52 protein-coding genes and 7 tRNA genes (1 of these 59 cut by a window edge) are annotated in these 56,581 nt (G+C 61.5%); 33 read left to right on the forward strand and 26 right to left on the reverse strand.

Annotation, left to right across the window (positions count from 1 at the left end; all coding sequences use genetic code 11):
* Positions 1-120: 120 nt before the first annotated feature.
* A complete protein-coding gene (locus ACODR6_RS16870; protein ID WP_489023153.1) occupies positions 121-840 on the reverse strand; it encodes a hypothetical protein in 720 nt (239 codons plus the stop codon).
* 312 nt (positions 841-1,152) lie between these two features.
* Here ACODR6_RS16870 and ACODR6_RS16875 point away from each other — a divergent pair, with 312 nt between their 5' ends.
* The 4 genes from ACODR6_RS16875 to ACODR6_RS16890 all read left to right on the forward strand — a co-directional run bounded on the left by ACODR6_RS16875 (position 1,153) and on the right by ACODR6_RS16890 (position 2,653).
* A complete protein-coding gene (locus ACODR6_RS16875) occupies positions 1,153-1,440 on the forward strand; it encodes a hypothetical protein (RefSeq protein WP_112711683.1) in 288 nt (95 codons plus the stop codon).
* A 9-nt stretch (positions 1,441-1,449) separates the two neighbouring features.
* Positions 1,450-2,049, forward strand: a complete 600-nt coding sequence (locus ACODR6_RS16880) for a Pr6Pr family membrane protein (RefSeq protein WP_203428947.1) — start codon at positions 1,450-1,452, stop codon at positions 2,047-2,049.
* A gap of 65 nt (positions 2,050-2,114) precedes the next feature.
* Positions 2,115-2,444, forward strand: a complete 330-nt coding sequence (locus ACODR6_RS16885) for a hypothetical protein (RefSeq protein WP_112711679.1) — start codon at positions 2,115-2,117, stop codon at positions 2,442-2,444.
* A 132-nt stretch (positions 2,445-2,576) separates the two neighbouring features.
* A tRNA-Thr gene (locus ACODR6_RS16890) sits at positions 2,577-2,653 on the forward strand.
* A 147-nt stretch (positions 2,654-2,800) separates the two neighbouring features.
* Here ACODR6_RS16890 and ACODR6_RS16895 read toward each other — a convergent pair.
* From ACODR6_RS16895 to ACODR6_RS16905, 3 genes are all read right to left on the reverse strand, one after another.
* Positions 2,801-2,877 (reverse strand) — tRNA-Arg (locus ACODR6_RS16895).
* A gap of 44 nt (positions 2,878-2,921) precedes the next feature.
* Positions 2,922-3,227, reverse strand: coding sequence for an ETC complex I subunit (locus ACODR6_RS16900; RefSeq protein WP_112711677.1), 306 nt, complete (start codon positions 3,225-3,227; stop codon positions 2,922-2,924).
* Positions 3,228-3,396: 169 nt separating this feature from the next.
* Entirely contained in the window at positions 3,397-5,046 is a 1,650-nt protein-coding gene (locus tag ACODR6_RS16905) for a phosphoethanolamine transferase (protein WP_489023155.1), read from the reverse strand.
* Between the two features lie 185 nt (positions 5,047-5,231).
* Between ACODR6_RS16905 and ACODR6_RS16910 the strand changes: the two genes are divergently transcribed.
* Both ACODR6_RS16910 and ACODR6_RS16915 read left to right on the forward strand, forming a co-directional pair.
* Positions 5,232-5,308 (forward strand) — tRNA-Pro (locus ACODR6_RS16910).
* A gap of 56 nt (positions 5,309-5,364) precedes the next feature.
* A complete protein-coding gene (locus ACODR6_RS16915) occupies positions 5,365-5,574 on the forward strand; it encodes a hypothetical protein (protein ID WP_130278408.1) in 210 nt (69 codons plus the stop codon).
* A gap of 15 nt (positions 5,575-5,589) precedes the next feature.
* Here ACODR6_RS16915 and ACODR6_RS16920 read toward each other — a convergent pair whose 3' ends face one another.
* Together ACODR6_RS16920 and ACODR6_RS16925 are read right to left on the reverse strand one after the other, a co-directional pair.
* Positions 5,590-6,090: a DUF192 domain-containing protein gene (locus ACODR6_RS16920; RefSeq protein ID WP_489023157.1), complete on the reverse strand. Its 501-nt coding sequence runs from the start codon at positions 6,088-6,090 to the stop codon at positions 5,590-5,592.
* Positions 6,090-6,668 carry a cold-shock protein gene (locus ACODR6_RS16925; protein ID WP_112711631.1) on the reverse strand — a complete coding sequence of 193 codons (579 nt, stop codon included), beginning with the start codon at positions 6,666-6,668 and terminating at the stop codon, positions 6,090-6,092. Before ACODR6_RS16925 ends, ACODR6_RS16920 begins: the two co-directional genes overlap by 1 nt.
* A gap of 195 nt (positions 6,669-6,863) precedes the next feature.
* Between ACODR6_RS16925 and gloA the strand changes: the two genes are divergently transcribed.
* The 4 genes from gloA (at position 6,864) to ACODR6_RS16945 (ending at position 8,970) form a co-directional block, all read left to right on the forward strand.
* Entirely contained in the window at positions 6,864-7,304 is a 441-nt protein-coding gene (gene gloA, locus ACODR6_RS16930) for a lactoylglutathione lyase (protein WP_130278410.1), read from the forward strand.
* 154 nt (positions 7,305-7,458) lie between these two features.
* Positions 7,459-8,550: a YcbK family protein gene (locus ACODR6_RS16935; RefSeq protein WP_489023160.1), complete on the forward strand. Its 1,092-nt coding sequence runs from the start codon at positions 7,459-7,461 to the stop codon at positions 8,548-8,550.
* A 196-nt stretch (positions 8,551-8,746) separates the two neighbouring features.
* Positions 8,747-8,821 (forward strand) — tRNA-Glu (locus tag ACODR6_RS16940).
* Positions 8,822-8,895: 74 nt separating this feature from the next.
* A tRNA-Glu gene (locus ACODR6_RS16945) sits at positions 8,896-8,970 on the forward strand.
* A gap of 32 nt (positions 8,971-9,002) precedes the next feature.
* Here the strand turns inward: ACODR6_RS16945 and ACODR6_RS16950 are convergent.
* Positions 9,003-9,170 (reverse strand): hypothetical protein, encoded by a 168-nt coding sequence (locus ACODR6_RS16950; RefSeq protein WP_165402600.1) that lies wholly within the window; start codon positions 9,168-9,170, stop codon positions 9,003-9,005.
* 253 nt (positions 9,171-9,423) lie between these two features.
* On the opposite strand from ACODR6_RS16950, the gene ACODR6_RS16955 reads away from it, so the two are divergent.
* The 6 genes from ACODR6_RS16955 to rfbA all read left to right on the forward strand — a co-directional run bounded on the left by ACODR6_RS16955 (position 9,424) and on the right by rfbA (position 15,094).
* Positions 9,424-9,498 (forward strand) — tRNA-Glu (locus ACODR6_RS16955).
* Positions 9,499-9,695: 197 nt separating this feature from the next.
* Positions 9,696-11,672 carry a glycosyltransferase family protein gene (locus ACODR6_RS16960; protein ID WP_489023162.1) on the forward strand — a complete coding sequence of 659 codons (1,977 nt, stop codon included), beginning with the start codon at positions 9,696-9,698 and terminating at the stop codon, positions 11,670-11,672.
* 9 nt (positions 11,673-11,681) lie between these two features.
* On the forward strand, positions 11,682-12,248 hold the full coding sequence (rfbC, locus tag ACODR6_RS16965) for a dTDP-4-dehydrorhamnose 3,5-epimerase (RefSeq protein ID WP_489023164.1): 567 nt from the start codon (positions 11,682-11,684) through the stop codon (positions 12,246-12,248).
* A gap of 20 nt (positions 12,249-12,268) precedes the next feature.
* Positions 12,269-13,324 (forward strand): dTDP-glucose 4,6-dehydratase, encoded by a 1,056-nt coding sequence (rfbB, locus tag ACODR6_RS16970; protein WP_489023166.1) that lies wholly within the window; start codon positions 12,269-12,271, stop codon positions 13,322-13,324.
* A gap of 2 nt (positions 13,325-13,326) precedes the next feature.
* Positions 13,327-14,214 carry a dTDP-4-dehydrorhamnose reductase gene (gene rfbD / locus ACODR6_RS16975; protein WP_489023168.1) on the forward strand — a complete coding sequence of 296 codons (888 nt, stop codon included), beginning with the start codon at positions 13,327-13,329 and terminating at the stop codon, positions 14,212-14,214.
* A gap of 10 nt (positions 14,215-14,224) precedes the next feature.
* Positions 14,225-15,094 (forward strand): glucose-1-phosphate thymidylyltransferase RfbA, encoded by an 870-nt coding sequence (gene rfbA, locus ACODR6_RS16980; protein WP_489023170.1) that lies wholly within the window; start codon positions 14,225-14,227, stop codon positions 15,092-15,094.
* A 1-nt stretch (position 15,095) separates the two neighbouring features.
* On the opposite strand, the gene recJ is transcribed toward rfbA, so the two are convergent.
* The 4 genes from recJ to ACODR6_RS17000 all read right to left on the reverse strand — a co-directional run bounded on the left by recJ (position 15,096) and on the right by ACODR6_RS17000 (position 20,253).
* Positions 15,096-16,901: a single-stranded-DNA-specific exonuclease RecJ gene (recJ, locus tag ACODR6_RS16985; RefSeq protein ID WP_489023172.1), complete on the reverse strand. Its 1,806-nt coding sequence runs from the start codon at positions 16,899-16,901 to the stop codon at positions 15,096-15,098.
* A 108-nt stretch (positions 16,902-17,009) separates the two neighbouring features.
* Positions 17,010-18,332, reverse strand: a complete 1,323-nt coding sequence (locus ACODR6_RS16990; protein ID WP_489023174.1) for a homoserine dehydrogenase — start codon at positions 18,330-18,332, stop codon at positions 17,010-17,012.
* Positions 18,333-18,396: 64 nt separating this feature from the next.
* Positions 18,397-19,614: an LL-diaminopimelate aminotransferase gene (locus ACODR6_RS16995; protein ID WP_203429988.1), complete on the reverse strand. Its 1,218-nt coding sequence runs from the start codon at positions 19,612-19,614 to the stop codon at positions 18,397-18,399.
* 222 nt (positions 19,615-19,836) lie between these two features.
* Positions 19,837-20,253, reverse strand: coding sequence for a hypothetical protein (locus ACODR6_RS17000; RefSeq protein ID WP_203428958.1), 417 nt, complete (start codon positions 20,251-20,253; stop codon positions 19,837-19,839).
* 152 nt (positions 20,254-20,405) lie between these two features.
* On the opposite strand from ACODR6_RS17000, the gene ACODR6_RS17005 reads away from it, so the two are divergent.
* The 6 genes from ACODR6_RS17005 to sthA all read left to right on the forward strand — a co-directional run bounded on the left by ACODR6_RS17005 (position 20,406) and on the right by sthA (position 27,685).
* Positions 20,406-22,238, forward strand: a complete 1,833-nt coding sequence (locus ACODR6_RS17005) for a PHA/PHB synthase family protein (protein ID WP_203428959.1) — start codon at positions 20,406-20,408, stop codon at positions 22,236-22,238.
* A gap of 191 nt (positions 22,239-22,429) precedes the next feature.
* Positions 22,430-23,692 (forward strand): DUF2778 domain-containing protein, encoded by a 1,263-nt coding sequence (locus ACODR6_RS17010; protein ID WP_489023177.1) that lies wholly within the window; start codon positions 22,430-22,432, stop codon positions 23,690-23,692.
* 158 nt (positions 23,693-23,850) lie between these two features.
* Positions 23,851-24,687, forward strand: coding sequence for a type I methionyl aminopeptidase (gene map, locus ACODR6_RS17015; RefSeq protein WP_112711607.1), 837 nt, complete (start codon positions 23,851-23,853; stop codon positions 24,685-24,687).
* A gap of 7 nt (positions 24,688-24,694) precedes the next feature.
* Complete coding sequence (gene radC / locus ACODR6_RS17020; protein ID WP_199629365.1) at positions 24,695-25,504, forward strand: RadC family protein; 810 nt, start codon at positions 24,695-24,697, stop codon at positions 25,502-25,504.
* 82 nt (positions 25,505-25,586) lie between these two features.
* On the forward strand, positions 25,587-26,177 hold the full coding sequence (locus ACODR6_RS17025) for a dual specificity protein phosphatase family protein (RefSeq protein ID WP_112711604.1): 591 nt from the start codon (positions 25,587-25,589) through the stop codon (positions 26,175-26,177).
* A 101-nt stretch (positions 26,178-26,278) separates the two neighbouring features.
* Positions 26,279-27,685, forward strand: a complete 1,407-nt coding sequence (gene sthA, locus ACODR6_RS17030; RefSeq protein WP_112711603.1) for a Si-specific NAD(P)(+) transhydrogenase — start codon at positions 26,279-26,281, stop codon at positions 27,683-27,685.
* 6 nt (positions 27,686-27,691) lie between these two features.
* Here the strand turns inward: sthA and ACODR6_RS17035 are convergent, their stop codons facing one another.
* The 5 genes from ACODR6_RS17035 to ACODR6_RS17055 form a co-directional block, all read right to left on the reverse strand.
* On the reverse strand, positions 27,692-28,219 hold the full coding sequence (locus ACODR6_RS17035) for a PAS domain-containing protein (RefSeq protein WP_246777488.1): 528 nt from the start codon (positions 28,217-28,219) through the stop codon (positions 27,692-27,694).
* Positions 28,220-28,397: 178 nt separating this feature from the next.
* Positions 28,398-29,873, reverse strand: a complete 1,476-nt coding sequence (gene tig / locus ACODR6_RS17040) for a trigger factor (RefSeq protein ID WP_112711602.1) — start codon at positions 29,871-29,873, stop codon at positions 28,398-28,400.
* A gap of 177 nt (positions 29,874-30,050) precedes the next feature.
* Positions 30,051-30,135, reverse strand: a tRNA-Leu gene (locus ACODR6_RS17045).
* Positions 30,136-30,288: 153 nt separating this feature from the next.
* Positions 30,289-30,879: a GDYXXLXY domain-containing protein gene (locus ACODR6_RS17050; RefSeq protein ID WP_130278425.1), complete on the reverse strand. Its 591-nt coding sequence runs from the start codon at positions 30,877-30,879 to the stop codon at positions 30,289-30,291.
* On the reverse strand, positions 30,876-31,979 hold the full coding sequence (locus ACODR6_RS17055) for a DUF2157 domain-containing protein (protein WP_489023181.1): 1,104 nt from the start codon (positions 31,977-31,979) through the stop codon (positions 30,876-30,878). The genes ACODR6_RS17050 and ACODR6_RS17055 overlap by 4 nt, the downstream gene beginning before the upstream one ends.
* An 854-nt stretch (positions 31,980-32,833) precedes the next feature.
* Here ACODR6_RS17055 and ACODR6_RS17060 point away from each other — a divergent pair.
* Together ACODR6_RS17060 and ACODR6_RS17065 are read left to right on the forward strand one after the other, a co-directional pair.
* Positions 32,834-32,980 (forward strand): DUF1127 domain-containing protein, encoded by a 147-nt coding sequence (locus ACODR6_RS17060; protein WP_112711599.1) that lies wholly within the window; start codon positions 32,834-32,836, stop codon positions 32,978-32,980.
* A 295-nt stretch (positions 32,981-33,275) separates the two neighbouring features.
* Positions 33,276-33,419, forward strand: coding sequence for a DUF1127 domain-containing protein (locus tag ACODR6_RS17065; protein ID WP_112711598.1), 144 nt, complete (start codon positions 33,276-33,278; stop codon positions 33,417-33,419).
* Between the two features lie 255 nt (positions 33,420-33,674).
* Here ACODR6_RS17065 and ACODR6_RS17070 read toward each other — a convergent pair whose 3' ends face one another.
* Complete coding sequence (locus ACODR6_RS17070) at positions 33,675-34,445, reverse strand: response regulator transcription factor (RefSeq protein WP_199629369.1); 771 nt, start codon at positions 34,443-34,445, stop codon at positions 33,675-33,677.
* Between the two features lie 858 nt (positions 34,446-35,303).
* Here ACODR6_RS17070 and ACODR6_RS17075 point away from each other — a divergent pair.
* The 5 genes from ACODR6_RS17075 (at position 35,304) to ACODR6_RS17095 (ending at position 43,015) form a co-directional block, all read left to right on the forward strand.
* Entirely contained in the window at positions 35,304-36,347 is a 1,044-nt protein-coding gene (locus ACODR6_RS17075; protein ID WP_489023184.1) for a fibrinogen-binding protein, read from the forward strand.
* 140 nt (positions 36,348-36,487) lie between these two features.
* Entirely contained in the window at positions 36,488-38,551 is a 2,064-nt protein-coding gene (locus ACODR6_RS17080; protein ID WP_489023185.1) for a hypothetical protein, read from the forward strand.
* A gap of 24 nt (positions 38,552-38,575) precedes the next feature.
* Positions 38,576-41,089, forward strand: a complete 2,514-nt coding sequence (locus ACODR6_RS17085; protein WP_489023187.1) for a type I secretion system permease/ATPase — start codon at positions 38,576-38,578, stop codon at positions 41,087-41,089.
* A 5-nt stretch (positions 41,090-41,094) separates the two neighbouring features.
* A complete protein-coding gene (locus ACODR6_RS17090; protein ID WP_489023189.1) occupies positions 41,095-42,441 on the forward strand; it encodes an HlyD family type I secretion periplasmic adaptor subunit in 1,347 nt (448 codons plus the stop codon).
* 82 nt (positions 42,442-42,523) lie between these two features.
* Positions 42,524-43,015, forward strand: a complete 492-nt coding sequence (locus tag ACODR6_RS17095) for a hypothetical protein (RefSeq protein WP_112711593.1) — start codon at positions 42,524-42,526, stop codon at positions 43,013-43,015.
* Here ACODR6_RS17095 and ACODR6_RS17100 read toward each other — a convergent pair.
* Positions 43,012-44,220, reverse strand: coding sequence for an MFS transporter (locus ACODR6_RS17100; protein WP_489023191.1), 1,209 nt, complete (start codon positions 44,218-44,220; stop codon positions 43,012-43,014). The two genes, ACODR6_RS17095 and ACODR6_RS17100, sit on opposite strands and share 4 nt — an antisense overlap.
* A 90-nt stretch (positions 44,221-44,310) precedes the next feature.
* On the opposite strand from ACODR6_RS17100, the gene ACODR6_RS17105 reads away from it, so the two are divergent.
* The 3 genes from ACODR6_RS17105 to trmFO all read left to right on the forward strand — a co-directional run bounded on the left by ACODR6_RS17105 (position 44,311) and on the right by trmFO (position 48,046).
* Positions 44,311-44,757: a winged helix-turn-helix transcriptional regulator gene (locus ACODR6_RS17105; RefSeq protein ID WP_489023472.1), complete on the forward strand. Its 447-nt coding sequence runs from the start codon at positions 44,311-44,313 to the stop codon at positions 44,755-44,757.
* 133 nt (positions 44,758-44,890) lie between these two features.
* Positions 44,891-46,540: a GNAT family N-acetyltransferase gene (locus ACODR6_RS17110; protein ID WP_489023193.1), complete on the forward strand. Its 1,650-nt coding sequence runs from the start codon at positions 44,891-44,893 to the stop codon at positions 46,538-46,540.
* Between the two features lie 72 nt (positions 46,541-46,612).
* Entirely contained in the window at positions 46,613-48,046 is a 1,434-nt protein-coding gene (gene trmFO / locus ACODR6_RS17115) for a methylenetetrahydrofolate--tRNA-(uracil(54)-C(5))-methyltransferase (FADH(2)-oxidizing) TrmFO (RefSeq protein ID WP_489023195.1), read from the forward strand.
* 7 nt (positions 48,047-48,053) lie between these two features.
* Here the strand turns inward: trmFO and ACODR6_RS17120 are convergent, their stop codons facing one another.
* The 5 genes from ACODR6_RS17120 to yajC all read right to left on the reverse strand — a co-directional run bounded on the left by ACODR6_RS17120 (position 48,054) and on the right by yajC (position 52,764).
* Entirely contained in the window at positions 48,054-48,524 is a 471-nt protein-coding gene (locus ACODR6_RS17120) for a hypothetical protein (RefSeq protein WP_489023197.1), read from the reverse strand.
* A 70-nt stretch (positions 48,525-48,594) separates the two neighbouring features.
* On the reverse strand, positions 48,595-49,446 hold the full coding sequence (locus ACODR6_RS17125; protein ID WP_489023199.1) for a phytoene/squalene synthase family protein: 852 nt from the start codon (positions 49,444-49,446) through the stop codon (positions 48,595-48,597).
* A 2-nt stretch (positions 49,447-49,448) separates the two neighbouring features.
* Entirely contained in the window at positions 49,449-49,835 is a 387-nt protein-coding gene (locus ACODR6_RS17130; RefSeq protein WP_112711586.1) for an Mth938-like domain-containing protein, read from the reverse strand.
* Between the two features lie 4 nt (positions 49,836-49,839).
* Entirely contained in the window at positions 49,840-52,383 is a 2,544-nt protein-coding gene (secD, locus tag ACODR6_RS17135) for a protein translocase subunit SecD (protein WP_489023201.1), read from the reverse strand.
* Positions 52,384-52,416: 33 nt separating this feature from the next.
* On the reverse strand, positions 52,417-52,764 hold the full coding sequence (gene yajC, locus ACODR6_RS17140; protein WP_112711584.1) for a preprotein translocase subunit YajC: 348 nt from the start codon (positions 52,762-52,764) through the stop codon (positions 52,417-52,419).
* A 209-nt stretch (positions 52,765-52,973) separates the two neighbouring features.
* Between yajC and ACODR6_RS17145 the strand changes: the two genes are divergently transcribed.
* Entirely contained in the window at positions 52,974-53,846 is an 873-nt protein-coding gene (locus ACODR6_RS17145) for an ATP-binding protein (RefSeq protein WP_489023204.1), read from the forward strand.
* Positions 53,847-53,918: 72 nt separating this feature from the next.
* Here ACODR6_RS17145 and ACODR6_RS17150 read toward each other — a convergent pair whose 3' ends face one another.
* From ACODR6_RS17150 to surE, 3 genes are all read right to left on the reverse strand, one after another.
* Entirely contained in the window at positions 53,919-55,526 is a 1,608-nt protein-coding gene (locus ACODR6_RS17150; protein WP_489023206.1) for a LysM peptidoglycan-binding domain-containing protein, read from the reverse strand.
* A 166-nt stretch (positions 55,527-55,692) separates the two neighbouring features.
* Positions 55,693-56,346: a protein-L-isoaspartate(D-aspartate) O-methyltransferase gene (locus ACODR6_RS17155; protein ID WP_112711581.1), complete on the reverse strand. Its 654-nt coding sequence runs from the start codon at positions 56,344-56,346 to the stop codon at positions 55,693-55,695.
* Positions 56,347-56,353: 7 nt separating this feature from the next.
* On the reverse strand, positions 56,354-56,581 hold the 3' portion of the coding sequence (gene surE / locus ACODR6_RS17160) for a 5'/3'-nucleotidase SurE (RefSeq protein WP_112711580.1). 540 nt of this gene lie beyond the right edge of the window; 228 of the gene's 768 nt are visible here — the last part of the coding sequence; its start codon lies off the right edge, out of view; the stop codon is at positions 56,354-56,356.

A 56,581-nucleotide genomic window follows, 5' to 3' on the forward strand; every position in this document is an offset into this window, starting at 1 on the left:
AATCCCCAGCACGAGCGCACCAAGCTCTTCCTCAGCCAGATCCTGCACTGAGGCTCAGCCAATTCCAGGAAAAGCCGCCGGATCGCTCCGGCGGCTTTTTTTGTTTGAGCGGGATATCCGTCAGCGGGATGCCAGCGTGCGCAGCATCTTGCAGAGACCGGCGAGACCCGAGTCATAACCGCCCGCTGCCACGTCGCGGCAGCGCACCAGCATCTTCTTCTGGTCGCTCGGATCCATCCTGCTGAACTCGCGCGCCACGGCACCGGGCGTGATATTGGCACCATTGCCGTTGCTGCCGGTCGCGCTGCCGCCGATCCCGAGACCGAGGGTGGCGCCGACGCTGTTGCCGACGTCGGCGCCGACATTGGCGTTGATGCCGCTGCGCCCACCGACGGAAGCAGTGACATCGGCATCGAGCAGCTGGCTGCCGCCTGCCGTTGCACCCACCTTAGCGTTGACGCCGTTGCTGCCGCCGGCAGAGACATCTGCATTGATGTCGGCGAGCTTGCTGCTGCTCAGCGCATTGGCGCCGACCTTGGCCTTGACGCCGTCGCTGCCGCCGACCGTTGCGTCGACATCGACATCGGCATCGACGAGGCCTTTCGAGCCGCCGACCGTGGCATTCGTATTGGCGTTGATGCCCTTCGAACCGCCGACGGATGCTCCGACATTGGCGCCGAGGCCGCCGGAGCTGCCTGACGACACGCCGACGCTGGCATTCACACCATTGCTGCCGCCGATCGAGATATCAAGCGCGTGAGCAGCGCCGAGCGGCATGACAAAAATCGAGCAGGCGGTTGCGAGAACGGCAAGCCGGGTCCTGGAATAAGCGTAAGTCATTGTACTCCTCCGTTTTCCAAATGCCGGATTTGACCGGCAGCCGAAAATCGAGGGAACGCGCGAACCATCGATCGAGTGGACCCGGCCATTGCAGCCAAGCCCATGGACAGCGAACGTAAGAATATTAGAATTGTTTCACGCAACCAAACCTCTAGGTTAGCGCGAAGAAAAGATCGAAGCCGGCCGCTCCGAAACGGGACACTTTCTCGTCATCAGCGGACCGTTTGCGAATCGGCGCGCTTCCGGGCCATAGAAAAAAGACTGCGAAATCCTAGTTCTAAGATGCAGCCTTGCCGTTGATGGAGCACTCCGATGAAACTTACCCTTGCCTCAGTTCTGGTCGCTGCAGCACTGCTCTCCGGATGCAATACCGCGGGCGGCGATATCTCCGGCCCCGGCCTGGCACCGATCCCGGGGAGCATCACCTATAACGGCCAGCCGCGCACGAAGCTGACGAAGTCGCCGATCGGCTCCTATTTCCCGCATACATTCGTGGATGCCCGCGGCCGCGAGGTGGAGGAAACCTATATCATCCGCCCGGATCGCAGCCTGATGATCGCCAACCGCGTTTACCGGCCGATCTTCCGCTGGAACGATTGATCCGCCCACATGGAGCGGCTCGCGGCTGCCATCATTGCTCTGACCGCCTGGACTGGCCTTGCCATCCAGCTCGATGCCAGTATCGCGATGTCAGGTTCGGCACCTGAAGCCATATGGGTAATGGTGCGCTACTTCACGATCCTCACCAATCTCGCCGTCGCGCTTGTCATGACGGCGGCAGCTTTCGATCTCAAACGGATCGCCACGCCGCTCGTTCTCGGCGGCGTGACGACGAGCATCATCCTTGTCGGCGTGGTGTTTGCGTTGCTGCTGCGCGGCATGGTGGAGCTCAGCGGCGGGGCGGCCGTGGCCGATGCCCTCAATCACCGCGTCACGCCGCTGCTGATGACCGTCTATTGGCTGATTGCGGTGCGCAAGCGCGCCCTTTCTTCCGCCGCCCCGCTGCTCTGGACACTGCCGCCGCTCGTCTATTTTCCCTATGCGATGATCCGCGGGCGGATCGAAGGGATCTATGCCTACCCCTTCCTCGATATCCATAGCATCGGCTGGGGCGGCGTGCTCCTCCACGCGCTGGCGATGGGTGCCGGCCTGCTGCTGCTCGGCTACGCCATGCTGGCGATCAACAGGCAGGCGCACCGCGCGCTCTAGATGCCCTGCTGGAACAAATAAGCGTGAAAGCCATTCTCCTTTCCACGAGAAGAGGAGTAGAGACAATGACATACGATCCGAACAACCTGAATGATCCGAACCGCCCGCTCAACCCGACGAACGGTCCGGACTTCCGCACCACGCCCGTCGGCGCCCGTAAATCCAGCTCCTGGGTGGGCTGGGTCGCAGCCATCGCGGTGATCGCCGTTGCCGCCTTCGCCTATATGGAATGGAACGGCACGCCCGATACCGACCCGCAGACGACGGCTTCGACCAAGAGCGAACCGGCAGCTCCGGCTCCCGCGCCGGCAACGCCGATGGCCCCGGCCGACAACAATGCCGCCCCTGCCCCGGCAACCCCGCCGGCACCGGGTGGTGGCGCCACGCAGCAGTAACCTGATCGAAGGCCCGGTGTTCGCACCGGGCCTTTTTCCTTCATGCGGTGCAAGCCCGTTAAGCTTACCCGCTAACCCTGATGAAAAGAACGCATTGCCCGCCCGCCCGGCCGGGTCTATCGAAAGCCTCACGCCCCTTGTAGCTCAACCGCCAGAGCAGCTGCGTTGTCAGCAGCCGATCCAGGTTCAACTCCTCGGCAGGGGCACCATTCTTCCGCAAGATGCTATCAACTACTGGCGAGCTGCCAGCTCTGCTACCCTGGTCTCATAGCTACAGACTGGCTAGGCACTGGCTTTGCGAAGAACTGATATGTTTGAAGCGCTGTATGGGGCCCGGAGTGGCACCTGAAATCAAATGGCGACCCCTGCAGGACTCGAACCTGCGACCTGCTGCTTAGAAGGCAGCTGCTCTATCCAGTTGAGCTAAGGGGCCGGCCGGCCGCCATTGCGATGGCGGCGAACGCGGTATGCCTGAAATCAGTGCGTCCAGGGCTGCGTGCGGGTATAGCGGAAATTATCCGGATAGGCGACAGTCTGGCGGATCGGGTCCTTCGGCTGCAGCACGCGATATTCGATGCCGTTGCGCTTGGCATAGGCTTCGGCCAGTTCCTGCGTCTCGAAGGTCAGCTTGACCTGCTGGCGCATGTCGCCAGACGAGGTGTAGCCCATGACCGGATCGATCTTGCGCGGCTGCTCCTGATCGAATTCGAGCACCCAGAGATGCGTCTTGGCCTTGCCGGACTGCATGGCGGTCTTGGCTGGACGGTAGATCTTGGCAGACATCGCGGCATTCGCCTCCGGATAAGCGGTTTCACCCGCGGATATTTCAACCTTCCGCGCCTGATGCGGCACGGTTCTCTGCGCCAGTGATAGCGCAAAGAGATGAATTTTGCTTATCCGCGAATCCGCCGGGTTTCAAGAAAAAAGCCGAGGCAAAGCGAACTGCCGCAGTTCAATTGGAGGCAAGCTTGTCCGCCGGCTTGCGGCAGGGCGAAACGAGGTCGAGCGAAGCGTCGCGAACGCTGGTCTCGACTTCCATCAATCCGAGCACGCTGTGGAACATGTTGTCGTGCGAGGCCGGGTGCTTGGCGCGCTCGGCGATGCAGGCGGCGTCGAGCCGCGTCTCGCTGGCGAATTCATCCGACAGCCACAGCGCCATCGGCACATGCGTCTGCTCGGCGGGCGCGATGAAATAGGGAGCGCCATGCAGATAGATGCCGTTTTCGCCGAGCGATTCGCCGTGATCCGAGAGATAGAGCATCGAGCCGGCAAGCTCGCCCTGATGGGCCTTCAGCTTGTCGATGACGGCAGCGATCACCTGGTCGGTCATGACGATCGTGTTGTCATAGGCGTTGGTGACTTCCTCGGGCTTGCAGGTGGCGAAATCGGCGGCGCGGCAATCCGGCGTGAAGCGGCGGGCCGAATCGGGATAGCGCAGGTAATAGGCCGGGCCGTGGCTGCCGAGCTGGTGCAGAACCAGCACGCTGTCGCCCTTCACGTTGGCCAGCCAGTCGTCCAACTTGTCGAGCAGGATCGTGTCCAGGCATTCGCCATCCTTGCAGAAGCGCGGATCGCGGGTATCGGGCAGATACTTGTACTTAATGCGGTCGGCGACGCCGTAGGTGCCGGTATCGTTGTCCCACCACTCGACATCGACCTTGGCGTGGCCGAGCACGTCGGTCAGATTGTCGGTCGTCAGGCCCTTGCGGTAATTATAGACGCCGCGCGGATAGACCGAGAACATGCAGGGGATGGAGACGGCCGTCTCCGTGCCGCAGCTCGTCACATCCGGGAAGAAGGTGACGCCACGGGCCTTCATCTCGGGATTGGTGTCGCGGCCGTAGCCGGCCAGCGAGAATTCCTTGCCGCGCGCCGTTTCGCCGGCAACGATCACCAGCACGCGCGGCTTGCCGGGTGCGGCAGGCGGCAGCTGATGCGCATCGGTGCCGATCGGCAGACGCACGAGGTTCAGGTTATCGCCATAGGTGGCCATGTAATAGATCGCGCTGCCGATCGGGAAATGCGGATTGATCGTCATCATCATGTCGCGGTGAATGCGCCCGACGGCGGCATAGGTCGGATAGAAGCCCATGCCGACGATCGCGATCAGCGCGATGCAGGGGATGATGACCGCCATGTTGTGCAGGAATTTGCTCGGGAACGGCCGGTGGATGATGCGCACGGCGGCAATCAGCAGCGACGGCATGACGCCCAACAGGAGCATGTAGAGCATGAATTTGCCGGTGATCAGGTGCCCGGCTTCCGACGAGGTGGTCACCGCGGCGTTACGGATCATCTCGCGGTCGATGATCGTGCCGAACCGATCGGTGAACCATGCGGCGGCGACGGCCGCGAGCAGCAGCACGATCAGCACCGGCTTCATCAGATATTTAACCGAAAACGTGACGGCGATCGCCACCGTCAGCGCGATCATTCCGGCGACGAAGCCGACGAAGGCCGGCCGGTGGCCGTCGAAATAGACATAGGCCCGGCTCCAGAACGTGTAATTGGCGACAATGAGGATGTAGAGGGAAACGATGACCGCCAGCGTGATGCTGCCGATCGCCGGGCGCCACGACGCCGTCTTCTGTTCTGTTGCCATGCTATCAGGTTCGCTCCGGCGCAGCGGCACTTTACGACTCGCGCCAGCACCGCAATCTCAAAATCGGGGCGACCATGGCGGCGCTTCCTGACACTATCCTGAACGCAAAAGCCGCAACGAAGCACGGGACAAGCGCGTTTTTGATATTGCGGGCTCACGGTGAAGCGTGTATTGCCCCCTTCATTCGGAGTGTAGCGCAGTCTGGTAGCGCATCTGGTTTGGGACCAGAGGGTCGGGAGTTCGAATCTCTCCACTCCGACCATTTCCCTTAAATCTCTATCTTCCGCAGGCGGTGACCCGCCCGAGCAGGAGCCGGTCATGCAAGTCGAAATCCCCTGCCCCAAATGCGGCAAGACCCGAATGAACTTTCCGCGTCCGCAGCCGCTCGATGACGACATCATCACCTGCTACAGCTGCAATTTCGAGCTGGGGACCTATGGCTCGGTAAAGGCGAAGATGGCACGGTTCATGGAACGCGTGCGCCAGGAAGCCGTCGCCCAGGCGCAGGCTGCCCGCAAGAAGCAGTAGGCTTCTTCTTCTCTTCTATTTCTTGGTGATCGTCGGGCTGGCGGCCTTGTCGCCGACCTTGATGCCGAGCTTCTTGACGATGCCGGCGTTGAGCTCGACGACATATTTCACCGATCCCATCGAATCGATGATGTCTTCCGAATAGGGAACGGCATTTTCCTTGATGTGGCGGATGACGCCGGTGCTGTCGATGAACAGCATGTCGAGCGGCAGGATGGTGTTTTCCATCCACATCGTCACTCGGCGCGATTGGCCGAAATCGAACAGCATGCCGGCATTTTCGGCCATTTCCTTGCGGTACATCAGGCCGTATTGCCGCTGCTCATTGGTCGAGGCGATCTCGACGGTGAAGTTCAGCAGCTTGCCGGATGCCGTCTGGACGACCAGCGGCTCCCTGGCAAAGACCATCTGCTGTTCCTGCTGCGCGAAGCCGGGCATGGGGGCTGCCGTCGCCACAATGAAAAAAAGCGCCAAAAAGGCGCCTTTGATTCTATGCATTGTCCTCATCCTGAACATCAGTGGGCGCGGCTTGCCGGGCTCGGCATATCCGGGTGGATCTCGGCAGCCATCAGACCCTTGTCACCGGGCCCGAAGCGCACCAGCACAACCTGACCCGGGCGCAGCTCGGTGAGGCCGAAACGGCGCAGCGTTTCCATGTGAACGAAGATATCCTCGGTGCCCTCGCCGCGCGTCAGGAAGCCGAAGCCCTTGGTGCGGTTGAACCACTTGACCAGCGCACGCTCAAGGCCGCTCGTGGCGGTCACCTGGACGTGGGTGCGAACCGGCGGCAGCTGCGAGGGATGAACCGCTGTGGACTGGTCCATGGAGAGGATCTTGAAGGCCTGGTAGCCACGTTCGCGGCGCTGGATCAGCGCGACGATGCGGGTACCTTCGAGGATCGTCTGGTAGCCATCGCGGCGCAGGCATGTGACGTGAAGAAGTACGTCCTGCATGCCGTTGTCTGGAACGATGAAACCGAAACCCTTGGCAACATCAAACCATTTGACGACACCGGTGATTTCAATGAGATCGACGGCATCCCCCGATAGCTCGTCGAGATCACTGAACTCCTTCGATGAAATCCTATCAGCCATGTCGCCAGCCCCTCATTACGCGTCACACTGTTACGGTTAACTGATTCTTGAAATCAAGATTAACATCTTGGTAACGGATAAGCGCAAGTCCTGTTTTTGGTTATTCCCAGTTGCTGATTTTAGCGGCATGTCTTGCCCGAAGCTGACCATGCGTCACCTATCCGGGCTAGGCTCCAACATTCGAAAGGAAATAGAATGCGTTATCTTCATACCATGGTTCGCGTGAAGGACCTCGACGCCTCGTTGCATTTCTACTGCACATTGTTCGGACTGAAGGAAATCCGCCGTTCCGAGAATGAAAAAGGCCGTTTCACACTCGTTTTCCTTGCTGCCACGGATGATATCGCCGAAGCACAGCAAAAGGGCGCCCCCTGCCTCGAGCTCACCTACAATTGGGATAGCGAGGATTATACGGGCGGACGCAATTTCGGCCACCTCGCTTATGAGGTCGACGATATTTATCAGACCTGCCAGCAGCTGATGGACCAGGGAATCACCATCAACCGTCCGCCGCGCGACGGGCGCATGGCCTTCGTGCGCTCGCCGGATGGAATCTCGATCGAGATTCTGCAGAAGAACGGCAGCCTGCCGGCAGCCGAACCGTGGCTTTCCATGGGCAATACCGGCGCCTGGTAAGCCGGGGCTTTAGCGAGGCTTGCGGCTTTGGCGATTTCGGGCTCCGGCCACGTCTTCGCTCTTGCCGCAGCCACGGCCCGCATGCACCCTCCGGCCAAATCAGGCAGCCCGGCCCATCCGTGGCTGCTCCCGTATTTGTCCGGAGAGCTTTCGCTTGCCCCATCTTCGAACGCGACCGTTCCTCTTTCTGACCGCCGTTTCGGCCCTGGCGCTGACCGGCTGCGTCTCCAGCCAGAAGGCGCTTGATTCTGCCGAGGCGACGCCCGCTCCGGCGGCAGCCGCCGCGCAGCAGCAGACCGCCATGGCGCCGGGCGCACCCGGCCAGCAAACCCAGAAGACACCTGGCTATCGCGACCCGATGGTCAACAATGTCGGCCAGCAGCAGACAACGGCGGCCGATCCCAATGCCACGGCAAACATGGCACCGGGCTCGACTCAGATGCAGCCCGCCAATATCGGCGGCATGGCGATGCAATCGACCCGCATCAACGCCAATTCGATGAGCATCTTCTCGTCGCAGCCGGTGATGCCGCAGAACAACCGGACGTCGACGATCATCCAGCCGGCCGATGCCAATGCCTATGCGCCAGTTCAGGGCGGGCTGACGGGCTCGCGCGCCGGCGTGTTCAGCACGCAGCCCGGCCAGCAGGTGCAGCCGAATGCGCAGGGCGAAATCCTGCCGCCGCAGCAATCGTCTCAGAATACCAGCACACAGATCGCGCCGTCCTATCAGACCGCATCGCTTGCAACCGGCAGCCTGCCTGGAGGCTCCAGCAATGCGCTCTATGCCGCGCCGAAGCAGAACCTGATGGGCAGCCTCTCCGGCCTCCTGCAGAAGGCCTCCCTGCCCGGCATGACCCGCGTCGCGCCGAACGGCGTGCATGTGCAGAATGCGAGCGTCGAGGTCAGCTGTTTCAAGCCGAATCTGTTGAACGTCATCAAGACCGTCGAGACGCATTTCGGCAAACCCGTCGTCGTCACCTCGGGCTACCGCGATCCCGAGCATAACCGCATGGTCGGCGGCGCCGAGGAATCGATGCACAAGAGCTGCGATGCCGCCGACATCAAGATCGACGGCGTCTCGAAATGGGATATTGCGAGCTACATCCGCTCGCTGCCGGGCCGCGGCGGTGTCGGCACCTATTGCCATACCGACTCCGTCCATCTCGACACCGGTAACAACCGCGACTGGAACTGGGGCTGCGGCGCCCGGCGCGGCAGCCCGCCAAGCGCTCGCGCGATCTGAACGAAGAGCGCGGTTGCCGTGCCTTAACGTCAACCGCGCGACCCTCATCAAACACCCATTCACAGGGCATTGATTTAGCAGGGTAAATTTGAATCTCCCTGCACAAACATAGCCTTGTCATTTTTTTGATAGAATTGCGATTTTCCCGCTTGCGGGATTCCAAGACCCTGACTATAAGGGCGCCACCACGAAGGAAGCGCCCTTCGTCTATCGGTTAGGACACCAGATTTTCATTCTGGGAAGAGGGGTTCGACTCCCCTAGGGCGTGCCACTTCTCTCTTCAAAACACCGCTGTTTTGACGCTTGTACAGCAAGCATCCACTCCCCATTTATTCCTCATCGCCGGCGCCCTTCGTCTATCGGTCAGGACGGCAGATTCTCATTCTGCAAAGAGGGGTTCGATTCCCCTAGGGCGTGCCAGAAAAGGCCCCGCCGCAGCGAGGCCCTCTCCACTATCCGTCGTTGGCTCTTGCCTTCGGTCCTTCCTTGGAGGTGACCGAGGCGGTCTTGCCATCGGGCTGCTGCCCGAAATAGGTCCCGCCGAGATGGCCGCCACCGCTGGTGTGCTCGACCTGGCGCTCGGCGCGCTTCTGGATTTCCTTGACGTCAGTCTTGCTCATAGGTGTCTCCATTGTTGAGGTGGTGACATCTGAACAACCGGTGAAGGCCAGATTCGTTTCAAACTTTTCCGGGCGACAACGCGTAGACGGGGCAGATCGAGGAAGGAGCGCATGGCGCGATCCCCTGCTCTCCAGGGGCTTCAGCGCTTTCTCGGGGGCATTTCCACAAGCCGTGAAAAAATCTACGGAATTTCGCATTTTACCGCTTGCGGGTCAGTAAGGTGCTGACTATAAGGGCGCCACCACGAAGGAAGCGCCCTTCGTCTATCGGTTAGGACACCAGATTTTCATTCTGGGAAGAGGGGTTCGACTCCCCTAGGGCGTGCCACTTCCAACTGCCTCCCGCAGTCTTTTTCTTCTCAAAATATGTCATTCTGCACAGGTGATCTTGTGCGATCATTGATCGGCTCACCTGAGTGATAACAGGGTGGCGCAAGCTTCGATGCCGATAGTCCGGCCGATAACGCCGGATTGAGCTTGCGGAACCTCCGTTTCCGCGGCGGACGGCATTCGAAGGACCGGACTTTGACGATCAACCAGCCAATTCCAACCACACTGCCCGCCGGCCTGCCGAGCCTGGAGAGCCTGAGCGGCAAGGCGGCGCAATCCGGATCGGTGATCGTCTACCAGCCATACCTCGACGCCGGGCAGCTCGCCCAACTCGATCCGGCAGCACTGCCCTTCGACATTTCCTTCAATACGCAGTCGACGACCCGCGAATACGAGCTGTTCCGGATCCTTCACGAGCATCATCTGCAGGCGGGCCTGCCGGACGACATGTTCTGGGGGCTGCTGTCCAGCAAGTTCGAGACGAAATCGGTCTCCAGCCTGCAGTCCTTCATTTCCGAAGCGACGAAGGCGCGCGCCGATGGCGCCGATGCCTATCTCTACAATCCCTTGATCGGCCACGCGGCGATCTACAGCAATGTCTGGGAACATGCCCTGATGGGCGGACATCCGGGCATGGAACCGATCTTCACCTTCCTGAGGGATAGCGGCTTTGCGATCGCGCTTCCGCAGGGGCAGACGACCTTCTTCTTCTGCAACTATTTCGCCGGTAACCGGAAATTCTGGTCCGGCTATTTCGCCTTCTGCGAACATGTGCTGAACGCACTCGAACAGGAAGCCTTGCGTGGCACCGCGGCCGGACGCGCCTACAGCGGCACGGCAAACTACAGCCGCGATGGCAACGCCGCCATGCGGCCCTTCGTCATCGAGCGGCTGCTTGGCCTCTACATTCCGCATGCGGTCGCGAGCGGCATGAAGGTTTCGGCGTTCTCGCCGTCGCCTGCGGATTTCGAGTGGAAGTTCGGCGCCCGCACCGGGCGCCTGCTTCACGATCTCTTCGAGCGCAAGGAAGCCTTCCTGCAGACCCGTGAGCCGTCCAGGCTGGAAGCCTGGCAGGAGGGCCGCATGCCTGTCGCCAAGGAGCCGCATCTGATCTGGAATGCGGACGATCCGCCGGCCTGGGTGCCGCGCGGCGCCTTCCCGAAGAGCGAACTTGCGCCCCGCGCCTCCAGCGTCAACGACACGTCGCTGCCGCCGGTCAATCCGGCCGCACTCGCAGCCCTGACGCAGCCGCTTGCGCCGCTGTCGGCTGCGGCACCGGCCGCAAAGATGCTGCAGGCCTTCGAGGGCGGCTGGGAGGCCCACAAGGACAAGCACTGCATCTGGATCGTCACGCCGCGAGGCTACAACCACAGCCACGCATTCGACGAGGTGGCGCTCGCGCTGCAGGGCTCATTCCAGGAGCTCGGTGGTTCGGCTCCGATCGTTCGCGAGATGCACGAGTTCGCCGGGCGCTCGCCGATCATCTACGGCGGCAACCTGCTGTCTCTCGAGATCATCCAGAAACTGCCGAAAGACAGCGTCGTCATCAATCTCGAACAGGTCTCGGACGAGAGCACCTGGATGAACGAGCGCTACAGCTCCGTTCTCAAGGCTTTCCCGGTGCTGGATTACAGCCCGCGCAACCGGCGCAACCTTGCGGCCAAGGGCATCGAGCATGCCGGCGTGCTGGAGATCGGCTACAGCGAATGTCTGTCGCAGATCCGGCACACGCCGGTGAAGGATATCGACGTCCTGTTCTATGGTTCGATGAACGACCGCCGCCGCGAGATTCTCATTTCGCTGCATGAGGCCGGCCTGAAGGTCGTGCATCTCTTCAACGTCTATGGCGCCGAACGCGATGCCGCGATCGCGCGCGCCAAGATCGTCATCAATATCCATCACTATGCCAGCGGCGTTTTCGAGATCGTCCGCATCTCCTATCTGCTCGCCAACCGCGTCTGCGTGTTGACCGAGGGCGATATCGAGGATCCCGATCTCGATCCGTTCATCGGCGGGCTCGCCGTCGAGCCCTATGACGATCTCGTCGAGCGCTGCAAGGAATTGCTCGCCGACCAGGCGGAACGCGAACAGATCGCCGAGAACGGCTATAATGCTATGCGGGCACGCTCTCAGGCGGCTATGCTGATGAGCGTGATGCAGGGTACGGAATAGAGACTGACGATGCGCATCGAGACCACGAAAATTGACGGCGTGCTGAAGATCATCCCGGCGCGCCATGGCGATCACCGCGGCTATTTCTCCGAGGCGTTCAAGGACGGCTGGTTCCGTGAGAACGTCGCCGATGTGTCCTTCGTTCAGGATAACGAATCGCTCTCGGCGCAGGTTGGCACTTTGCGCGGGCTGCACTTCCAGACAGCGCCCTTCGCACAGGGCAAGCTGGTGCGCTGCCTGCGGGGCCGGATATTCGACGTGGCCGTCGATATCCGCGCCGGATCTCCGACGTTCGGGCAATGGCTCGGCGAAGAACTGACGCCTGAGAACGGCGTTCAGCTATGGGTTCCGGCAGGCTTTGCGCATGGCTTTGCGACCTTGGAGACTGATACCGTCATCAGCTACAAGGTCACTGCACCTTATAGCCCGGCGAATGACAGCGGCATTTTGTGGAGCGATCCTGATATCGGCATTGCCTGGCCGGTTTCGGAGGCCGATGCGGTACTTTCGGACAAGGACAGGAAGCTTCCGAGGCTCGCCGATATTCCGGCCTATTTCCAATATTCTGCGCAGTGATTGAAGGGGGTGTTCCGGTAATGCGGGTGATGGTAACGGGGGGAGCGGGTTTCATTGGTTCGGCGCTGGTGCGCCATCTGGTGGACACGGTGGGAGCTGACGTTCTCAATATCGACAAGCTGACCTATGCCGGCAATCTGGCCTCGCTGTCTTCGGTCGACAACGCTGCCAACTACCGGTTTCTGCGCGCCGATATCTGCGACCGCGCCGCAATGCAGGAGGCGTTTGCCTCCTTCCGGCCGGAGATCGTCATGCATCTCGCTGCCGAGAGCCATGTCGATCGCTCGATTTCGGGTGCCGGCGATTTCATCCAGACCAATATCGTCGGCACCTTCAGCCTGCTCGATGCGGCGCGCGGCTATTGGGATGGTCTTGAGGCCGAGGCCAAAAGCGCTTTCCGCTTCCTGCATGTCTCGACCGACGAGGTCTATGGTTCGCTCGGCGATGACGGGCTCTTCGAGGAAGTGACCGCTTACGATCCCTCCTCTCCCTATTCGGCCTCGAAGGCAGCGAGCGACCATCTGGCGATCGCCTGGCACCGGACCTATGGGCTGCCGGTTGTGGTGTCAAACTGCTCCAACAATTACGGCCCGTTCCATTTCCCGGAAAAGCTGATCCCGCTGATGATCCTCAATGCGCTGGAGGGCAAACCGCTGCCGGTTTACGGCAACGGTGCCAATATCCGCGACTGGCTCTATGTCGAGGATCATGCGCGGGCGCTGTTCACCATTGCCTCACGCGGGCGGCCGGGCGAGAAGTACAATGTCGGCGGCCGCAACGAGCGGCGCAACATCGAGGTGGTCGAACGCATCTGCGCGATTCTCGATAGCGTATTTCCGGGCAAGGAGGCGCATTCGCGGCTGATCACCAATGTCACCGACCGGCCGGGTCACGATGCCCGCTATGCCATCGATGCCACCAAGCTCGAGACCGAGCTCGGCTGGAAGGCGGAAGAGAATTTCGACAGCGGCATCGAAAAGACCGTTCGCTGGTATCTCGACAATGAATGGTGGTGGCGGCCGCTGCGCGACAATGTCTATTCCGGCGAACGCCTTGGCACTTTCAAGGGGCGATGACGATGCGCATCGCAGTCACGGGCAAACAGGGACAAGTCGTCCAGTCGCTTCTGGCAATGGCTCCGGCCCACGGGGTCGAGCTCATCGCCATCGGTCGACCGGACCTCGACCTTACCGATCCCGCCAGCGTGCTGCCGGCTCTAGCGGCAGCGCAGCCTGACGTGATCGTGTCGGCGGCAGCCTACACGGCGGTGGACAAGGCCGAGAGCGAGGCCGAGCTCGCTCATGCGGTCAATGCCATTGGTACGGGCGCCGTTGCCGAGGCCGCCTCGGCACTTGGCGTTCCGGTGATCCACCTCTCGACCGACTATGTATTCAGCGGCGATAAGCCGTCGCCTTATGTCGAGACGAATCCGACGGGGCCGATTTCGGTCTACGGCAATACCAAGCTCGAGGGCGAGTTGCGCGTCGCGGCGGGCAATGCCAATCATGTCATTCTGCGCACAGCCTGGGTCTATTCGCCGTTCGGCGCGAATTTCGTCAAGACGATGCTCCGGCTTGCCGAAAGCCGTGACGAACTGCGCGTGGTCGCCGACCAGCGCGGCTGCCCGACGTCGGCGCTCGATATTGCCGAGGCGGTGATTGCGATCGCGACGCGGCTCTCCGCGGATGCTGACCCTGCCCTGCGCGGCACCTTTCACCTGACCGGCAGCGGCGAAGCAACCTGGGCGGAATTCGCGCGGGAGATTTTTGCGCGGTCGAAGGCGCTCGGCGGCAAATCTGCCAATGTTGTGCCGATCACCACGGCGGAATATCCGACGCCGGCGAGACGCCCGGCCAATTCCCGTCTGTCGGGTGACAAGCTCGCGGAGACCTATGGCATCCGGCTGCCGGACTGGAAGCGCTCGACCGACGTTGTCATGCAAGCCATTTTGAATAATGCGATTTAAGGAGACTGGCATGAAGGGGATCATTCTTGCGGGCGGCACCGGCACCAGGCTTCATCCGATCACGCAGGCCGTGTCGAAGCAGCTGATGCCCGTCTACGACAAGCCGATGATCTATTACCCGCTGACGACGCTGATGCTCGCGGGGATCAACGACATCCTGATCATCACCACGCCGCATGACGTCGAGGCCTTCAAGCGCCTGCTCGGCGACGGCTCGCAATGGGGCATTTCGCTGACCTATGCTGTGCAGCCGAGCCCGGATGGTCTGGCACAGGCCTTCATCATCGGTGCCGACTTCATCAACGGCCAGAACTCGGCGCTGGTCCTCGGCGACAACATCTATTTCGGCCATGGCCTGCCCGAGATCATGAAATCCGGCACCGCCCGAACAAAGGGCGCCACGGTCTTCGCCTATCACGTCACCGATCCCGAGCGTTACGGCGTCGTCGAGTTCGACGGCAAGATGAATGCGCTGTCGATCGAGGAAAAGCCGAAGCAGCCTAAGTCGCAATGGGCGGTGACCGGTCTCTATTTCTACGACCAGCAGGTGGTCGATATCGCCGCCAACCTGAAGCCGTCGCCGCGCGGTGAATTGGAGATCACCGACGTCAACCGTACCTATCTCAAGCGTGGCGAGCTCTATGTCGAGCTGATGGGCCGCGGTTATGCGTGGCTCGATACGGGAACGCCGGACAGCCTGCTCGACGCGGCGGCCTTTGTCAGCACGCTGGAAAAGCGCCAGGGCTTCAAGATTGCCTGCCCCGAGGAAGTGGCATGGCGCATGGGCTATATCGATCAGAACCAGCTTGCCAAGCTTGCCGAGGCGCTCGGCAAAAGCGCTTACGGGCAATATCTGAGCAAGCTTTCGGCCGACTGGTAATTCACTTCGCGGGAGCGGCGTCGGAGACGCGCAGCTGGATGCGGCGCGAGCCCTGATAGTGGTCGGCGCCGATCGAGCCCGCGACATGCAGGTTGGCGCCGCGCGAATTGAGCAGGAGATTGCCGAGCGCCGTATCGGCAGCGCGGAAGGCGATGCCGTCCAGTCGGGCGCCGTCCATGGCTTCCAGCGTCACCTTAACGTGTTTTTCGCCGACAGTCCTGACATCGCGCAGCCGATGGGCGGGGATTGCGAATACCGGCTGCGAATGGCCGGAGCCGTAGGGTCCTGCCGTCTCCAACCGGTCGATCAGGTCGAGCGTCGCGCCGCTCGCACCAATCGCGCCGTCGATCTTCAGGGTTTCGTTGGCCACCAGATTGGCGACCGTCTTCTCGGCGCGTTCGGTGAAGAAGCTGCGCAGCGCGCCAAGCTTCTCGCGTTCGACAGTCAGGCCGGCGGCCATCGCGTGTCCGCCGCCCTTGACGAGGAGGCCCTCATCGACAGCTGCGCGGACCATCCGGCCCATATCGAAACCGTTGATCGAGCGGCCGGAGCCGGTGCCGCGTCCGGACGGATCGAAGGCGATGGCGAAGGCCGGGCGCTTGAACTTTTCCTTCAGCCGCGCCGCCAGCAAGCCGACGATGCCGGGATGCCATTTGTCGCGCGCCGTGACGATGACCGACGCGCCCTGCCCGTCGCCGTATTCGGCGAAAGCCTCGGCTTCTGCCTCCTGCAGCATGGCCGCCTCCATCGCCTGGCGGTCGCGGTTCAGCTCGTCGAGTTTCTGGGCGATCGTTTCGGCCTCACCGGCGTCGTCCAGCGTCAAGAGGCGGCTGCCGAGTGCTGCATCGCCGATACGGCCGCCGGCATTGATGCGTGGGCCGACGAGAAAGCCGAAATGATAGGGCGTGACCGGGCCGGAGAGACCGGCCTTGCGAAACAGCGCCGCAAGGCCCGCATTGCCCTGATGGCGCGCGGCGACGAGACCCTTCACGACATAGGCGCGGTTCAGCCCCTTGAGCGGCACGACGTCACAGACTGTCGCGAGCGCGACGATATCCAGCCATTGCAGGAGGTCGATCGCCAGAATGCGCTTGTCGCCTGCCTCGCGCAGCAGCCGTAGCGTCGCGACCAGCACGAGGAAGACGACGCCGGCGGCGCAGAGATGGCCCTGCCCTGAGAGATCATCCTCGCGATTGGGATTGACCAGGGCGTGGCAGTGCGGCAGCGCGTGTGTCACCTGGTGGTGATCGATGACGACGACGTCGATATTGCGCGCCTTAGCCGCATCCAGCGCCTCATGGCTGGTCGATCCGCAGTCGACGGTGACGATCAGTTGCGCGCCATTGTCGATCAGCTGGTTGATGGCGCCCGCGTTGGGGCCGTAGCCTTCGAAGATGCGGTCGGGGATATAGATCTCGGCCTTCACGCCGAAATGCGCCAGGAAGCGGTACATCAGCGCCGAAGACGCGGCGCCGTCGACATCGTAGTCGCCGAAGATCGCGACGTTCTCGCCACGGCGAATGGCGTCTGCGAGCCGCCTGGCAGCCTTCTCGCAATCCGTCAGCTTATAGGGGTCCGGCATCAGGCTGCGGATCGTCGGATCGAGAAACTCGACGGCATCATCGACGGCAACGCCGCGTCCGGCGAGCACGCGGGCAATCAGATCCGGCAGGCCGTGGACCTGCGACATGGCGAGCGCACGGTTCTGCCCGGCCTGATCGAGCCGTGAAATCCAGCGATTGTCGAGGATGGATTTCTCCACCCCGAGGAATGCGCGCTGTATCGGATCGGCGGGGATATCCACCATGTTGCCAATGCCCCATCATGTCACCGCCCCGTGACGGGGCGGCAATAATTCTACGAGCACATTTATGCAGGCTGGAAGCGGCTGGCAACGCCCGGGTTGCCGTTACCCTCAGTCTTCCTTGGGGCGCTCGATGCGGATGACCTGCGGTTCGCCCACGAGGTAACCCTCGCCCTTGATGGCGGCGACGGCCTTGCGGACGGAATCCTCGGTCGTCGCATGGGTGACGAGGATGATCGTCTGGTGATGCGAGGGCGAAAGATGCTGCTGCGAGCGCTGCACGATCGATTCCAGCGAGATCTGGTTTTCGGCCATGCGGGTCGCGACGCTGGCGAAGACGCCGGTGCGGTCGAGAACCGTCAGACGGATGAAATAGCCACCTTCGTGGCTCTGCATCTGCGCCTTGCGGTAAGGCTCGAGCGACTTGGCCGGGTGGCCGAGAACCGGCACGCGCTGGGCGCCTGGCTGGCTCTTGGCGATATCGGCGATGTCACCGAGAACAGACGACGCCGTTGCGTTGCCGCCGGCCCCGGGGCCAACCATCAACAGTTCGCCGAGAATGTCGGATTCGATCGCCACGGCATTGGTGACGCCATCAACCTGGGCGATGACGGAATCGACCGGAACCATCGTCGGGTGAACGCGCTGCTCGATGCCGGTATCGGTGCGCTGCGCGACGCCGAGGAGCTTGATGCGGTAGCCGAGATCGGAGGCCGCACGGATATCCTCGATAGAGATATTGGTGATGCCTTCGAGATAGATGTCGTCGGCCGCGATCTGGTTGCCGAAGGCGAGCGTCGTCAGGATCGACAGCTTGTGCGCGGTGTCATTGCCCTCGATGTCGAAAGCAGGGTCGGCTTCGGCATAGCCGAGCCGCTGGGCTTCGGCCAAGCAATCGGCGAAGGACAGGCCTTCCTTCTCCATCTTGGTGAGGATGTAATTACAGGTGCCGTTCATGATCCCGTAGATGCGGGAGATCGAATTGCCGGTCAGCGATTCACGCAGTGCCTTGATGACAGGGATGCCGCCTGCGACAGCCGCCTCGAAGTTGAGCAGCGAGCCCTTCTCCTCGGCGATCTTGGCAAATTCGACGCCGTGATAGGCAAGCAGCGCCTTGTTGGCCGTCACCACATGGAGACCACGATCCAGTGCTGCCTTGACCGAAGCCTTGGCCGCACCTTCGGAGCCGCCGACGAGCTCGACGAAGACGTCGATATCGGCCTTGGAAGCCAGATCTTCCGGCGTATCGAACCAGGCGATGCCGCCGAGATTGATGCCGCGGTCCTTGTTCTTGTCACGGGCCGTGACTGCCGTAATGTGGATCGGACGCCCGCAGGTGGCGGCAAGCTCGTTGCTCTTCTGCTGGATGATACGGACGAGCGAGGCACCAACGGTACCGAGACCCGCAATGCCGATTTTGAGGGCGTCTGCCATGAAGCGATCCTGAATGTTCATGAGTGGCAGCCGCGGAGCGCGGCTGCCGATTGGAAGGTTTCTATCAGCGGTGTGCGTTGAGCGAGATGACGTTGTGCATCGTCTCGTCGGCCGTCGACAGGAATTTCTTGATGCTGCGCGCAGCCTGGCGGATGCGGTGCTCGTTCTCGACAAGTGCGAGGCGAACGTAATCATCGCCCATTTCGCCGAAGCCGATGCCCGGCGCAACGGCCACATCGGCCTTCTCGACGAGCAGCTTGGAGAATTCCAGCGAACCGAGGTGACGGAACTTCTCCGGGATTTTCGCCCAGGCGAACATCGTGGCAGCCGGCGGCGGCACTTCGAAGCCGGCCTTGCCGAAACTTTCGACCATGACGTCGCGGCGGCGCTTGTAGACGTTGCGCACCTCGGCGATGTCGGAGCCGTCGCCGTTCAGCGCGTGCGTCGCGGCAACCTGGATCGGCGTGAAGGCGCCGTAATCGAGGTAGGACTTGACGCGCGTCAGAGCGGCGATCAGGCGCTCGTTGCCGACGGCAAAGCCCATGCGCCAGCCGGGCATGGAGAAGGTCTTCGACATCGAGGTGAACTCGACGGTGACGTCGATCGCGCCGGGCACCTCAAGAACGGAGGGTGGCGGCTCGCCGTCGAAATAGATTTCCGAATAGGCAAGATCCGAGAGGACGATGATGTCGTGCTTCTTCGCGAAGGCGATGACGTCCTTGTAGAAATCAAGAGTCGCGACGAAGGCCGTCGGGTTCGACGGGTAGTTCAGGATCAGTGCCAGCGGCTTCGGGATCGAGTGGCGCACAGCGCGCTCGAGCGGCGCGAAGAAGTTCTCGTCTGGCTCGACCGGGATCGAACGGATCACGCCACCTGCCATCAGGAAGCCGAAGGCATGGATCGGATAGGTCGGGTTCGGGCAGAGGATGACATCGCCCGGCGCGGTGATCGCCTGCGCCATGTTGGCGAAGCCTTCCTTGGAGCCGAGGGTCGCGACGACCTGCGTATCCGGGTTGAGCTTCACGCCAAAACGGCGAGCGTAATAGGCGGCCTGCGCGCGGCGAAGGCCGGGAATGCCCTTGGAGGACGAATAGCGATGCGTGCGCGGGTCCTGGACCACTTCGCAGAGCTTGTCGACGATCGCTTTCGGGGTCGGCAGGTCAGGGTTTCCCATGCCGAGATCGATGATATCGGCGCCGCCCGCTCGCGCGCTTGCTTTCAAACGGTTGACCTGTTCGAAAACATAAGGCGGCAAACGCCGGACTTTGTGAAACTCTTCCATTTCATTCCCCATGGAAATGCGGCCACCGTGGCCGCGCTCGAAGTTCGTCCTGTTCCCGGCTGCTTGCGATACGAACTTCAGAATCGCATGCGCCGTATTCATCAGACTGTCTGCAGGCGGCGATTCTTTGACGGATGCCGCAGCTGCGAAGCATTATCGGGAAAATTCATGTCTCCCGCCAGTGCGGAAGGCTTTGCGTGCAAATTGCCTGAAAGGCAAGGCCTACTTGGTGATTTCCGAGAGTGTGTCGGTGCCATGATCGGCGGCGAGCTTGCGGTATTCCGCAACGCGGCGCTGATACTCGGCCTCGGAAATCGTACCCGCCTTGCGCTGTGCGCCGAGCGCGGTCAGCTTTGCCTGCAGGCTCTTGGCTTCGTCGTCGTTCATCTGAACGTTGGCGGCCGTCAGCGGAGCGCCGAAGGACGGATAGCCGTCCGGCGAATGCGAAAGTCCGCTTTCGACCGGCGCTTCACCCTTGGTGGCGGTCATCACGACCGCCGTGGGGGCCGCTCGCTTGGCGGCGAGTGCTGCCTTCTCTTCCGGCGTCGACGAGCAACCGGCAAGCGTCATCGCCGCGGCCGCGGCAATGAATGCCATGCGGGTTGCGATTGCGATGCCAGAGTTGCCGTTCTTCGTCATGCCAGATCTTCCAAATCCTGAAGCCACTGCGACTGTTAAATTTGTCGCAGCAACAAAGCAATAGCATGAGCGGCGTTGTGTTGAACTTGTTTTCTCGTTCCGGCACGATGTACAAATTGATTTCAGATGATTGCTGCCGCCGGAGGACATGCGTGACCGACAGCAAGAAAGGCGAGACGGACAAGCCGCAAGGCTTCGATGCGACCAACCTCGATCCCTACATGATGAAGGATCCCGAGGCGATGGCGGTGAATTTCGCCCGCGCGCTCGAAAATCTCGGCAAGGCCGCTTCTGCATGGCTGGCACCGCGCGAACGCGGCGATGTCAACGACAAGATCGCCGAGCCGATGACCGACATGGTCAAGACGCTGTCCAAGATCACCGAATACTGGATGTCCGATCCGCGCCGCACTTTCGAGGCGCAGACGCAGCTGATGAGCAGCTATTTCGGCGTCTGGATGCGCTCGATGCAGCGCATGCAGGGCGAGGCCGCCGAGCCGGAGCCCGACCGCAAGGACAAGCGCTTTTCGGATCAGGACTGGGAGAAGAACCCGTTCTTCGACTTCCTGCGGCAGGTTTATTTCATCACCGCCGATTGGGCGGAGAAGATGGTGACGCAGACCGAGGGGCTGGACGAGCACACCAAGCACAAGGCCGGCTTCTATGTGAAGCAGATCACCGCCGCGCTCTCGCCGACCAATTTCGTCGCCACCAACCCGCAGCTCTACCGAGAGACCATCGCCAGCAGTGGGGAGAACCTGGTGCGCGGTATGAAGATGCTGGCCGAGGATATCGTGGCGGGCCATGGCGATCTCAAGCTTCGCCACACCGACATGACGAAATTCGCCGTCGGCCGCGACATGGCGCTGACGCCGGGCAAGGTGATCGCCCAGAACGACATCTGCCAGATCATCCAGTATGAGGCGACGACCGAGACGGTGCTGAAGCGCCCTCTTCTGATCTGCCCGCCGTGGATCAATAAGTTCTATATTCTCGACCTCAATCCGCAGAAATCCTTCATCAAGTGGTGCGTCGATCAGGGCCAGACGGTGTTCGTCATCTCCTGGGTCAATCCCGATTCGCGCCATGCGGAAAAGGACTGGACGGCCTATGCCCGCGAGGGCGTCGATTTCGCGCTGGAGACGATCGAGAAGGCGACCGGCGAAAAGGACGTCAACGCCGTCGGTTACTGCGTCGGCGGCACCCTGCTTGCCGCAACGCTAGCGCTTCATGCCAAAGAGAAGAACAAGCGGATCCGCTCGGCGACGCTGTTCACCACGCAGGTGGACTTCACCCACGCAGGCGATCTCAAGGTATTCGTCGACGAGGAGCAGCTGCAGGCCCTCGAGGCGCATATGCAATCGGTCGGCTATCTCGACGGGTCGAAGATGGCGACGGCCTTCAACATGCTGCGCGCTTCCGAGCTGATTTGGCCCTATTTCGTCAACAACTACCTGAAGGGCGAAATGCCGATGCCCTTCGACCTGTTGTTCTGGAATGCCGATTCGACCCGGATGGCCGCGGCCAACCACGCTTTCTACCTGCGCAACTGCTACCTCAAAAATGCGCTGACCGCCGACCAGATGGTGCTCGACGGCAGGACCGTGTCCCTGAAGGACGTGAAGATCCCGATCTACAATCTGGCGACCCGCGAGGACCATATCGCTCCGGCAAAGTCGGTTTTCCTCGGCAGCCAGTTCTTCGGCGGCAAGGTCGATTTCGTTGTCACCGGCTCGGGACATATCGCCGGCGTCGTCAATCCGCCAGACAAGAAGAAGTACCAGTATTGGACCGGCGGCCCCGCCAAGGGCGATTATGACACATGGCTCGACAAGGCCGAGGAGACAGCGGGCTCATGGTGGCCGCATTGGCATGCCTGGATCGAGGCCAAGGACGGCAAGCGTGTTCCCGCCCGCAAGCCCGGCGGCGCGTCGCTCAATGCCATCGAAGAAGCACCGGGCAGCTACGTGATGGAACGGGCCTAGGCTTTTTTTGAAACGGCGCCGTCCATTTCCTTTGCCGCATAAAGGAATTGGAAACCATAATCGCCCATAGTTACTAACAGCGGATTAGTTGCGCTGTGCCTCATTTAGGCCCTGTTGCTTCATTATCGGCTCCGGCTAAAGCGTCCTGCGTAAGCTGCCGGTATTAGTGACGCGTTGGGAAACCGAGTAATATGGCGTTTGCTGTCGAGGCGCGTGAAAGCGCTAACCCTTTCGGCTGGGCAATTTTCGGCTCTGCCAAGCTTTTCCGGGCTCTTCCGGTCATTGCTGCCATCGGCCTGGGGGCCGCTGTATCGACCTGGACACTGGCATCGGTTGCCACGATGCATTCGTCGGCAATGCCTGCCAACGAAGACAAGAGCCTGTTTGCCGATATCGCCATCGCTCCGAAGGCGCATGCGCATCACAATGCCGGCGCCGCGCAGGCCCTCGTTCACGTCAGCAAGTTTTCCCGGCTTCCCGGCCAAACGACCGTTTCCGACCGCATGACGGCGGATGTTCCCGCAAAATCCTCCAAGGACATGGTAGCGCTGATGCAGCGCCGCGGACTTTCGCTGCTTGCCATGCGCAACAATGGCAGCGAGATCGCTTCGGCGCTGAAGCAGCAGGCAGAGACACTCGCCAGCGCCGCGCCGATCCCGGCCGTGACGACGCCGGCCGCCCTGCCCGCTCCGGTTCAGGTTCAGGTCGCAGCCGTCAAGGCGCCTGAACCCGCAACGACCATGGCCGCCGCCGAAGCAATGCCGCAGCCGCGCCCGACGCCCGCCGCTTCCCCGATCGAGACCGCGCTCGCCGATGGTGTCGCCGCCTCCGACGAACCTTTCGGCCTCGTTCTCTCCGACGGCGGCGAGGTACCGCTGCCGATGGCCCGCCCGAACCGTCCGAAGACGGCGGCCAATGCACCGGAGACGGCGCTTGCCTATGCCAAGGTCGATGACGAAGACATCGAAGACGATATGCCGAAGGTCGGCAAGCCAACGCTGACGCCGATCGCCCGCGCAGGTGTTGCCGTCTACGACATTTCGGCCGGTACCGTTTACATGCCGAACGGCGATCGCCTTGAGGCGCATTCGGGCCTCGGCAACATGCGCGACAACCCGCGCTTCGTCAACCAGAAGATGCGCGGCCCGACGCCGCCGCATACCTATAACCTTCAGATGCGTGAAGCGCTGTTCCACGGTGTCGAGGCGATCCGCCTGCATCCGGTCGGTGGCGCCGGCGCCATCCACAATCGCGTCGGCCTGCTTGCCCACACCTACATGCTCGGCAAGCGCGGCGACTCCAACGGCTGCGTTTCCTTCAAGGATTACAAGCGCTTCCTGGCCGCCTTCAAGCGCGGTGAGATCAAGCAGCTGGTCGTCGTTCCGAAATATAGCGGCACCTCTGCCGGTTCGCCGAAGTCGACGCTGGCGTCGCTCTTCTCGCGCCGCTCCTGATCGCAATTTCGATGCAAGACAGAAGAGGCGGCCGCGCCACCGGCCGCCTCTTCTGCGTTGAGATGACACAAATCGCCGACGCGCCCATTGATCGCGATGGACGAACCCGGCATAGCTGCATTATGTACGACAAGGACAATTTCCGCTAAGGCCCTGCAATGGTGAATTATATCGAAGCCGCCACGGCGCCGCCGAAAAATACCGGCGCAATCAGGCTCTATGGCCCCGACGCTTTCGAAGGCATGCGCAAGGCCTGTCAGCTGACGGCACGCTGCCTCGACGAGCTGGCATCCATCGTCAAGCCCGGCCTGCCGACGGATGCGATCGACCGTTTCGTGTTCGAATACGGCATGGACAACGGCGCCCATCCGGCGACGCTGAATTATCGCGGCTATACGAAATCGACCTGCACCTCGATCAACCATGTCGTCTGTCACGGCATTCCCGATGCCAAGCCGCTGCGCGAAGGCGATATCGTCAACATCGACGTCACCTTCGTCGTCGATGGCTGGCACGGCGATTCAAGTCGCATGTATCCGGTCGGGCAGATCAAGCGCGCCGCCGAGCGCCTCCTCGAAGTGACGCATGAATCGCTGATGCGCGGTATCGCTGCCGTGCGGCCGGGTGCGCGCACCGGCGCGATCGGCGAGGCGATCCAGACCTATGCGGAAGCCGAGCGCTGCTCCGTCGTGCGCGACTTTTGCGGACATGGCGTCGGCCGCCTTTTCCACGATTCGCCGAATATCCTGCATTACGGCCGGGCCAACGAAGGCCCTGAGCTGCGCGAAGGCATGATCTTCACCATCGAGCCGATGATCAATCTCGGACGGCCGCATGTGAAGGTGCTGGCCGACGGCTGGACGGCGGTGACGCGCGACCGGTCGCTCTCGGCGCAGTACGAGCATACGGTCGGCGTAACGGCCACCGGCTGCGAGATCTTCACGCTGTCGCCCGGCGGTCTCGACCGCCCCGGCCTGGCGCCGCTCAACGGGTGAGACAAAGATGGCGAAAGGCCCCGTTCTGAATTCCGATGATGAACTGCCTTTCGACGATCTTCCCGTCGACGAACGCCTCTTCTTCGCAGAACAGCCTGCCAAGCCGGCGCCGGTCGCAAAGACCGCGCCGCCATCGATCGGTGGCGAGCAGCATTACCACGGTCATCGCGAGAGATTACGCAACCGCTTCCGCGAGAATGGCGACGGCGCGCTCGCCGACTATGAAATCCTCGAGCTGCTGCTCTTCCGGCTGATCCCGCGCCGCGACACCAAGCCGATCGCCAAGGCGCTTCTCGACCGCTTCGGAACACTTGCCGCCGTCTTCGGCGCGCCCACGGCGCTCCTGCAGGAGGTCAAGGGTGTCGGCGAAGCGGTGGCGCTCGATCTGAAGCTCGTCTCCGCCGTAGCGCAGCGCACGCTGAAGAGCGAGCTGCGCAACAAGCAGGTGCTCGGCTCCTGGTCTTCGGTGATCCAGTATTGCCATGCGGCGATGGCCCATGAGGCCCGCGAGCAGTTCCGCATTCTCTTTCTCGACAAGCGCAACGCGCTGATCGCCGACGAGGTGCAGGGGCGCGGCACGGTCGATCACACGCCGGTCTATCCGCGCGAGGTGGTGAAGCGGGCCCTGGAGCTCTCCGCCACAGCGCTGATCCTCGTCCATAACCACCCTTCCGGCGATCCGACGCCCTCGCGCGCCGATATCGACATGACGAAGATGATCATCGATACGGCGAAGCCGCTCGGCATCACCGTTCACGATCACATCATCATCGGCAAGGACGGGCATGCCAGCCTCAAGGGCTTGCGCCTGATCTGATCCCTTTCAGGTAAGTGTCAGTTTCGGCTCGCAGAGAGTGCGTGCTGCATATTCCGCAGCGCGATTCGAGCTAGAGATTTCGATGGCACTGGCATTTCCGCGTCTGACCGTTTCTCCGATCACCAAGCGCATCCTCAACGTCTTCGGCCTGCTCGCCGTCCTGATCGGCGGCTACTATCTCTATCTGCTGGCGACCGACAATTTCCATGCCGTCGTTGCCGGTGAGGTCTACCGCTCCTCGCAGCCGTCGGCCTCAGCGATCGCTCGTTTCGAAGGCAAGTACGGGATCAAGACGATCCTCAACCTGCGCGGCGAGAACGAGAAGCACGGCTGGTATGACAGCGAGGTCGCCCAGTCGAACGCGCTCGGCATCAAGCATATCGATTTCCGGATGAATTCGTCGACGGAGTTGACGCCGGACCAGGCGATGCAGCTGATCGCCATCATGCGCGATGCGCCGAAGCCGCTGCTGATCCATTGCCAGGCCGGTGCCGACCGGACAGGCCTTGCCTCGGCGCTCTATCTCGCCGCCATCGCCCGCAAGAGCGAGAAGGTTGCCGAGGGTCAGCTGTCGCTGCGCTACGGCCACATCCCCTACTCTTTCTCGCATGCTTTTCCGATGGACATAACATTCGAGAAAATGGAACCCCTGCTTGGCTTCGGTGATTCCTGATACCTGCCCCTTAAAGCATCTGTAACATTGACCAGATACCAGTGAATGCGCGACATTTTGCGGCGCAATATCTGATTCCTCTTCCAAGCCGGGGCTGAGCCATGTTCCAGTACGATCTCGTTGTTGTGGGCAGCGGTCCCGCAGGCCGCCGCGGCGCCATTCAGGCTGCCAAGCTCGGCAAGAAGGTTCTGGTCATCGAACAGGGCAAACGCGTTGGCGGCGTCTCGGTCCACACCGGCACCATTCCTTCGAAGACGCTGCGCGAAACGGCGCTCAATCTCTCCGGCTGGCGTGAACGCGGCTTCTACGGCCGCGCCTACCGCGTCAAGGACGAGATCAGCGCCGAGGACCTGCGCCGCCGCCTGCTGATCACCCTCGACCACGAAGTCGAAGTTCTCGAACACCAGTTCGCCCGCAACCGCGTGCAGCACATGCGCGGCAAGGCGAGCTTCGTTGACGCCTCGACGCTGCAGGTCGTCAAGGACGACGGCGAGACCATTCAGGTGGCAGCCAACAGCGTTCTGCTCGCCGTCGGCACCAAGCCATTCCGCCCTGATTATATGCCCTTTGACGGCAAGACCATCATCGACAGCGACGAGCTGCTCGATATCGAGGAACTGCCGCGCTCGATGGTCGTTATCGGCGCCGGCGTTATCGGCATCGAATATGCGACGATCTTCAGCGCGCTCGACACCGCCGTCACCCTGCTCGATCCGAAGTCCACCATGCTCGATTTCATCGACAAGGAGATCGTCGAGGACTTCACCTACCAGCTGCGCGACCGCAACATGAAGCTGCTGCTCGGCCAGAAGGCCGACAAGGTGGAGAAGCTCGATAACGGTAAGGTGCAGCTGACGCTCGACAACGGCCGCCACCTGACGACCGACATGGTGCTTTTCGCGGCCGGCCGTATGGGCGCCACCGACACGCTGAACCTGCCGGCGATCGGCCTCGAGGCCGACAATCGCGGCCGCCTGAAGGTCAATCCGGAAACCTTCGAGACCTCCGTTCCCGGCATCTATGCGGCCGGTGACGTCGTCGGCTTCCCGAGCCTGGCCTCCACCTCGATGGAACAGGGCCGCATCGCGGCGCGCGTTGCCGTCGGCGCCGTCGCCAAGGAGCCGCCCAAATACTTCCCCTACGGCATCTATGCCGTTCCGGAAATCTCCACCTGCGGCCTGACCGAGGAGGAAATGAAGGAGCGCGGCATTCCCTATGAATGCGGTATTGCCCGTTTCCGCGAGACATCGCGCGGCCACATCATGGGTCTCGATACCGGCCTTCTGAAGCTGATCTTCTCGCTGAAGACCCGCCGCCTGCTCGGCGTCCATATCGTCGGCGAAGGAGCGACCGAACTCGTGCATATCGGCCAGGCCGTCTTGAACCTGAAGGGCACCGTCGAATATTTCGTCGAGAATACCTTCAACTATCCGACGCTCGCCGAAGCCTACAAGATTGCCGGCCTCGACGCCTGGAATCGCATGGGCGACATCAAGTCGGAACTCTGAGCCGGCTCAGTTCGCCAGCATATTGTCGGGTTTCATCCAGTCGAGCTCGCCCAGAGCCGCCAGCAGATGCTGCGCGACGGCCTTGTTGCCCTCGCGCACCGCGATGTCGTAGGCGGTCAGGCAATATTTCACCAAGGGCCTTGTCAGCATCGGCTCTTCCGACACAGGACAGACGATCCCGGCATAGAGATGCGGAACGCCGCTGCGGTCGCGGAAGCAGCGGCCGAACACCATGACATAGGAATAGGTGCCATCGACCTGGCGTGTCCGGTAGCTCTGCTGCTCGGGCTCGCCGGTGGTGATCGTCTGGTGGATCGTCGCGGCGACGCCCGGCCGGTCTTCCGGGTGGATGCGCTCGATATAATTCTCGAGCGGTAGCCCACGCTCGGCGGTGTGATAGTCGAGCCCGAAGAGATCAGCCACGGCGCCATCCGCATAAAGCAGGTTGGACGCTATATCCCAGGTGAAGAAACCGGATTCCGCAGCCAGACCGTTATCGGCCTCGCCTTCGATGGCGCTGTTCTGGAAGGCCACGATTTTCCCCTCTGCATATCGACGCAATCCTGAAGTGTAGAGGATAGGCCTCACACCGCAAGACACTGATTAGCAAATATGAAACTTCTTCACAGCCTGTAAGTCAGTACGCTTGCCGACAAAGAAAAAGGCCCCGCCGCGAGGCGAGGCCTTTCGAAATCCTGATCGGATCAGCCGATTATTCGGCGTCGCCTTCAGAAGCCTTCTTCTTCGGAGCAGCCTTCTTCTTAGGAGCTGCTTCTTCGCCTTCGGAAGCTTCAGCCTTGGCAGCTGCCTTCTTCTTCGGGGCCTTCTTGGCGTCCTTGTCCGAGCCTTCGCCTTCTTCATCGGCGAGAAGCTCTTCCTTGGTGACCTTCTTGTCGGTGACGTCGATCTCGGTCAGCAGATGGTCGATGACCTTCTCTTCGAAGATCGGGGCGCGGATCGAAGCGGCTGCACCCGGCTGGCTGCGGAAGAAGTCGAGAATCTGCTTCTCCTGGCCCGGGTACTGGCGCAGCTGTTCGTAGATAGCGCGCTGCATTTCGTCTTCGGACACTTCGACGCCGGCCTTTTCGCCGATTTCGGAGAGAACGAGGCCGAGGCGGACGCGGCGCTCAGCGAGCGTCTTGTACTCTTCCTGTGCCTTGTCTTCGGTCGTGCCTTCGTCTTCGAAGGTGCGGCCCGACTGGGCGAGATCGTTGTTCACCTGGCTCCAGATGCCGTTGTACTCGGCGTCAACCAGCGACTTCGGGGTCTCGAACTTGTACATCTCGTCGAGCTGGTCGAGGATCTGACGCTTCACCTTCTGGCGGGTCAGCGAGCCGTACTGCGATTCGATCTGGCCGCGGACGATTTCGCGCAGGCGGTCAGCCGATTCCAGGCCGAGCTTCTTGGCGAGTTCGTCGTTGATCTCGGTTTCGCCCGGAGCAGCAACGTCCTTGACGGTGACGTCGAAGGTGGCTTCAGCGCCAGCGAGGTTCTTGGCCGGGTAATCGGCCGGGAACGTCACGGTGATGGTCTTTTCGTCGCCAGCCTTGACGCCGACCAGCTGGTCTTCGAAGCCCGGGATGAAACGGCCGGAGCCGAGAACGAGTTCAGCGCCCTGATCCGTGCCGCCGTCGAAGGCAACGCCGTCAACCTTGCCGACGTAATCCATCGTGACGCGGTCGCCGTCGGCAGCCTTGCCCTTCTTGGTTTCGTAGGAACGGGCGCTTTCAGCGACCTTGAGAACCTGCTCGTTGACTTCGTCGTCGGAGATGTCGACGACTTCGCGGGTGATCTTGATGCCCTTGGTGGACTTCAGTTCGATCGGCGGCAGAACTTCGTAGGACAGCGTGAATTCGAAGTCCTTCTCAGCGGAGAGGATCTGTTCCGCCTCGTCCTTGTCCTCGGTCATGGCGACTTCCGGCTGGGTGGCGGACTTTTCGCCACGGCTGGAAAGGATCTGGGTCGGCTGTTCGCGAACGATCTCGTTGACGAGGTCGGCCATGATGGACTTGCCGTAGACCTTCTTCAGGTGAGCCGGCGGTACCTTGCCCGGACGGAAGCCGTTGATGCGGACCTTGTCCTTAACGTCGGCAAGACGCTCGTTCAGCTTGCTTTCCATGTCCTTGGCCGGGATAACGACCTTGATTTCGCGCTTCAGCCCTTCAGCGAGCGTTTCGATAACCTGCATGTCTTCCTACCTTCATTTCGTTGGCGGCCGTGCCCAGACGCCTTCGTTTCGATGAGCACGACGCCGGACAAACTTGGCCGCGCGTGGCTTGTTGTTCAAATTCCAATGCATCCCGCCGTTAAGGGGGACGGCGCCATCCTGCCGGGTAATCGGGATTTCCCGCCTGCAAGCCAGCTTTGGTGCGGGTAGAGAGACTTGAACTCCCACGCCTTGCGGCACCAGAACCTAAATCTGGCGTGTCTACCAATTTCACCATACCCGCGTTCGCAAAACCGCATGCATATGCCTGCGCATGAGGCCTTCCGGAGCGCGGCGTCTCTATATCACCCGATTTGGTAGAGGCAAAGGAAAAATGAAGACCGGATGACAGGGAGTTTCCACCCGGCGGGCGGCAATCCACAGGGCAATCAGCGCCTCAGTAAACCGGCTCCTCATAGGCGGGCTTTCCATCGACCAGCAGGCTGCGGATCTGCGCCGTTCCATCGGCCGAAACACGCACGGCGATGGAGACGTTTCCATCCTGGCGGGCCTCCTCCAGCGGCTTGCCCTCGCCTTCCGGAACATAATAGCGCTCGATGCCATATTCGACGCGGATCATGTCGCCGCTCGACGCGCCGTAGCTGTAGAATGGCTGGCTTTTGATGACGACGCTGCCGGTCTCAGGCATCAGCGCGGTGAAGGACGATTCGGCGATCGCCCAGAAGCCGTCCGGCTGCGGCCTGAGCCGCACCCACAGCACCTGCTCGCCCGCATCCTTGGGAAGGCCGCCCTTGAGGGTGCTGACCGGCACCGAGGAGATGTCGTAATTCAGGATGACATAGTCGCCGCGCAGGAAATCGCGCGGATCGACAGGCGCGGTCTTCAAGACGACCTCGGAGCCGCTGCGCAGGATCGCAGCGCGGCTCTCTATTATATAGCCGAGGATCGCCGTCTGCAGCACGGCTGCGATGATGGCGGCAACCAGATAGCGGCGGCCCGAACGCGGGCTCGAGAGGACGGCGCTCATCGGGCGACCTCCTGGCGCTTGCCGCCGAAGCGTCTCTCCAGGCGGATCACCAGCCAGGCGACGACAGCGACGAAGAGACCCGACAGCAGGAAGAGACCTGACGTGCCCAAGATCGAGCCAACGGTCTCCGAGGCCAGATAAAGGATCTCTCCAGCAAACATCAGATAGGCGAGATAGCGCACCGCGCCGTTATCCCTGCCCTGCAGCGCGATCGCCAGCACGGAGACGCCGAGCGTCACCAGGCTGAGCAGGATCAGCGCTCCACCCTGCTCCAATTGTATATTGAGAAGCAGCAGGCCAACGGCGGCGACCAGGAAGGCGTAGAAGGCGGGAGCGGCTCCGGCCGTCAGGATGAACTCGGTGACGCGCAGCGGCGGCAGGCTGACGGCAAGGAAGACGGCCATGCCACAGACGACATAGACCATGGCGAGCCACAGATCCTCGTTCAGCGTATAGATCCAGGCAAGCCAGGCGACGGCGAGCAGATAGGCGAGATGACGCACCCTGCCCGCATCGGTGTAGCGCACCAGAGCCACCGTCACCGCGCTCATAACGATCGGCAGCCAGGCGCCGATGCCGATCCAGCGGCCGTCATTATTGTTGAGATAGACTGCAAACGATGCCCAGGCGAGGAAGCCGCCGATCGCGACGGCCGGCGCGGAACGAAAGAGCGCGGCGGAAATGACGGCGATTGCAAACCACAGATACATCACCACCTGCTCGTCGCCCGAAAGATGGTACATCTGGCCGATCAGCGAGATGGCGCCGCCGAAGCCGAGCACGGCGATGACCAGCAGCGCGTTGCCGGCCGCCTGCGCCCCGCGGGCGAAAAGAGCCGCGGCACCAAGATAGGCCGCCCAGATGACGATCAAGATGGCGCCGACGCGCACGAGCCTCGGAATGGCCTCCCAGTTGGAGGCGATCAGCAGCAGGACCGCGGCGCCGAGCAGGACGGCGGCGAGCACCATCAGCACCCGGCCAAGGCTGAAGCTTGCGGGACGGGCGTCGTATTCGCCGAGCATCTGCTCCGCAGCGACCTCCGTGATCAGTCCCTTGTCGACCCAGATAGAAAGGTCGCGCTCCAGCCTGCCTCGATACATTCCAGCCTCCGCCCCGGTGATGGCATTGCCTAGCGTTATAGGCGGCCAAGCCGTTAGGCAATCCCGGGCTGCAATGCAGGAATCTCACTGTGCGAAGTTGGGGCACTTATTAACCGCCAATTAACGAGGCATTGCTAATATGTGGATATTGCAGCAAGGCATGCATGATCCGCATAGCCACCATGAAAATATTGCACTGCAAAATAATCAAAAGTCATACTATTTAGATGATCAAGAAGCACGGGCATGGCAGCCCGGCCCGGTTTACCGGACGCCTGCGGACATGATGTTCGTAAAAAGAATTCGGAGCAGCGCACTCCTCCTCCCAGCGCCCTCCGATAGACTGACAACACTCCTCCTCCCAGTTGTCAGTCACCTACATGACGCCCGCCGGATCCTCCCCCGGTGGGCGTTTTGTTTAACGGCAGGTTAAACGATTAAACATCAGCAAGTCCGGATAAAGCCGCAAAGCGTCAACAGGCGCCCGCACCCATGTGGAATGCATGCCGGAGCGCCAGGCGGAGCGCCACGAGCAGACGGGCCTACCCTTCACCTGAATCGCGCCTGGAAAGCCTCTCTCTGCCGTCCCTCGACTGGGTTTTGATCTTCCGGCGGCAAATGGCGGCATCTTGGCGGATGAACTGACCAAGAGAAAATCATTCTGCCTATTCGTTGACCACAAAGCGGCGAAAACTTGTAATTCACCGCCCGAGATTTGCATTTCATGCATGGGTGGCTTGAATTCTTGTCTCTGTTAGTTCTTCGCGGCGCAACATACATTCAGCTCATCAAATGGAGGCCAGCGCGGAAAGGCTGCAGCTGGCAGATCGCAAGCCCTAGGAAAGGGGACCAACATGAACTTCAGCCGCTCTTTCAACAACTGGCGCAAGTACCGTCAGACGGTTTCTGAACTTGGCCGCATGACCAACCGCGAATTGCACGACCTCGGTATCGACCGTTCGGACATCCATCGCGTCGCTCGCGAGGCAGCTGCCCGCTAATCCAGGCGATCAGCGTCCTCCCAAGCTGATCTCCTCCCCAAAACGCCCGGTGCTCACGCAACGGGCGTTTTCTTTTGTTTAAAATTTACACTTTCGTAAGAGTTGCAGGCAAAAAGAGCTCACTTTTACCGCTCAAAAATTCACACCTGCGTATTTAGCGGGCAAATCATTGCACAAACGCATAGCAGATGCCTTTTCTTTGCACTGCACAATATGACAGCGATCCATTATATGAATGTGCAAGCGCAGAGACGGCGATGACGCCGGCCGCGAGACACCTTCAAGGATGATAGAAATGAACCCGATCCGCATTGCAAAGAGCTGGATTAGCTACCGCCGCACTCTCAACGAACTCGGCAACCTGTCCAACCAGACCCTCTCCGATATCGGTATCAACCGTTACGAGATCCGCAACATTGCATCCCGTTCGTTCCGCTAATCAGCGGCGAATGCGATACACCCAAAACGGCGCCGTTAGGCGCCGTTTTCGTTTTTGGGCATCCGTCAGCGCCGCCAGGGCGCGTGCCATCGATAGCCGGCACGGCATGATGCCAGGCGATGCCCGTGACTGAGTTCCGATTGTCCTGAGAGATGTGGCGTTTGACTGCGCTCGCCGTGCGCCGTTGGCTTTACGCCAGAAAGGCAGAAGCCGCGCTCCAGGCGCGGCCTGCTGTTTCAGGTGGTCGGGAAACGATCAGTTCCGCCATCTTCCCGAAGAGTTCGCTTCGCTGCTGAAGAAGCGGGATGCGGCCTCGGTGCGATTGCGGACATTCATCTTCTTGTAGATGTTGCGAACGTGAACCTTCACCGTGTTCTCCGAGAGATGGAGCTCATCGGCGATGATCTTGTTCTGCGTGCCCTTGCAGATGAGATCGAGGATCTGGACTTCGCGGGTGGTCAGGGCGGACATGTCCCCCTGGCGCAGACGCAGCGCCCCTGCCCCGGCAGCTGCGACCGAGCGGGTCTCGTAGAGCGACCGTTCAGGCTGCACCGCCTGGTTCGTCAGCCGGTTCAGCAATGCGGACGGGAAGTGTTCGCCGCCCTTCATCAAGAGATCGACCGCCGCCATGAACACGTCGAGCCGCAGATTGAGCGGCAGGACACCGTCGATCACCCGTGCCTCGACCAGACGGTTGACATAGGGCTCCATCATATCGATCGCTTCAACCACGAGCGCAATCGACGTCGCGGGATGGTTTTCCCTGACGGCCGCCAGCGCTTCGCTGAGCTCGGCTCCGGTTATGTGGTAGAAGAGAACGAGCGTGGCATCATTCGCATCGTTTTCCAGCATGGCCTTGGAGTAGCCCTTGCTGATGACCTCACAGGTAGGAAACTTTTTCGCGAGAGCCTCGACGAGGCATTCGGAGAACAAGTCTGCATTGGCAATTACAAGTATCGTGTCCCCGGCCGGACCGAACTTTCGGCCCTGCTCGGCATCACCAGTCTTCGACGCAGTCATGAACATTTACGCCTCCCCATAGCGTTACACGTTACAAATGCTTTGAGTGATACTTCGGGCCGCCCGGACGGGCGGCCCTGATAATTCCCGTCTTCATTAGTTAGCCATTTCTTAATTATGGTAATACGAAGTTGCATTGAAGGAAATGGCCCAAACGGGTTAGTTTTTGTAAATATACAATGACATTTCCTATTGCAGCGGTTGTATTGCACCCTTCCTAGATAACTTATGGGGTATATTGCCGATTATTTTTTGGGTTCGATGGTATTTTCGCATCAATAATAGACAGGCGGTCTTTTTCACTCTTTCGGCCAGCGCCAATTAACCGGAATGTTACTTGTGCAAGTCTTTTGACGTAGACTTGAGCCAAAGCGAAGCAGCGCGATCGCCCGCAAATGGGGGCGACCTCCGGCGCGTTCCGGTTCAACCTTGGGGATGATCGGAGGGCGCGCTTGATCAGTCCGGGCGAAGAGCACAAGGCTCCGAAGCGCTAGCCCGAATTGGTATCTAGGAAGTTCAGTATTTCTCCCCCAAAGTTCTAGGGTCGCTGACTGGCGGCACCCGAAACGCGGAATATCCCCTCACGACTGCGATATCTCTGCTTTTCTATTGGGGCAACTCAAACAACTGAAAGCATGAAGTCTTCAATCACATGATTGCGGAACTAGATTTGTGCGTCCTTGTACTGAGTTACGCGCAATCCAATACGTCAGGTTTGGCCAACAAACCGAGAATTGAACCGCAGATGATCAGGTAATGCATACATCTGCATACCAGTAACAGTATCGGAGTAAGCGCGAGTAAATCCCATTTGAGATGAGAGGGATTTCGCACACTGCTCCGAATTCCTTTGGAGGAAGCGAAATGTCTAATTATCAGCCCGGTGGTGACACCGAAACCAACAACATCGGTGCGCTTGCCGACGGTTTCCTGGGCAATACCGCAATCAATGATCCGGACACCTCGAACGGCTCGACCGCCTATATCGGCGGCCTTGCCAATGGCGACAACCGCGACAACACCACGAATACCGACAACAGTGATAACAGCGACAATAGCAACAACAGCGATAACAGCGACAACAGTTCGGATATCACCGTCGACGCTACGCTCGATCTGCTGAACGGCAACAATCGCGACAACAGCTACGATTGGGACTACGACAGCAAGACGACCAACACCAATATCAATGATGCGGACACCAAGACGACCACCATCACCGATACGGATGTGAAGTCGGACTATGACTGGAGCTACGACAGCAAGTCGTACAGCGACAACGATATCAACACGAAGACCGACACCGACATCAAGACGGTCACCGATACCGACGTCAAGACGACCACGACGAGCGACAGCTTCAATACGGCTGACAGCTTCAACAAGACCGACAACGACACCACGAATACCGCGGACAGCTTCAACAAGTCGGACGACGACTTCGCGACGGTTCATGACGTCAAGGACTTCGACAACCTCGGTATCGCCGGCGGTGACGTGAACTTCAACCTCGGTGACAACTTCTCCTTCACCCTGGATGTCGACAACATCCTGAACGGCAGCCTCGGTGGCGGCAATGCCTTCAATGCCATCCAGGCGAACCATCTTGCGGACCAGGATTCGGTCTGGAGCATGAAGATGGATGCCGCCCACGCGAGCAACTCCGTCTCCACCGCGGGCAATAGCGCGACCGGTGCGGAAGGTATCGATCTCGGCCACCATGGCGGCTGGACCGGCGGTGCCGGCGACGACGTCAACGGCTCGAGCGTTGCGGATGCATCCTCGATCCTTGCGAATTCGGGTATCCACATGGAACTCGTGCAAGGCGCGAACATGCTCAGCAATACGTTCGACGCGATCGGCCACGACTCAAATACCGTGGGCCAGGACTCGCACGACGGCGCATAACCTCCAGGACTGTCCAAGACATCCTGCACCGGCGGTCCCGCCGGTGCAGTTTGGCGGCTTGATGCAGCACACGAGAGTATCCGTGACGGGCGGGTATGCTGTTGAGAGGCCGGGCACCGTGGCAAACGGGAGGGGCCACCATGCATACAGAGAAGCTTTCAGAAATCATTGCGCACTTCATCGGCCTATTCGATACGGCGACCGAAGAAGCGAAAATGCGCAATGCCTATGCCGAGGGTTCTCGGCCGACCGAAGACAGCGCGCTGCCGCATGACGAAGAAGCGGCCGCGCAGAAATTTGCCTCGGATCTCGAGCTGAAAGACTACGATCCGAGCGCGCCTTACCGGTCACTCGCCTATGACATCAATTTCGCGCATCCGCGCTTCCTCGGCCATGCCTTCGAGGAAAGTATCGCCAAGCTGAACGAGCTGGCGCATCGCGACCTGACGGGGCTGCATTTCACCCCGCAGATCACCGTTCCGGGCGAAGATCCGCTGCTGCCGATCTATGCCGGTCCGGGCTCGATGATCGCGCATGTCTCGCAGATCAACATCCTCTATGACGACGACTTCCTGAACCTGTCGGATCAGCAGGTCGATCCTCGCGACACCAGTTTCGTGACAATGAAGCTGATCGAGTATGAGGAGAAGGCCGAGGCGCTGTCGCCGTTCCAGGAGATCCACCGGACCGACAATGCCGAGGCGCTGACCAAGATTGCCGACAGCATGCACGACTATATCCGCTCGATGCCGGAAGCGTCCGACGAGACGCCTGACGGTCAACCGCAGCCGACCTTCGTGACCGACGGCGATGCCGATAGCCCGACCTATCTGTACAAGAGTGCGGGCGATGATCTCAGCAGTCCGTCCTATATTGTCAACGGCGTCGCCACCACGACGGCACCGGTGCTCGACGACATGATGCCGGACCGCGGCATCGCCAAGCCGCCGGCCGACCTTGAAGACAGCAAGAGCGACACGCCGCAGGAAGAGCATGGCGGCCCGGGCAATACGCTCGAGATCGCGGCCGGCGCCAACGTGCTCGCCAATATCGTGCAGATCACCGATACCTCGGTGATCTCGTCCGTGACCGCCGTGATGGGCAACTACCATCAGATCGACGCGATCACCCAGAGCTACATCTATAGCGACCACGACGATTTCGGCGGCGTCTTCGACAAGTCACAGAGTGCTGCGACCGTCGCCAACAACATCGCCAGCTTCCAGCGCAGCGTCTATGATGACGGTGGCTCGCAGCATTCTGCCTACACCGACGACGGACACGATCCGACCTTCCCGACCGCCTGGCGCGTCAGCGTCGTCAATGGCGACGTGTCCTTCGTCAACTGGATCGAGCAGTATCACTTCATCAACGACAACGACACGATGACGATCACCGCCACCGGCACGGATGCGACCGTGCTGACGGGTGGCAACTCGGCCGTCAATTTCGCGTCGATGTTCGGCATCGGCATGCAATACGATCTGGTGATCGTCGGCGGCAACGTTCTCGACATGAACGTCATCTCGCAGATTTCGGTGCTCTACGACAATGATTGGGCCCGCGGCCAGGACGGTGCCCCCGGCGCCACGATCCAGGGCGGCAACAACCTGATCTGGAATCTTGCCGAGATCCACAATGTCGGCGCCAATGACCGCTTCCAGGCGATGCCCGACTACATGGCCGCCACCCAGAAGGCGATCGAGGAACGCGATCCCTCGATGCCGGAAGGGCTTGCCCATGACGCCAACTTTGCCGGCTATGCGGGGCTCAACGTCCTCTACATCACCGGCAACCTCTATGACGTCAACGTCATCAAGCAGGTGAGCATTCTCGGCGATTCCGACGACGTCACCCATGTCATCTCGTCGATCGCCCAGAACAATCAGAACGCCACGATCCATGTCGATACCGGCAGCAATGCCGTCGTCAACATCGCCCAGATCATGGATTACGATACGATTGGCCATACGACCTACCTGAATGGCCAGCTCTATTCCGATGCGATTCTGATCCAGAGTGGCCTTGTCGAACACGACACGACGCAGCCGCAGCAGGCACCGCTTGCCAATGAAGCCATCGCCTTCCTCGGCAACGACAGTGACCAGCACGCCAGCGGCTCCGACGACGTGACGATCAATGGCGGCCACGACTACGCATGGCACCTGACCCACCCGGATGTGATGCAAGGCGTCACCGCATAGTTTTGAGTAGAGGGAAGCGCTCCCATGAATCACATTCCAAAGAACACCTTCACCGGAAGCCGCACTTTGGGACTCGGCCGGCGCGGCAGCGCGTTCGACGAGGATATGACCGATGCCTGCATGTCGGCGATCGACGACGCTGTCGCCAATCTTCGCCTGCTGACCGAGAAGCGCGCCGCAGCGCGCGCCGCCGAAGCTGCTGCCTTCCGGGCCGCTGCCGCCGAGGATCTTGCACGGACGGCTGAGGTACCGGAAGCCGTCGAGGCCGAGGAAGAGGTTGCTGCGGTCGAGATTGCCGCTGTGCCCGTAGCTGCCGCTCCGGCTGAACCGGAGATTCTGGCCGAAGAGCCGGCACCGGTTGAGCATGAAGACACAGAGGCGCAGGCGGAAGTGGAGGTCGCGGCTCAGACAGTGATCGAAGCAACGGCGGAAATCGAAACCGTTCAGCAGGCCGAGGTTCTGCAAGAGCCCAAGGCCGTAGAGGTAGAAACGCCTCCCGCACCGGTCGAAATCGCGACAGCGGTGGCCGAGCCTCCGGCCGTGCAGGCAGAACCCGTAAGCGCTGCGGCAGCGGCCGAAGCCGAAGAGACAGTTGCTCGCCGCACACCGCAGACGCCGGAAATGCCGGAAGCCATTCCGCAGGAGCCTTCAGAGCTGAAGCAGAGCCCGACAATCCCGTTCGGCAAGACGATCGAGGGCAATACCGGCCCGCTGCAGGAAAACGACCGGCGGCTGAAAACCGGCGGCGGCGGCAATGGCAAGGATCCGGATTCCGGTGGTGGCGGAGGCGGTGGCGGCGGCAACGGCGCGAACTTCCACAAGCGCAGCGAGCCGGTGAATTTCGCTGCCAGCCTCGCCAAGGGCATTGCTGCAGTCCGCCGCAACATGGTGATCGTCATGGCCTTCACCATCGCCATCAACATTCTGCTGCTGGCGATTCCGCTCTATCTCTTCCAGATTTCCGACCGCGTGCTGACCAGCCGCTCGATTGATACGCTGGTCATGCTGACGATCGCGGTGCTTGGCGCCGTGCTGATCCAGGCCTTCCTCGATTCCATCCGCCGCTTCATCCTGATGCGCACCGCCGTCGAGCTCGAAGTGCAGCTGGGGGCGCCGATCCTCAGCGCCGCGGCCCGTGCCTCGCTTCATGGCACCGGCAAGGACTACCAGATCCTCCAGGACCTGCAGCAGCTGCGCGGCTTCCTGACGTCAGGGACGCTGATCGCCTTCCTCGACGCGCCGCTGATGCCGCTGTTCATCGTCGTGGTCTATCTCGTGCATCCCCATCTCGGCCTGATCATCATGGCCTGCTGCGCGGTGCTGTTCTTCATCGCCTACCTGAACCAGAAGTTCACGGCGCGGCAGTTCGCCGACGCAAACACCTATCTCAGCCGCGCCAACTTCCACCTCGATTCCATGGCGCGCAACTCGCAGATCATCAATGCGCTCGCCATGATCCCGGAAGCGGTGAAGATGTGGGGCAGGGAGACGGCCGGATCGCTGAAGAGCCATGTGGCCGCCCAGGACCGCAACATCATCTTCTCCGGCATCTCCAAGGCCTGCCGCATGATTACGCAAGTAGCACTGCTCGGCTGGGGCGCGCATTTGTCACTCTCCGGTGAATTGACCGGCGGCATGGTGATCGCCGCCTCCATCGTTTCGGGACGCGCGCTGGCGCCGATCGAGGGCGCGATCGAAGGCTGGCATCAGTTCAACCGCTCGGCTGCCGCCTATGGCCGCATCAAGCAGCTGCTGATCAACTCGCCGCTCAACTTCCCGCGGCTGCGCCTGCCCAATCCGGAAGGCCGTCTCGATGTCGAGCGCATCCTGTTTGTGCCGCCGCCGCAGAAGAAGGTTATCCTCAACGGCATTTCCTTCTCGCTGAGGAAGGGCGAATCCCTTGCCGTCATCGGCAATTCGGGTTCCGGCAAGACGACGCTCGGCAAGATGCTGGTCGGTTCGATCCTGCCGACATCGGGCAATGTGCGTCTCGACCTGATGGACCTGCGCAACTGGGATCAGCGGCAGTTCGGTGAAAGCATCGGCTATCTGCCGCAGGACGTGCAGCTCTTTCCCGGGACGATCAAGGCGAATATCTCCCGCATGCGCGACGATATCGACGATCACCAGATCTACGAGGCCGCGGTTCTGGCCGACGTGCACGAGCTGATCGCCAGCTTCCCGCAGGGCTACGAGACGATCGTCGCGGCCGATGGCGCGCCGCTTTCCGGCGGCCAGAAGCAGCGCATCGCGCTTGCCCGTGCCTTCTTCGGCAATCCGAAATTCGTCGTCCTCGACGAGCCGAATTCCAACCTCGACACGCAGGGCGAGGCTGCGCTTGCCCGCGCGCTGATCCATGCCAAGAAGCAGGGCATCACCACGGTGACCATCACCCAACGCCCTGCCCTTTTGCAATGCGTCGACAAGATCCTGCTTCTGAAAGACGGCTCGGTCGGCATGTTCGGCGAGCGCATGGAAGTTCTGCAGGCGTTGCAGGGCAACGGCAACAATCGTCCTCAGCCGCGTATCGAAGGGTAATCGAAATGGCTCATACCAGTCTGCAGACGGTCAACAATCCGGTCGAATGGTATAGCGAGGTTCCGCGCTCGATCCGCTATCACACGATGATCGGCCTTGCCGTGCTGATCATATCCTTCGGCAGCTTCGGCTTTTGGGCCGGCACCGCGCCGCTTGCCTCGGCGATCATCGCCCAGGGGAGCTTCGTCGCAACCGGCAACAACAAGATCGTCCAGCATCTCGAAGGCGGCATCATCAAGGACATGCGGGTCAGCGAAGGCGACGTCGTCAAGGAAGGCGACGTGCTGCTGACGCTCGATCCGACTGCAGCGCTCTCCAACGACCGCATGCTGAAACTGCGGCGTCTGCGTCTGGAAGCCGTCGTTGCCCGCCTGCATGCCGAGGCCGCCGGCGACCGGGATTTCAAGATCCCCGACATCGTCTTGGCCGAAGCCAGCGACCCCGACATCGGCTCGATCATCCAGAGCCAGAACATCGTCTTTCACAGCAAGCAGGTGAAGCTCGAGGAGCAGCTGAACCTGATCGAGAAGAACATCGCTTCGCTCGAATACCGCTATAAGGGCTATAGCGGCCAGAAGGACTCCTTCGACCGGCAGCTGGCGCTTTTGACCGAAGAGCGCGATTCCAAGGCCCGCCTCGTCAAGGTCGGCTATATGCGCAGGACCGATCTCCTGGCGATCGAGCGCGCCATGGCGGATGCAATGGGGGATATTTCGCGCCTGCAGGGCGAGCTCAACGAAAGCGAGGCTGAGATCGCCAAGTTCCGCCAGGAAGCGATCATTGCCGTCAACTCCAACAAGCAGGCAGCGCTCGATGCGCTGGAAACCGCTGAATCGGATCTCGACAGCGTGCGCGAGCAGGTGCGCGAGGCACAGGGCGTGCTCGAGCGAACCGTCATCCGCTCGCCGGTCAACGGCACGGTCGTGCGCGCCTATTACCACACCGCCGGCGGCGTTATCACCACCGGCAAGCCGATCATGGAAATCCTGCCGGCCCATGTGCCGCTGATCATCGAAGCGCAGGTGCTGCGCACGTCGATCGACCAGCTGCATGAAGGCCAGACGGCGGCGATCCGGCTTTCGGCGCTGAACCGGCGCACGACGCCGGTACTCAATGGCAAGGTCTTCTATGTCTCGGCAGACTCGATCGAAGAGAATGCCGGGCTGCAGACCAAGGACGTCTACATCGTGCGCGTCGAAATCCCGGATTCGGAGATCGCCAAGGTGCATAATTTCCACCCGGTTCCCGGCATGCCGGCCGACGTGTTGATCCAGACCTCGGAGCGCACCTTCTTCGAATATATCACCAAGCCGATCACCGACAGCATGTCGCGTGCCTTCAAGGAGCGCTGAGATTTATAATACAAAGAGACTAGGAGCTTCCGCCGCGGATCTGCAGTATTCTCGCTCGCAGGATCGGTTGGTGGAGGCTTCTATGGCGGCCATGTCTGACGTGCTCTTGCGGGTTGGGCGACTGAACTATGTCTGGACCAATACCGAGAGCCTGCTGATCTATGTCATCGCCCACCTTCTCAGGGTGGAGAAGGATGCGGCGATCGTGGTGTTCCTGACGCTGAACACCACACGGGCGCGCATCGACCTTGTCGAGCGCCTTGCCAAGCTGCACTCGACCCCCGCTTCCGACCGCAAAACCATCCTTCACATGATGATGCGGCTGAAGAAGGAATCGAAGATGCGCAACAAATACAATCACTGCATCTATTCCTTCGACGACAAGGGGCAGATCTCCTCCACGCAGCTGATGCGGCTTGTCGAGGACGACAAGGAAATCCGCTACGGCAAGGTGGAGCAGCTCGACCAGCGGGAGCTCGATGCGCTTGAGCGCTCGATCGGCGAGATCGTGGCGATCAGCAATTCGCTCTGGGAGTTCATCCATGCCAGCGAGCATGCCTCGGCGCATATCTAGGCCCTCGGCATCGGCCGCGTGATCCACCAGAAAACCAGCGCTATCACGCTGAATGAACAGCCGAGCGCACAGACGCCCGGCCAACCGGCATGTGCGTAGATCATCGTCGAGGTGATGGCGCCCAGCGCGCTGCCCGCGGAGTAGAAGACCATATAGCCGCCGACCAGGCGGCTTCGTGCTTCCGGGCGGGCGGCGAAGATCAGCGTCTGGTTGGTGACATGCACGGCCTGAACGGCGAAATCGAGCGCGACGACGCCAAGCAGGAAGACCGGCAGAGAAGCTGCCAGGCAGAGGATTGCCGCCCAGGAGATTGCCAGCAGTGCCAGCGAAGCGCCGGTGACGGGTTGCGCCAAACCGCGATCCGCGAGCCGACCGGCGCCGCTTGCCGCCAGGGCACCGGCAACGCCCGCCAAGCCAAACAGGCCGATAGCCGTATGCGACATGAGATAGGGCGAAGCGCTCAACGGCAGGACCATTGCCGTCCAGAGCGTGCTGAAGCTTGCGAAGATCAGGAAAGCCAGCACGGCCCTTGCCCTGAGCAGGGGATCGCGCAGGAAGAGCTGCGGGACGGATCGGAGGATCGCGACATAGCCTTCCTTCGAACCGGGTGGCTTTTCACGCGGCAAGGTCTTGGCCAGGAGCATGCTCATGATCAGCATCAGCATTGCCGATGCTAGATAGACGGTCCGCCATCCACCGAGATCGGCGAGCAGCCCGGCCCAGAGGCGTGCGGCGAGAATGCCGACAACGACACCACTCGTCACCAGCCCCACGGCCCGGCCCCGCTCCTCGGGTCCTGTCAGCGACGCGGTCAGTGCGACCACCACCTGAACGACGATGGACAGCAGCCCGAGAGCAATCATCGCGACTAACAGCATGAATGTTGATGGCGCCAGGCCGACGGCAGCGGCGGCTGCGGCAAGCATCATTGTCTGGCCGATCACCAGCTGGCGGCGATTGGCGATATCGGCGAGCGGCACGATCAGCAGCAGACCCGCGGCATAGCCAATCTGCGTCAGCGTCACGACGATGCCGATATCGGCGGTCTCGAGGCCGAAATCGGCGGCCATCGAGCCGAGCAGCGGTTGGGCATAATAGACATTGGCGACGCTTGCGCCGCAGGTCGCAGCGAAGAGAAGAAGCGTCCAGGGACCGAGGTTCGATTTTACCCCGGAAGACGATGGGGTGTCCTTGAGGAAGTCCATAAGCGTGATCCCGATTGAATCCAGTTCAATGATGAGACCACTTGAGGTGCGTGCATTCCAGTTCTATTTTAGAACCGGAATGGAGGACTGATAATGAAGCGGAAGAGTTTTCGCGAGGCCGAGTGCCCGGTTGCACGTAGCCTCGATGCGATCGGCGACTGGTGGTCGCTGCTGATCATTCGCGACGCCTTCGACGGCATCACCCGCTTCAGCGCCTTCCAGCAGAATCTCGGGATTGCCAAGGGCATGCTGGCAACCCGGCTTCGCGACCTGGTGGAAGCCGGCGTTCTCGACCTCGTGCCTGCCTCCGATGGCAGCGCCTATCAGGAATATGTGCTGAGCGCAGCAGGGCGCGACCTCTTCCATGTCATCGTCGCCCTGCGCCAATGGGGCGAGGCGCATCGCTACAGACCGGGCGAGCGCCGCTCGGTTCTCGTCGATACCGAGAGCGGCGCGCCGGTTGCCCGGCTGGAACTCCGCGCCGCCGATGGCCGGCGGATTGCCTGGCCAGATACCGAGGTGCTTGCGCCGGGCTAATGTGGCACGCTGCTAACCCGCAAGGCTAGCCCGATTTGATGCCGGTTTTTATCCGAACGGCATATTTGATGCCTGCCGTTTCCCCATAGAATGCAGGTTCCCGAACTGTGTAAGGGGTGTTGGGAGGGGGATGATGCGCATTGACGTGATCGACACGGAGGCCGGTTTCGACGGGCTCCGCGAACAGTGGGAGCGGGTCTATGGAAACGATCCCTACGCCCAGCACTTCCTCTCCTGGATCTGGCTGAAGCCCTATCTCGCGCGGCGAAACCGCTGGTTCGTGCTGGCACTGCGCGAAAAGCCGGAAGGTTCACCCTACGTCGCCTTCTTCCCGTTACGGGTAGTCACGCAGCACGACGAAAAGACCGGCCAGTTCATCGACGAGATCATCATGGCCGGCAACTGCTCGGCCGATTATACCGGCTTCCTCGCCGAGCCTGCCTATGAGCAGAACGCCATCGAAGGCTTCTCTCAATATCTCAAGCAGCAGAACTGGACGCATCTGAAGGTCGAGTTCTTCTACGGGCCGCAGGAGCGCCGCGACGCCTTCCTGCGGGCGCTGGAAGGGCCTGACGTGATGTTTCGCGACAGTTCGCCGAAGAATGCCGAGAATATCGACAATTGCATCTGCCCGGTCGTCCATCTGCCCGACAGTTTCGACGTTTATCTCGACACCAGCATGAGCAGCCAGACGCGTCAGAAGCTGCGCCGCTTCATGCGCAAGGTCGAGGCCGACGAGAACTACCGGATCACTATGGCGACGCCGGAGACGATCGAGCGCGATCTCGACATTCTCTTCAGGTTCTGGCGGATCAAGTGGCTTGCCAAGAAGGGCGAGGAACGGACCGACCGGCTGATCGCCGGGACGCGGACCCTGCTCATGGACAGCTTTGCGACCGGCAATCTGGATGTTCCCGTTCTCTGGTATGGCGACCGGCCGCTCGGCGTGCTGGCCAACATGATCGACCGACAAAAGAAATCGGTCCTATTCTATATCACGGGCCGAGACGAGGAGTGGAAGACGCCCTCTCCCGGTCTCATCCTGCACGCTCACTGCATTCGCAAGGCGATCGCCGAGGGTTTCAAGACCTACGACTTCCTGCGCGGCACCGAGCCCTACAAGTATATGTTCGGGCCGCAGGAGCGGCAGCTCTCCTGCACCATCTTCCGCAGCCGCACCGGCCGCAATCTCGGCGAGGTCATCAACCGGCGCAGCGTCGATTTCATCTATGAGCGGGCGCTCGACATGTACCGGCGCGGCGACAAGGCCTATGCGGAGGCCGCCTTCAAGCAGCTGCTCGCCACCGTGCCCGGCCATATCGGCGCCGAATTCGGGCTCGCGAGCCTGACCTTCGACCGCGGCATGCTGCCGGAGGCCGAAGCCGCTTTCACAGCGCTGATCGGCCGCGTCAAGGATCCCGCCCCCGTCTATCTGAAGCTCGGCGAGACACAGCTGGCGCTCGGCACCTATGATCAGGCCGCCAAGACCTTCGGCAAGATCATCCAGATCGCGCCATATGATGCACAGGCCTATTACAAGCAGGGCGTGGCGCTGGCCGGCGCCGGACGGAAGGACGAGGCCGCCCGCTCCTTCTCGATGATCGAGCAATTCAACTACGACGACCCGAAGCAGCAAGCCTATGCAGAGAAGGCGCGCGATGCCCTGCGCCGGATCGTCACCGAGCAGATGCCGGAGCCGAAGGTACGGGCGAAGAAAGCCAAGCAGGCGAAGCGGGTGCTGCCGTCACGGCCGAAATTCGAGCGGGAGCCGGCCTTCTCCTGATCGTGGTGCGAAGCCCTGCCTTTTTGAACGCGGGAGTTTCCTGCGCTGACGAGGCGTGATAATCAGCCGCCCATGACCAAGACCTCTTCCCACTCCCCCATCCATGTCATCGGCGGCGGCCTCGCAGGCTCCGAAGCTGCCTGGCAGATCGCCAATGCCGGCGTCCCCGTTATCCTGCACGAGATGCGCGGCGTTCGCGGCACCGATGCGCACAAGACGGATAGCCTTGCCGAGCTCGTCTGCTCCAACTCCTTCCGCTCCGATGATGCGACCAGCAATGCCGTCGGCGTCATCCATGCGGAAATGCGCATGGCCGGTTCGCTGATCATGGCCTGCGCCGACAAGCATCAGGTGCCCGCAGGCGGCGCGCTTGCCGTCGACCGCGACGGCTTCGCGGAAGCCGTGACCAGGGCGATCGAGGAGCATCCACTCGTCACCGTCGTGCGCGAAGAAGTCGCCGGCCTGCCGCCGAAGGAATGGGATCAGGCGATCATCGCCACCGGCCCGCTGACGGCGCCTTCGCTGGCCGAAGCCATCCAGGCCGAGACCGGCGCCGATGCGCTCGCCTTTTTCGATGCCATCGCGCCGATCGTCTATCGCGAGAGCATCGACATGGATATCTGCTGGTATCAGTCGCGCTACGACAAGGTCGGTCCCGGCGGCACCGGCAAGGACTATATCAACTGCCCGATGACCGAAGAGCAGTACAATGCCTTCGTCGATGCGCTGATCGCCGGCGACACAGTCGGCTTCAAGGAATGGGAAGGCACGCCTTATTTCGACGGCTGCCTGCCGATCGAGATCATGGCAGAGCGCGGCCGCGAAACGCTGCGCCACGGGCCGATGAAGCCGATGGGTCTCACCAACTCCCATAATCCAACGGTGAAGGCCTATGCCGTCGTGCAGCTGCGACAGGACAATGCGCTGGGCACGCTCTACAATATGGTCGGCTTCCAGACGAAGCTGAAATACGGCGCGCAGGCGGATATCTTCCGGATGATCCCCGGTCTCGAGAATGCGGAATTTGCCCGCCTCGGCGGCCTGCACCGCAACACCTATATCAATTCGCCGACGCTGCTCGACCACTCGCTGACGCTGAAGTCGCGCCCCGGTCTGCGCTTTGCCGGTCAGATCACCGGCTGCGAGGGCTATGTCGAAAGCGCCAGCGTCGGTCTTCTGGCCGGACGCTTCGCGGCTGCTGAGCGCAAAGGCGAAGCGGCATCGCTACCGCCTGTCACGACGGCGCTTGGCTCTCTGCTTGGCCATATCACCGGCGGCCATCTGGTGACTGACGAGGAACCGGGCAAGCGCTCCTTCCAGCCAATGAACATCAATTTCGGCCTCTTCCCGGAGCTGCAGCCGGGCTCGATCGTCAAGCCGGAGGGCGTCAAGCGCTTCCGCGGCAAGGACAAGACGATCATGAAGCGTCAGCTGATCGCCAAGCGGGCGCTTGCCGATTGCGCCGCGTGGCTCGGCCAGAACGTACCGCTCGCCGAAAGCGCCTGATCAGAGATCAATGATTGTTGGCTGCCGGCTTTTCGGCCGGCGGCAGCACCAGATCGGCATCGGCGACATAATTGCCGAGCAGCCAGAGCGAGACTTCGGACGCCTCCTTGGCGGAGACGAATTCGAAAGTGCCGTTCTGATGCGGATGGTCGAGGAAGTCGATCACCAGTCCCTTGCCCGTTTCCGAGCTTGCGACCCGCACCCTGCCCGGCTGAAGCACATGGCAGGAGAAGTGGCGGTGCATGCTGCGCATGAAACCAGCCTTGTTGTCATGCAGGCGCACGAGGACCACCTGGCCATCGGCCGTTGCCTGCAGCTGGCGGATCGCCTCATGCGGGAAGGCGCGATTGAACTCGAGGATCGCCAGACCCATGTCGCGCAAACCCTCTTCATCGCGGTTCTGCGATGCCATCCGCGTCGCCACGAAGGCTAGCAGGAACAGGGCTGCGAAAATGACGATCCAGACGATAATGCTCAACGCCGTTCTCCAAAAGGACTTGCGGTTGCCGCCTTATAATGCCTGAGCCTTGCGCGAGTTTGAACTCGGCTCAGATTTTCTTGCGCATCATCGCCATGGTCATGGCGAATTGGCGGCGCCATTGGGCGGATTGCAGCGGCTGGCCTAAGAGCCCTGCCCCTGCCTTCTGCGCCTTCTTCAGCACCGGCTCGGCGATCGTCGCCGGCAGGAAGGCCGGGAAGACGCTTGCCGGAAGCGTTGCCGCCCGTGCCTTTGCCAGATGATCGCGGCCTAGACCGGCGAAGGCCTCGATGGCCGCCGAAATCCTCGCCTTGTCCTCGCCCGCAAGGAAGCTGTCGCGGTCGAGGCCAGTGGCGCTCAGGATTTCAAGCGGGATATAGACCTGCCCGCGGTGGCGGTGCAGCGGCATCAACAGCAGCATGCCCGCAATCGCCTGCGCGACACCTGCATGGCCCGCCGCATCGGCGGACTTCGCGGCATCCTCGGGCGACAGGACGAGGCTTGCGAGCTGGATCAGCGCCGAGGCAGTTTCGCCGGCATAGCCCTCCAGCGCGCTGCGGCTTTCCATCGGATCGTCATAGAGATCGAAGATGCGCGCCTCGATCATGTTGACCAGTGTCTGGCGCGGCAGGCGGTGCGCCTCGATGGCGGTCAGCAGTTCGGCGGCAACCGGATTGGCTTCGGTCGAGCCATGGGCGCTGCCTTCCAGGAGGTCGCGCCAATATTGCATGCGCACCTCGCCCGGCAACGGCTCATGAACGAGATCGCGCACCTTGGCAAGTTCGGCATTGAAGGCATAGAGGGCAACGAGTGCGGCGCGCTTGTCCTCCGGCGACAGCAGGCTCGCGAGATAGCGGTCGCGATCGTTGTCGCGCAGCATCGCCAGGCAGATCTCCTGGTTTCCAGGCTTCGTCTCGGACATGGTCAGACCGCGATCAATGCCGCTGCGACCGCGCGGGATTCGGCAAGCATGATGTTGTAGGTGCGAACAGCAGCGCCGGTGCTCATCGGATCTGACGAGATGCCTCGCGCCTTCAGCGCCTGCTTCAATTCCGGCGGCAGGCGGCGAAGCTCCGTACCGGTGCCGACCAGCAGCACCTCGATATCGCCGGCTTCATCGAGAACCTTCGTGAAATTCTCGACCGACAGCGGCTTGGTCATATCCATATCCCAGCCGTGGATGCCCGAGGGCAGGCATAGGATGGAGCCGCGATGCGACATGTCGGCGAAGCGGAAGCCGCCATTGCCATAGGTGTCGATGGGCGCGCGGCCCGGGAAATGGGCCTCGCGGATTTCGATGCCTTTTGCCATGATTTTAGACTGTGGCCTTTCCAGGTGTGCCGCCGGCCGTCTCGTTCTCATCCTCGTCGTCGTAGGATTTCGGGCGAAGCCTGAAGAGAATCAGGACCGGCGCAGCAATATAGATGGAGGAGAAGGTGCCGACGGCAACGCCAAAGAGCATCACCAGCGCGAAGGGCCGGATCACCTCGCCGCCGAACAGCGTCAGCGCTAGGAGCGCGAGCAGCGTCGTTGCGGCCGTCAGGATGGTGCGCGACAGCGTCTGATTGATCGAGGCATCGATCAGGATCGGCAACGGCATGCGCGTATAGCGTTTCAGGTTTTCGCGCATGCGGTCGTATACGACGACGGTATCATTCAGCGAATAGCCGACAATGACGAGCAGCGCCGCGATACTGGTTAGGTTGAACTCGATGCCGGTCACCACGAAGAAGCCGAGCGTCAGGATGACATCGTGCAGCGTGGCGATGATCGCGCCGATCGCAAACTGCCACTCGAAGCGGATCCAGATATAGATCAGGATTGCCAGCAGCGACGCGAGAACGCCGAGCGTCGCGGTGCGGGCAAGCTCGCCCGACACGGCCGGGCCGACCACTTCCAAACGGCGGAAATCATACTCGTCCTGCAATTCGCTGCGCACCAGCGAGATCGCCGACTGTTCGGCATTGTCACCGCCGCCCTGCGACTGCAGGCGGATCATGGCACTGGCCGGATCGCGCAGCCGCTTGACCTCGACATCGCCGAGATTGAGCTCGCTGAGACGCGAGCGGATATCGTCAGCATCGGCAGTACCGTCCTTCGAGCGGGCCTCGATCAGCGAGCCGCCGGTGAAGTCGACGCCGAGATGCATGCCTGCGGTCGCGACACCCAGCATGCAGACAAGCGAAAGGGCTGCGAGCGCCGTGAAAGTGTAGCGGCGGATGCCGATGAAGCGGACTGCGGTACCGTCGAAGACATCCGTATGGACGCTCTTCGGCAGGTGCCTCAAGCGGCGGCGGCGCACCCATGCCTCGACCAGTGGACGGGTGAAAAGGAAGGCGGTGAAAGCCGTGGTGATGATCCCGGCCGCCAGCGTCACGGCAAAGCCGCGGATGGCGTCGCTGCCGAGATAGAAGAGGATGGCGGCGGCCACCAGCATGGTGATGCTGGCATCGACCACGGTCATGAAGGCGCGCGAATAGCCGGCGGAAATCGCCTGATCCAGATGCAGGCCGGCCTTCAGCTCCTCGCGGATACGCTCATAGATCAGCACGCAGGCATCCACGGCGATGCCGATCATCAGGACCATGCCGGCAAGGCCGGGCAACGTCAGCGGCGCGCCGAAAACGGTGAGCACGGCGACGATCATCAAAAGGTTGACCAGCAGAGCAACGCTGGCGATGACGCCAAGCATGCCGTAGAGGCCGATCATCAGCCCGGCCACCAGCACGGCGCCGATGATGCCGGCGATCAGGCCGGCATGGATCGCATCACCGCTGAGGCCCGGATCGATCGTCCGCTCCTCGACGATCGTCAGCGCCGCCGGCAGAGGGCCGGAGCGCAGCATGGCGGCAAGGTCTTCGCTCTCGTCAGGCGAATAGTTCAGCGGAATGCGGCTGCTGTCACCGACCGGCAGCTTGCTAAGCTCGGGCGCCGTCAGCACCTGATCGTCGAGCAGGATCGCCAGCGTGCGACCGGCATTCTTTTCGACGAGATCGGTAAAGCGGCGCGAGCCGTCGAGATTGAAATTGAAGGTCAGGACGGACGTATCCGGCGTCGGGCCTGGTTCGATGGCGAAATCACCGAGATCGGAGGCATGCAGCACTTCGGCGCGCTCGACGAGATAGGCGATCGGCGGGTCATCCTGCGAATAGACGATCTCGGATCCGGGCGGCACGCTGCCGGCCATCGCATCCTGTGCGCTGACGCTCGAATCGACGAGGCGGAAGGTCAGCTTGCCCGGCTGGCTCAGCAGGTCCTTGAAGCGCTGCGGATCGCCGAGACCCGGGATCTGGACGACCAGCCGGTCGCGGCCCGCGGGCGTGATGATGGGATCGATGCCGCCGGCTTCGATGGCGCGATGGGCAACGATCGCGACCGAGCGCTCCAGCGCCGAGGCGAGCCTACGATCGATCGCCTTGTCGCTGATCTGCAGGTTGATCTGGCCGTCATTCGCCTTGGTGATCGCGATATCGGCATCGGGAACGCCGCCGGCCGGTACGGCGAGCGGTGCGAGCAGAGACAGCGCACGATCGGTCTGGGCGGCGTCGGTAATGCGCACCTGGACCGTCTGGGCGTTTCCGGCAAGTCCGGTATAGCGGATATTGGCATCGCGCAGCCGCGTGCGGACGCTGGCAACGGTGCTTTCAAGCCGGCTCTGGACGATATCGGCGCGGTCGATCTTGACGACGAGATAGGCGCCGCCCCTGAGATCGAGGCCCGGCGTCAGTGCCTTGTGCGGCAGCCATTGCGGCAGGGAAGCAAGTGTATTGGGGGAGAAAAGATTTGGCGCGGCGGCCAGTGCCGCCGCGACGATGGCAAACCAGATCAGAAGAGTTTTCCAAAGGGAAAATTGACGCATTCTGCCTTTCCGATCTGGCTGCCGAAAGCAATGTTATGCAGCGTCGGCCTTGACCGGCTCGCCCTTGACGCGAACATCGGCGATACCGCTGCGGACGACGCGAACGCGAACGCCATCAGCAATTTCCACTTCAACTTCCTTGTCGTCAACGACCTTCGTGACCTTGCCGACGAGACCACCGGCGGTGACGACCTGGTCGCCGCGGCGGATGGCGGAAAGCGTGTCGGCGCGCTTCTTGGCCTGGGCGCGCTGCGGACGGATCAGCAGGAAATACCAGACGACCATCAGCGGCACGAACAGGATGATCATTTCGAAGCCGGAGCCGAATGGCGACGCGGCAGTATCCGTTGCGGCCTGGGCAAATGCCGGGGTGATGAACATTGATAAACTCCTCAGCTGCGGGCGGCGAAATTCCGCCTCTCTTTTCAGTGGCCGGACTATAGTTGCGGTAAGAACGAATGCAACAAAAACAGCCGTGAGGCGTACCGAATCCGCTGCCTGATAACCTTTCGGCTGTGGAAAGGCCATGCTACCCCGCCACGAAAGACGACAGACGGTCTCCGGCCGCACGAAATTCAGGAGGACATCGCATGACTGACGAGATCAACAGCGTCATTCTGCAGGAGCTCAAGAGGCTGACGGCGGCCGTCGAACGGCTGGCAGGTCCGCCACCGGCGGTCAATGACTGGACGACGGCAGACTGCTTCGTATGGTCGCCCGCCCGCCAGCATCTGCAGCCGGTGGCACGGCCGAACCGTGTGGCGCTGAAGCTGATCCGCGGCGTCGATCATGTCCGCGACATCCTGCATGAGAACACCGTGCGCTTCGCCGAAGGGTTTGCCGCCAACAACGTGCTTCTCTGGGGCGCGCGCGGCATGGGCAAGTCGTCGCTGGTCAAGGCCGTGCATGAGGATGTGCGGCGTGAGAGCGGCGTATCGCTGAAGCTCGTCGAGGTTCACCGCGAAGACATTGCCAGCCTGCCCGCCCTGCTCGACCTGATGAAGGATGTGCCGCACCGGATCATCGTGTTCTGCGACGACCTCTCCTTCGATCATGACGACACCGCCTACAAGTCGCTGAAGGCAGCGCTCGACGGCGGCGTCGAGGGACGCCCGGACAACGTGCTGTTCTACGCAACGTCGAACCGCCGCCACCTTCTGCCGCGCCACATGATGGAGAACGAGCAGTCGACGGCGATCAACCCGTCAGAGGCTGTCGAGGAGAAGGTGTCGCTGTCCGATCGCTTCGGCCTCTGGCTCGGCTTCCACAAGTGCAGCCAGGAAGATTATCTGACGATGATCGACGGCTATGCCGATCACTTCAAGCTGCCGCTCGAGCGCGAGAAGCTGCATGCCGAGGCGCTGGAATGGGCGACGACCCGCGGCGCCCGCTCCGGCCGTGTTGCCTGGCAATACGTGCAGGACCTCGCCGGGCGCATGCGTATCAACCTCGCCCGCGATTGAGACGAGACAAGTCCCCATAACGCAAAAAGCCCGGCTCGAAGCCGGGCTTTCGCATTTCCCCGTACGCGCTAACTATTCGAGGAACGTGATCGGATTGACCGGCGAAGCATCCTTGCGGACTTCGAAGTGAACCTGCGGCTGCTTGACGTTGCCGCTCATGCCGGAGACTGCGACGGTCTGGCCGCGCTGGATCTTCTGGCCGCGGGTGACGCTCAGCGTATCGGCATTGCCGTAGACGGTGACGGTGCCGTCGTCGTGGCGGACGAGAACCGTGTTGCCGAGTTCCTTCAGGCCGTTGCCGGCATAGATGACGACGCCGTTTTCGGCGGCCTTGATCGGCGTGCCCTGCGGAACCGAGATGTCGATGCCGTCGTTGCGGCTGCCGTTGACGTTGGCGCCGTAGGCGGCGATGACCGCACCGCGAACCGGCCAGCGATACTTGCCGATACCCGTTGCTTCCGGAGCCGCAGAAGCGACGTCGGACTTCTTCTCGACTTCGTCGACGGTCTGTGTCGCAGCCGGTGCCTTGTAGGCGGCAGGCTGGTTCGATGCGGTTTCGGTTGCCGCCGGAGCAGCAGCCTTCGGCTCGGCGGCCTTTGCCGGGATCGAAGCCGTCTTCATCTGGTCGGTACCGGCAGAGCCGCCCGGAATGGTCAGCGTCTGGCCGATGCGGATCGAGCTTGCCTGCAGGTTGTTTGCAGACTTGATGGCGTCGACGCTGGCGCCGGTCGCCTTGGCGATCTTGGCAAGCGAGTCACCCTGCTTGACCGTGTAGCTGCCGGCACCAGCCGGAGCCTTGCCGCCAGCTGCCGCAACCTTGCCCATGGCACCGTCGGCAGTGACCTGCGACTTGTCGCGGACCGTGTTGGCGCCCGGCAGAACGGCGACGTTCTGTTCCGGTGCCTTGTAGGGCTCGGGAGCCTTGCCCTGCTTGGAAAGGTCTGCCGTCTGCGCCGCCGACTTCGCGGCATTGCTGCCGCCGTTGAAGGTCGGGATCAGGATCGTCTGACCGGGCTGAATGGCCGAGGCAGACTTCATGTTGTTGACGCGGAGAATTTCCTTCTCCGGAACGCCGTAGCGGCGGGCGAGAACGGCGAGGCTTTCGCCCGGACGAACCGTGACCGACGGAGCGTTCGAGGAAGACCAGCCGCTTGCCTTCGGCGTGGAACCGGTCGTCAGATTGTCCGGAGCCGCAAGCTTCGGTGCAGCCTGCATCTTGCGCGGAGCGGAAGCCGAGGGCGATGCCGGGAACGGCTGAGCAAGCGCTTCCTGACGTTCGCGGGAAGCGGACGGTGCAGCGCCCGTCGGAGCCGAGAGCTCGGAACGCTGAACGGTGACCGGAGCCGATGCCATGCGGGCATTGGAGCGGATCGCGCCGGTCGAAGCCGGGTAAGGCTGATTGTAGGACTGGTTGTTATAGGCCTGATTGTTGTTGCCGTAGGAAGGCTGCATTGCGCCGCCGCCCTGCATGTCAGCCTGCGGAACCGGATCACCCTGCAGACCGCTCATGCTGCGGCGCGGGACCGAACCCGTCGTCATCTGATCTTGACCGGAACTGAAAAGACCGCCGCTGAAGCGCGACACATCGGAACTGCAGCCTGTCGCCGCACTCGCCAGCAAGGCGACAGCCAGAAGATTGAAGGCCGACTTTCCGAACTTTGGCGAAACACAAAAACTCATGACACGACCCACTCACAACGCAACCATTTGTGGGAGTATTAAAGCGCGTTAGTATTACCACGCGGTTAAAGCGCTGGAATTGGAGCGTTTTTTTAGAGGAATTGATAACCATAGTTTTGCGGGTGAGAAATCGCAGCCCGCAGGGACCGGCGCGTGGCGCCTGAGATCAGAGCTGCGAAGCGAGCCGTGGAACGATGGGCAGGTAGGGAACGGTGAAGAGCTCTTCGCGCTCGAAGCGGCTGCCGGTCTTCGTCAGACGCACCATCCGGCACTCGTCATCGGAGATCATCAGCGGCGCGATCATGGAGCCGCCGGAGACCAGCTGGTCGGTGTAGAATCGCGGCATCGAGGCGAAAGCGGCGGTGACGAGAATACGGTCGAAGGTGCCCTCGCCCTGCAGGCCGTTGCTGCCATCGGCCTGGCGCACGATGATGTTGCGCAGGCTGAGCTGGTCCATGCGCTTCTGCGCGTTGACGACCAGCGTCTTGTAGCGGTCGATCGTCAGAACGCGCTCGGCCATGCGGCCCATGACGGCGGCCATGAAGCCGCTGCCCGTACCAACTTCGAGCACGCGCTGGCCCGGCTTGACCTTCAGGTGATGCAGGATGCGGACGGCTGTATCGACACCTTCAACGAACGAACCGCATTCGATCGGGATCGTCCGTGTCGAATAGGCGTCTTCAGCAAATTGCGGCGGTACGAAGAGCGAGCGCGGCGTCTGCTCGACTGCGGTCAGCAGATCGATGTCAGAAATGCCTTCGGCGCGCAGCCGTAATACGAGGGCCGCAAAACCTTCCTTCTCGACCAGCCGTGCTGACAATGCCTGATTACTCCGTACCTGAAAGCGCCCGCTCCACGCGGTCCTTCACGGAATAATCGGTCAGATCCAGTTTCAAAGGTGTTACCGAAATCTTATTATGCTTCAAAGCGTGGATATCGGTGCCTGCGGCAAAGGCGCCGGCGCGCTCGCCGAACTTCAGCCAGTAATAGGGAAAACCGCGGCCATCCGAGCGCGCATCGACCTGCAGGTTGAAGGCGAGCTTGCCCTGAGCGGT

This window comes from Rhizobium sp. FG96, from assembly GCF_057808655.1.

Excerpts from the sequence above, each read along its gene's own strand:
- ACODR6_RS16870 (WP_489023153.1), bottom strand. The coding sequence starts at position 840 with ATGACTTACGCTTATTCCAGGACCCGGCTTGCCGTTCTCGCAACCGCC.
- ACODR6_RS16875 (WP_112711683.1), top strand. The coding sequence starts at position 1,153 with ATGAAACTTACCCTTGCCTCAGTTCTGGTCGCTGCAGCACTGCTCTCC.
- ACODR6_RS16880 (WP_203428947.1), top strand. The coding sequence starts at position 1,450 with ATGGAGCGGCTCGCGGCTGCCATCATTGCTCTGACCGCCTGGACTGGC.
- ACODR6_RS16885 (WP_112711679.1), top strand. The coding sequence starts at position 2,115 with ATGACATACGATCCGAACAACCTGAATGATCCGAACCGCCCGCTCAAC.
- ACODR6_RS16900 (WP_112711677.1), bottom strand. The coding sequence starts at position 3,227 with ATGTCTGCCAAGATCTACCGTCCAGCCAAGACCGCCATGCAGTCCGGC.
- ACODR6_RS16905 (WP_489023155.1), bottom strand. The coding sequence starts at position 5,046 with ATGGCAACAGAACAGAAGACGGCGTCGTGGCGCCCGGCGATCGGCAGC.
- ACODR6_RS16915 (WP_130278408.1), top strand. The coding sequence starts at position 5,365 with ATGCAAGTCGAAATCCCCTGCCCCAAATGCGGCAAGACCCGAATGAAC.
- ACODR6_RS16920 (WP_489023157.1), bottom strand. The coding sequence starts at position 6,090 with ATGTTCAGGATGAGGACAATGCATAGAATCAAAGGCGCCTTTTTGGCG.
- ACODR6_RS16925 (WP_112711631.1), bottom strand. The coding sequence starts at position 6,668 with ATGGCTGATAGGATTTCATCGAAGGAGTTCAGTGATCTCGACGAGCTA.
- gloA (WP_130278410.1), top strand. The coding sequence starts at position 6,864 with ATGCGTTATCTTCATACCATGGTTCGCGTGAAGGACCTCGACGCCTCG.
- ACODR6_RS16950 (WP_165402600.1), bottom strand. The coding sequence starts at position 9,170 with ATGAGCAAGACTGACGTCAAGGAAATCCAGAAGCGCGCCGAGCGCCAG.
- rfbC (WP_489023164.1), top strand. The coding sequence starts at position 11,682 with ATGCGCATCGAGACCACGAAAATTGACGGCGTGCTGAAGATCATCCCG.
- rfbB (WP_489023166.1), top strand. The coding sequence starts at position 12,269 with ATGCGGGTGATGGTAACGGGGGGAGCGGGTTTCATTGGTTCGGCGCTG.
- rfbD (WP_489023168.1), top strand. The coding sequence starts at position 13,327 with ATGCGCATCGCAGTCACGGGCAAACAGGGACAAGTCGTCCAGTCGCTT.
- rfbA (WP_489023170.1), top strand. The coding sequence starts at position 14,225 with ATGAAGGGGATCATTCTTGCGGGCGGCACCGGCACCAGGCTTCATCCG.
- recJ (WP_489023172.1), bottom strand. The coding sequence starts at position 16,901 with ATGGTGGATATCCCCGCCGATCCGATACAGCGCGCATTCCTCGGGGTG.
- ACODR6_RS16990 (WP_489023174.1), bottom strand. The coding sequence starts at position 18,332 with ATGGCAGACGCCCTCAAAATCGGCATTGCGGGTCTCGGTACCGTTGGT.
- ACODR6_RS16995 (WP_203429988.1), bottom strand. The coding sequence starts at position 19,614 with ATGGAAGAGTTTCACAAAGTCCGGCGTTTGCCGCCTTATGTTTTCGAA.
- ACODR6_RS17000 (WP_203428958.1), bottom strand. The coding sequence starts at position 20,253 with ATGACGAAGAACGGCAACTCTGGCATCGCAATCGCAACCCGCATGGCA.
- ACODR6_RS17010 (WP_489023177.1), top strand. The coding sequence starts at position 22,430 with ATGGCGTTTGCTGTCGAGGCGCGTGAAAGCGCTAACCCTTTCGGCTGG.
- map (WP_112711607.1), top strand. The coding sequence starts at position 23,851 with ATGGTGAATTATATCGAAGCCGCCACGGCGCCGCCGAAAAATACCGGC.
- radC (WP_199629365.1), top strand. The coding sequence starts at position 24,695 with ATGGCGAAAGGCCCCGTTCTGAATTCCGATGATGAACTGCCTTTCGAC.
- ACODR6_RS17025 (WP_112711604.1), top strand. The coding sequence starts at position 25,587 with ATGGCACTGGCATTTCCGCGTCTGACCGTTTCTCCGATCACCAAGCGC.
- sthA (WP_112711603.1), top strand. The coding sequence starts at position 26,279 with ATGTTCCAGTACGATCTCGTTGTTGTGGGCAGCGGTCCCGCAGGCCGC.
- tig (WP_112711602.1), bottom strand. The coding sequence starts at position 29,873 with ATGCAGGTTATCGAAACGCTCGCTGAAGGGCTGAAGCGCGAAATCAAG.
- ACODR6_RS17050 (WP_130278425.1), bottom strand. The coding sequence starts at position 30,879 with ATGAGCGCCGTCCTCTCGAGCCCGCGTTCGGGCCGCCGCTATCTGGTT.
- ACODR6_RS17055 (WP_489023181.1), bottom strand. The coding sequence starts at position 31,979 with ATGTATCGAGGCAGGCTGGAGCGCGACCTTTCTATCTGGGTCGACAAG.
- ACODR6_RS17060 (WP_112711599.1), top strand. The coding sequence starts at position 32,834 with ATGAACTTCAGCCGCTCTTTCAACAACTGGCGCAAGTACCGTCAGACG.
- ACODR6_RS17065 (WP_112711598.1), top strand. The coding sequence starts at position 33,276 with ATGAACCCGATCCGCATTGCAAAGAGCTGGATTAGCTACCGCCGCACT.
- ACODR6_RS17070 (WP_199629369.1), bottom strand. The coding sequence starts at position 34,445 with ATGTTCATGACTGCGTCGAAGACTGGTGATGCCGAGCAGGGCCGAAAG.
- ACODR6_RS17075 (WP_489023184.1), top strand. The coding sequence starts at position 35,304 with ATGTCTAATTATCAGCCCGGTGGTGACACCGAAACCAACAACATCGGT.
- ACODR6_RS17080 (WP_489023185.1), top strand. The coding sequence starts at position 36,488 with ATGCATACAGAGAAGCTTTCAGAAATCATTGCGCACTTCATCGGCCTA.
- ACODR6_RS17085 (WP_489023187.1), top strand. The coding sequence starts at position 38,576 with ATGAATCACATTCCAAAGAACACCTTCACCGGAAGCCGCACTTTGGGA.
- ACODR6_RS17090 (WP_489023189.1), top strand. The coding sequence starts at position 41,095 with ATGGCTCATACCAGTCTGCAGACGGTCAACAATCCGGTCGAATGGTAT.
- ACODR6_RS17095 (WP_112711593.1), top strand. The coding sequence starts at position 42,524 with ATGGCGGCCATGTCTGACGTGCTCTTGCGGGTTGGGCGACTGAACTAT.
- ACODR6_RS17100 (WP_489023191.1), bottom strand. The coding sequence starts at position 44,220 with ATGGACTTCCTCAAGGACACCCCATCGTCTTCCGGGGTAAAATCGAAC.
- ACODR6_RS17110 (WP_489023193.1), top strand. The coding sequence starts at position 44,891 with ATGCGCATTGACGTGATCGACACGGAGGCCGGTTTCGACGGGCTCCGC.
- trmFO (WP_489023195.1), top strand. The coding sequence starts at position 46,613 with ATGACCAAGACCTCTTCCCACTCCCCCATCCATGTCATCGGCGGCGGC.
- ACODR6_RS17125 (WP_489023199.1), bottom strand. The coding sequence starts at position 49,446 with ATGTCCGAGACGAAGCCTGGAAACCAGGAGATCTGCCTGGCGATGCTG.
- ACODR6_RS17130 (WP_112711586.1), bottom strand. The coding sequence starts at position 49,835 with ATGGCAAAAGGCATCGAAATCCGCGAGGCCCATTTCCCGGGCCGCGCG.
- secD (WP_489023201.1), bottom strand. The coding sequence starts at position 52,383 with ATGCGTCAATTTTCCCTTTGGAAAACTCTTCTGATCTGGTTTGCCATC.
- yajC (WP_112711584.1), bottom strand. The coding sequence starts at position 52,764 with ATGTTCATCACCCCGGCATTTGCCCAGGCCGCAACGGATACTGCCGCG.
- ACODR6_RS17145 (WP_489023204.1), top strand. The coding sequence starts at position 52,974 with ATGACTGACGAGATCAACAGCGTCATTCTGCAGGAGCTCAAGAGGCTG.
- ACODR6_RS17150 (WP_489023206.1), bottom strand. The coding sequence starts at position 55,526 with ATGAGTTTTTGTGTTTCGCCAAAGTTCGGAAAGTCGGCCTTCAATCTT.